Consider the following 42,035-nt stretch of genomic DNA (forward strand, 5'->3'; position numbering starts at 1 on the left):
GCCCACCAGCTACCACCTGAACCTCGCCACCTGGCACACCATCAACAGCCTGTATTCGCAGAAGTCGCAACTGGCCCTGGGCAGCATGCGCTACGACATCGAGGACACGCTGGGTATCGACCGCCTGTTCAACCTGATCGAACAGCGCGCCGGGCACTGGCTGGCGATGGAAGTGGAAGCCAGCAAGATCGACCTCACCGAACGCGACAGCCGCCCCATCGACCTGGGCCGTATCGAACCGGCGCTCTCGGTGGAGTTGACCCGCGCGACGTTCGAGGACGCCATCGGCAGCCTGCTGGAGCGGGTGCGTGGCAGCGTTACCGAGTTGCTGGCCAAGGCTGGCGTGAACGAAAGCCAGGTGGACACGGTGTTCTTCACCGGCGGCTCCAGTGGCATCCCTGCGCTGCGTAACAGCGTGGCGGCCATGCTGCCCAACGCCCGGCATGTGGAAGGCAATATCTTCGGCAGCATCGGCAGCGGCCTGGCGATCGAGGCACGCAAGCGTTACGGCGTGCTGTAACCCTGAAGGCGAGGCCCGCACACGCGGGCCTCGCCTTCAATCACATCGCAGCGGTTTCAATGATGGCGACAAGAGCCGCTACCTGGGCAAGGGCGTGCTGAAGGCCGTGGCCAACATCAATGGCCCGATCCGCGACCTGCTGCTGGGCAAGGATCCTTCCGACCAGAAAGCCCTGGACCGCGCCATGATCGAACTGGACGGTACCGAGAACAAGGCCAAGCTGGGCGCCAACGCCATCCTGGCTGTCTCCCTGGCTGCCGCCAAGGCTGCTGCCCAAGACCAGGACCTGCCGCTGTACGCGCACATCGCCAACCTCAATGGCACCCCGGGCCAGTACTCCATGCCGGTTCCGATGATGAACATCATCAACGGCGGCGAGCACGCCGACAACAACGTCGATATCCAGGAGTTCATGGTTCAGCCAGTTGGCGCCAAGACCTTCTCCGACGGCCTGCGCATGGGCACCGAGATCTTCCACCACCTCAAGGCCGTGCTGAAGGCTCGTGGCCTGAACACCGCCGTGGGTGACGAAGGTGGCTTCGCCCCGAACCTGGCTTCCAACGAAGACGCCCTGGCGGCCATCGCCGAAGCCGTCGAGAAAGCCGGCTACAAGCTGGGCACCGACGTGACCCTGGCCCTGGACTGCGCAGCGTCCGAATTCTATGAAGACGGCAAGTACAACCTGTCCGGCGAAGGCAAGTCGTTCGACGCCGAAGGTTTCGCTGACTACCTCAAAGGCCTGACCGAGCGCTTCCCGATCATCTCGATCGAAGACGGCCTGGACGAGTCCGACTGGGCTGGCTGGAAGATCCTCACCGACAAGATCGGCGCGAAGGTGCAACTGGTCGGCGACGACCTGTTCGTCACCAACACCAAGATCCTCAAGGAAGGCATCGAGAAGGGCATCGGTAACTCGATCCTGATCAAGTTCAACCAGATCGGCTCGCTGACCGAAACCCTGGAAGCTATCCAGATGGCCAAGGCCGCTGGCTACACCGCTGTCATCTCGCACCGCTCCGGTGAAACCGAGGACTCGACCATCGCCGACCTGGCCGTCGGTACCGCTGCTGGCCAGATCAAGACCGGCTCGCTGTGCCGTTCCGACCGCGTCTCGAAGTACAACCAGCTGCTGCGTATCGAAGAGCAACTGGGTGCCAAGGCGGTCTACCGTGGCCGTGCCGAGTTTCGCGGCTGAGCAAGAGATGGTAAAAAGACAGCAGCCGAGGCAGCCTGAAGCCTTCCTCTAAGGGTTCAGGCGCTTGCTGCGGGTTTCTGTCGACGAAGCCTGGCCTTGGCCAGGCTTCGTGCTATCCGAGGCCCGTGTGTCGCGGTTTTTCAACCCCTGGATATCTTGATGCGCAGTCCCTATTGGTTGTTTCTCGTCCTGCTCCTGCTGCTCGGTGGCCTGCAATACCGCCTGTGGGTCGGTAATGGCAGCCTGGCGCATGTGGCCGAGCTCAAGCAGCAGATCGCCGACCAGCACGCCGAAAACGAGCGCCTGCTGGAGCGTAACCGCGTGCTCGATGCCGAGGTCCTGGAGTTGAAGAAGGGCATGGAGACCGTTGAAGAGCGGGCTCGCCACGAACTGGGGATGGTCAAGGAGGGTGAAACCCTCTACCAGTTGCCGCAGAAATGACCCAACCCTTGCCGGCCTTCTGGGCCGTTGTTCCCGCCGCGGGCATTGGCGCCCGCATGGCCGCCGACCGCCCCAAGCAGTATTTGGAGCTGGCTGGGCGGACAATTCTCGAGCACAGCCTCGACTGTTTCCTTGGCCACCCGACGCTCAAGGGCGTGGTGGTCAGCATTGCCGCCGACGACCCTTACTGGCCTGGCCTGCGTTGCGCCAGCGATTCGCGCATCCAGCGCGCTGCCGGGGGACGCGAGCGGGCCGATTCGGTGCTTAATGCGCTGTTGCTGTTGCACGCCCAGGGCGCTGCGGACAGCGACTGGGTGCTGGTGCACGATGCCGCTCGGCCGAACCTGGCGCGCAGTGACCTGGACAAGCTGTTGGGCGAACTGGCCGACGACCCGGTGGGCGGGCTGCTGGCAGTGCCGGCGCGTGACACGCTCAAGCGTGCCGATGCCCAGGGCCGCGTAAGCGCCACGGTCGACCGCAGCACCGTGTGGCAGGCCTACACCCCTCAAATGTTCCGCCTGGGGCTGCTGCACCGGGCATTGGCCGAGTGTCTGGTGGCCGACGTGGCCGTGACCGATGAGTCTTCGGCGATCGAGTGGGCGGGGCACGCACCGCGCCTGATCGAAGGGCGCAGCGACAACATCAAGGTCACCCGGCCGGAGGACTTGGAGTGGTTGCGTCAGCGTTGGGCCACGCGACGCTAACGATCGCGTCGCTGCTGCTGGCCTCTTCGCGGGTTTACCCGCCAAGAAGCCGACTCATCACATGGCCCGATACTCCGGCAACTGCGCCAACCCGTCCTTCAGATAGTCCACCAACCTACGCACCTTCGGCGACAAATGCCGCTGTTGCGGATACAGCGCCCACACCGCGGTATTCGGCGGCTGATGACCCTCCAGCAACGACACCAATGCCCCACTGCGCAAGTGCTCCAGGACGTAGTAGTCCGGCAGCTGGCACAACCCTATTCCCTGTAACGCCGCATCCAGCACCGCCTGCCCGCTGTTGCAGCGCCAGTTGCCCTGTACCCGCTGGCTGATCTCCCGCCCATCTTGCTGCAACGCCCAGAGGTCGGAACTGCCGACCAGGCAATTGTGCCGCGCCAGCTCCGACAGGCTATGGGGCCGTCCATAGCGCTCCAGATAGCCGGGCGATGCACACAGGTACATGCGCCGCGGTGCCAGGCGTGCGGCCACCAGCCGGGAGTCCTGCAGGCGGCCCAGGCGAATCGCCAGGTCCATGCCTTCGTGCAGCAGGTCGAGGGTGCGGTTGGTCAGTTCCACCTCTACCCGCAACTGGGGGTACAAGCCCATGAAGCGCGTTACCAGCGGCACGATGAAGCGCTCGCCATAAGCCACCGCGCAGGTCATGCGCAGCAAACCCTTGGGCTCGCTGGCCAGGTCACCCATGGCGCGCAGCGCTTCCTCGCGGCCATCCTGCAGGCGCTGGCAGTGTTGCAGGAAGGTCTGCCCGGCCTCGCTCAGCGTCACCCGCCGGGTGCTGCGATACAGCAGGCGGGTTTGCAGGCGTTCTTCCAGGCGGGCGATCTGGCGGCTGATGTGCGAGGAGGAAACCCCCAGGCGTTCGGCGGCGGCGGTGAACTGGCCCGCCTCGGCCACGGCCACGAACTCATCGATGCCTTCCCACCGGCTGCTCATTGATTATCCCTGTGTGGCAATAATGTTTTGTCCTGGCTCGGATTATTCATCAAAAGAGCTTGAATTACACTGCAAGACTGAATCGACACTCTGTCTGGAGACCTTTGATGATCAAGTCCCGCGCTGCCGTAGCCTTCGAGGCCAAGAAACCCCTGGAAATCGTCGAAGTCGATGTGGCCATGCCCAAGGCTGGCGAAGTACTGCTGCGCGTCGTTGCCAGCGGTGTCTGCCACACCGATGCCTACACCTTGTCCGGCGCTGACCCGGAGGGCATCTTCCCGTCCATCCTCGGTCACGAGGGCGGGGCGATCGTCGAGGCGGTGGGCGAGGGCGTGACCTCGGTAGCCGTCGGCGACCACGTGATCCCGCTGTACACCCCGGAATGCGGGCAGTGCAAATTCTGCCGTTCGGGCAAGACCAACCTGTGCCAGGCCATCCGTGCCACCCAGGGCAAGGGCCTGATGCCTGATGGCACCACGCGCTTCTCCTACAAAGGCCAGCAGCTGTTCCACTACATGGGCACCTCGACCTTTTCCGAATACACCGTGCTGCCGGAAATCTCCGTGGCCAAGATCCAAAAGGAAGCACCGCTGGAGAAGGCCTGCCTGCTAGGTTGCGGCGTCACCACCGGCATTGGCGCGGTGCTCAACACCGCCAAAGTCAAGCCAGGCGACACCGTTGCCATCTTCGGCCTGGGCGGCATCGGCCTGTCGGCGGTGATCGGTGCGGTGAAGGCCAAGGCCTCGCGCATCATTGCCATCGACATCAACCCAGCCAAGTTCGAGATCGCCCGCCAACTGGGCGCCACCGACTGCATCAACCCGAAGGACTACGATCGCCCGATCCAGGAAGTGATCGTCGACCTCACCGACGGCGGCGTCGACTTCTCCTTCGAGTGCATCGGCAATGTGCAACTGATGCGCGCCGCGCTGGAGTGCTGCCACAAGGGTTGGGGCGAGTCGGTGATCATCGGCGTGGCCGGTGCCGGCCAGGAAATCGCTACCCGCCCGTTCCAACTGGTGACAGGTCGCGTCTGGCGCGGTTCGGCGTTCGGCGGTGTACGTGGCCGCAGTGAGCTGCCGAGCTACGTGGAAATGTCGGAAAAGGGCGAGATCCCGCTGGATACCTTCATCACCCACACCATGGGCCTGGAAGACATCAACAAAGCCTTCGACCTGATGCACGAAGGCAAGAGCATCCGCAGTGTGATCCACTTCTGAGGTCAGCCATGAGTCTGGAAAACATCTCCTGCCAGAAGAGCTTCGGCGGCTGGCACAAGCGTTACCGGCATCATTCCAAGGTGCTGGGCTGCGACATGGTGTTTGCCGTCTACCTGCCGCCGCAGGCCGAGCAGGGTGAGAAGCTGCCGGTGCTGTACTGGCTCAGCGGGCTGACCTGCACCGACGAGAACTTCATGCAGAAGGCCGGCGCCCAGCGCCTGGCCGCCGAACTGGGCCTGATCATCGTCGCCCCCGACACCAGCCCGCGTGGCGAGCAGGTGCCGGGCGACCCGGACGGCGCGTGGGATTTCGGCCTCGGCGCCGGTTTCTACCTCAACGCCACCCAGCAGCCTTGGTCGCAGCACTACCGCATGCATGACTATGTGGTCGAGGAGTTGCCTGCGTTGATCGAGGCACATTTCCCGGCCAGCGAGCTGCGTAGCATCAGCGGTCACTCCATGGGTGGCCACGGTGCACTGGTATGCGCCTTGCGCAACCCGGGGCGCTATCGTTCGGTGTCGGCATTCTCGCCTATCAGCAACCCTATGGATTGCCCTTGGGGCGAGAAGGCTTTCTCCCGCTACCTGGGAGATGACCGGGCGACCTGGCGCGAGTGGGATGCCAGCGTGCTGCTGGCAGCAACGCCTGCCGGCCAGTGCCCGCCCTTGCTGGTGGACCAAGGCGATCGCGACGATTTCCTCGAGAAGCAACTCAAGCCCGAAACCCTGGAGCAAGCCGCGCGCAAGGGCGGCCATGCGCTGAACCTGCGCCTACAGCCAGGCTATGACCACAGCTACTACTTCATCGCCAGCTTCATCGATGAGCACCTGCGTCACCATGCGGTGGCGCTGGGGCGGGTGTAGGCGGCCCCAAAAGGCGCCCAAGCCCCGGCAAAGCAGGTAGAATCACGCCCTGACTTCATCAGGGCGTTTTTCTATGCGTATTGGCCACGGCTACGATGTTCACCGTTTCTGCGACGGTGATTTCATTACCCTGGGAGGGGTTCGCATCCCTCACAAGTACGGCCTGCTGGCCCATTCCGACGGCGACGTGCTGCTGCATGCCGTCAGCGATGCGCTGCTTGGCGCCGCAGCGCTGGGTGACATCGGCAAGCATTTCCCCGACACCGACCCGCAATTCAAGGGTGCCGACAGCCGCGTGCTGCTGCGTCACGTGCTGGGCGCGGTCCAGGCCAAGGGCTGGAAGGTCGGCAACGTCGACGCCACTATCGTCGCCCAGGCGCCGAAAATGGCACCGCACATCGAAACCATGCGCCAGTACATCGCCGCAGACCTGCACGTCGAGCTCGACCAGGTCAACGTCAAGGCCACCACCGAAGAGAAGTTGGGCTTCACCGGGCGCGAGGAGGGGATCGCCGTGCATGCGGTCGCCCTGTTGCTGCCCGCATGACCGAACTCGAACTGCTAGGCCCCCGCGCAAATGGGCCTGCCTTGGGCACTGCAATACTCAAGGCCGTCGCCGAAGACTTCCAGGTCGACGAAGTGCTGGACATTCCGCTGTCCGGCCAGGGCGAACACCTGTGGCTGTGGGTGGAAAAACGTGACCTGAACACCGAGGAAGCCGCCCGCCGCCTGGCGCGTGCCGCAGGTGTGCCGGTGCGGGCGATCAGCTATGCCGGGCTCAAGGACCGTCAGGCCCTGACCCGCCAGTGGTTCAGCTTGCACCTGCCCGGCAAGGCCGACCCCGACCTTGCTCGCGCCGAGGATGCCAGCCTGCGGGTGCTCAAGCAGCTGCGCCACCAGCGCAAGCTGCAACGTGGTGCCCACTCGGCCAATGGCTTCACCCTGCGCCTGACCGGCCTGGCGGCTGACCACCAGGCGCTGGATGCGCGCCTCGAGCAGCTCAAGGTTTCGGGTGTGCCCAACTACTTCGGTGCCCAGCGTTTTGGCCACGCCGGTGGCAACGTCCACGATGCGCTGGACTGGGCCGCCCGCGAAGCACTGCCTGAGCAGCGCAATGTACGCTCACGCTTGTTGTCGGCCGGGCGCAGCTACCTGTTCAACCAGATCCTGGCCGCGCGGGTTAGCGAAGGCAGTTGGAACCAGGCACAGGTCGGTGACCTGTTGGCATTCACGGATAGTCGTAGCTTTTTTCCGGCTGGCGAACCGGAATGTTCGGATCCTCGCCTGGCTATTCTGGACTTGCACCCCACCGGTCCACTGTGGGGTGAGGGCGTCACGCCCAGCGCTGGCGCCACTGCCGCGCTGGAAACAGCAGTGGCTGAAGGCCAGCCGGCACTGTGCAAGTGGCTGGCCAAGGCGGGCATGAGTCACGAACGACGCATCTTGCGGCTCCCTATTGGGCGCCTGACATGGCATTATCCCGAGCCTGATATTCTGCAACTGGAATTCGTCCTTCCGGCCGGATGCTTCGCCACCGTGGTGGTGCGCGAGCTTGTCGATCTGGTGCCGGCAGGGCAGACGGACAGCCCATGCGTATTCTGATTTCCAATGACGATGGTGTTACCGCACCCGGCCTCGCCGCGCTGCACGCAGCGCTGGCTGACTATGCCGAGTGCGCGGTGATTGCCCCGGACCAAGACAAGAGCGGTGCCAGCAGTTCCCTAACGCTGGACCGGCCATTGACGCCGCACGTGTTGGCCAATGGCTTCATCAGTCTCAACGGTACGCCGACCGATTGCGTGCACCTGGGCATCAATGGCCTGTTGCCGCAAACCCCAGACATGGTGGTCTCAGGCATCAACCTCGGTGCCAACCTGGGGGATGACGTGCTCTATTCCGGCACGGTCGCTGCTGCACTGGAAGGCCGTTTCCTGGGCGGCACGTCGCTGGCGTTCTCATTGATTTCGCGTCAGCCCGACAACCTGCCGGCCGCCGCGCACATCGCCCGTCGCCTTGTGGAGGCGCAGGCACGTCTGGAGCTGCCGCCGCGTACCGTCCTGAACGTCAACATCCCCAACCTGCCGCTGGAGCACATCCGGGGCATCCGCCTCACCCGCCTGGGGCACCGCGCCCGGGCCGCAGCGCCCACCAAGGTGGTCAATCCGCGCGGCAAGGAAGGTTACTGGATCGCCGTGGTCGGTGATGCCGAGGACGGTGGGCCGGGTACCGATTTCCATGCCGTGGTGCAAGGCTACGTGTCGATCACGCCCTTGCAGCTTGACCGCACCTTCAACGATGCCTTCGAACGCTTCGACGGCTGGCTGGAGGGCGTGCTCTGATGCGTGAAAAGGACGATCTGCAACGGCGCGGCGGTATTGGCATGACCTCCCAGCGTACCCGGGAGCGCTTGATCCAACGCCTGTACGAAGAGGGCGTATCGAACGCCAAGGTGCTCGAGGCCATTCGCCGCACGCCGCGTCATCTGTTCGTCGACGAGGCCCTGGCTCACCGGGCCTATGAAGACACCGCCCTGCCCATTGGGCACAACCAGACCATCTCCCAGCCGTTCATGGTCGCGCACATGAGCGAGCTGTTGCTCGAGGCCGGCCCGCTGGACAAGGTCCTGGAGATCGGCACCGGTTCCGGTTACCAGACTGCGATTCTTGCCCAGTTGGTCGAGCGGGTGTTCTCGGTCGAGCGCATCAAGGTCCTGCAGGACCGGGCCAAGGAACGCCTGGTCGAGCTGAACCTGCGCAACGTGGTGTTTCGCTGGGGTGATGGTTGCGAAGGCTGGCCGGCGCTGGCGCCCTACAACGCGATCATCGTCACGGCGGTTGCACCGGAGGTGCCGCAGGCGCTGCTGGACCAGCTCGCCCCCGGTGGGCGCCTGGTGATTCCCGTGGGTGCGGCGGGGGAGGCGCAGCAGTTGATGCTCATCGTGCGCGAGGAACATGGCTTCTCCAGGCGCGTCCTCGGGGCCGTGCGTTTCGTGCCGCTGCTCAATGGCCCACTGGCCTGAAGGCCTTGGAATATTTGTGGCGGCGACGAATTCTTTGGGCACGCGCCTGTCTATCTGGCGGAGTGCCGCTATCGGTTGGTGCTTGACCGGGCAGCCAAGTTTGCGCTCGGTTATAATTGAAACATTATTGCAATTCGTCACATTTGATTTCTGCACCATGAGGGGAGCGCGGGTGGGTCACACAGTCAGTCGACAGCGCAAGGATCTATCGGGCTTCAAGCTTCTGGCGATTGCGCTGGCCATGGGGACCTTGCTGGCGGGCTGCTCCAGCACCGGCTCGAGCGGTGCGCGGGTGGTCGACCGCAACAACACGGTCCCCAAGCGCGCGGCCGTGACCTCGGGGCAATACATCGTCAAGCCTGGCGATACCCTGTTCTCCATCGCGTTCCGCTATGGCTGGGACTACAAGGAGCTGGCTGCGCGCAACAATATTCCCGCGCCTTACACCATTCGCCCCGGGCAACCCATCCGCTTCAGCAGCGGCGCCGCAGGCAGTACCACGGTGGTGTCCTCCAGTCCGTCCTCATCCAGTCGCACCACTGTCACCCGGCGTCCGGTTGCCACCACCGCCCCGCCCGCCAGCACGGGCAACCCCACCACGCCACCTCCCGCCACCCCGCCGCCGGTGGTCGCCCAGGTACCCGCGGCCGAGCGCTCGGCAGGCGGTTGGACCTGGCCGGCCAATGGCGTGCTGATTGGAAAATTCGCTTCAAACGGTAGTTTGAATAAAGGCATTGATATCGCCGGAGATTTGGGACAGCCTGTTTTTGCTGCGTCTGATGGTGCGGTGGTTTACGCCGGGAGTGGCTTGCGGGGCTACGGCGAGCTGGTCATCATCAAGCACAGCGATACCTACGTCAGCGCCTACGGTCACAACCGTAGGCTTATGGTTCGGGAGGGGCAGCAGGTCAAGGCAGGGCAGACGATCGCAGAAATGGGGTCTACGGGCACTGATCGGGTGAAGCTGCATTTCGAGATTCGCCGCCAGGGCAAACCCGTCGATCCTCTCCAGTTCCTGCCTCGCCGTTGATGTTGCACCCAGCCTGTTCCTTGGATGTAGAGGGGACAGGCTTTAGCGCTGCCAGGGAAACAGGTGCCGCTAGAGTCTGAGTTCGAACTCAGCAAAGGACTATAACAATGGCTCTCAGTAAAGAAGTGCCGGAGTTTGACATCGACGATGACCTCCTCCTGATGGAGACGGGCATCGTTTTGGAAACGGATGTGGTGTCAGACGAACCTGCTGTACCGTCTGTTCGGACCAGGGCCAAGCAAGGCTCGTCACTCAAGCAACACAAATACATCGATTACAGCCGTGCGCTCGACGCCACCCAGCTGTACCTCAACGAGATCGGCTTCTCGCCACTGCTTTCGCCAGAAGAGGAAGTGCACTTCGCGCGCCTGTCGCAGAAGGGCGACCCTGCTGGTCGCAAGCGCATGATCGAAAGCAACCTGCGCCTGGTCGTGAAAATCGCACGCCGTTACGTCAACCGTGGGCTGTCGCTACTCGACCTGATCGAGGAGGGCAACCTGGGGCTGATTCGTGCGGTAGAGAAATTCGACCCTGAACGTGGGTTCCGCTTCTCTACCTATGCGACGTGGTGGATCCGCCAGACCATCGAGCGGGCGATCATGAACCAGACCCGCACCATTCGCCTGCCGATCCATGTCGTCAAGGAGCTCAACGTCTACCTGCGTGCCGCGCGGGAACTGACCCAGAAGCTCGACCACGAACCCTCCCCGGAAGAAATCGCCGGCCTGCTGGAAAAACCGGTGGCCGAGGTCAAGCGTATGCTCGGCCTCAACGAGCGGGTGTCTTCGGTGGACGTTTCGCTGGGCCCGGATTCCGACAAGACCCTGCTCGATACGCTGACCGACGACCGCCCCACCGACCCTTGCGAGTTGCTGCAGGATGATGACCTGTCGCAGAGTATCGACCAGTGGCTGGGCGAGCTGACCGACAAGCAGCGTGAGGTGGTTATCCGCCGCTTTGGCCTGCGTGGCCATGAAAGCAGCACCTTGGAAGATGTAGGGCTGGAAATCGGCCTGACTCGGGAGCGGGTACGGCAGATCCAGGTAGAGGGCCTCAAGCGTCTGCGCGAGATCCTAGAGAAGAATGGCCTGTCCAGCGAGTCGCTGTTCCAGTAACTGGCTAGCCAAGCCCCTCTGCACAAGGCGCCCCGATAACCTCGGGGCGTTTTTGTATCTGCGGTAAATGTTTACAGCACCACCGCAGTTGCTTCGCGTGTAAGTCATTGCTTACGCGTTGTGTAAGTCATTGCTGTAGGGGGTAGTAAATCATTGTCACTTTTGAAGGTGGTGTTTTCTTATCTGATTGATTTTTAAGTATTTTTTGAATTTGTGGAAATATTTCCACCGTAGCATCTTGAGATGTCTCCCGGTTGCCGTCGCCGCTGGAATCGCTAGTATTCGAACTGTGCCGACGGACTGGCACAGGCGTTCAAGGATGATCGCCAAGGACATCGCACGATGCGATTCATCAGGATGATGTTTGGGACAAGCAGGGACTACGGAAAAAAATGTGGGCGGGTCAAACCGCCCCTTTTTTTCGCCTGCAGAAAACAAAAAAGGCCCTTCAAGGGCCTTTTGCGTTTCCGGGCGCTGGCGATCAGCGTTCCAGGTCGGCGATCTTTCCAGTCTTGCCATCCCATTCTTCGGCGTCAGGCAGAGCGTCTTTGCGCTCGGTGATGTTCGGCCAGATCTCTGCGAGTTCCGCGTTCAGTTCGATGAAGTTCTCCATGCCGGCAGGCACTTCGTCTTCCGAGAAAATGGCTTGGGCCGGGCATTCTGGCTCGCACAGGGCGCAGTCGATGCACTCGTCTGGGTGAATAACCAGGAAGTTCGGGCCTTCGTAGAAGCAGTCCACCGGACAGACTTCCACGCAGTCGGTGTACTTGCATTTGATGCAGTTGTCGGTGACGACGAAGGTCATTTCTAATTCTCTCCTCAGGCGACGGCAGCGTGCCCTTCCTCTCAGGGCAGCGCGGTTCACGATGTGCCGCAGACCAGGCTAAGAGCCTGCGGTGCCGCGAACCGCGCCGGATTCTACCAGCTTGCGCGGTCGGCCGTTATAACAGGTTTTTCAGTTGATATAGCATTTCGATAGCTTGGCGCGGCGTCATGTCGTCCAGGTCCAGCTTGCCCAGCTTCTCGATGGCTGGATGCGGTAGGCTGGCGAACAGGTCGCTTTGGTGTGGAAGCTGGGGTTCGCCTTTGCCCTTGGTGACAGGCAACTCATGGGGCAGGCTAGCAGTTTCCAGGCGGCCGAGGTGCTCGCGCGCACGCTGGATCACCTGCCCAGGCACCCCCGCCAGTTGTGCCACCGCCAGCCCGTAGCTCTGGCTGGCCGGGCCAGGCAGCACATGGTGCAGGAAAACGATGCGCTCGTTGTGCTCGGTAGCGTTCAAGTGCACGTTGGCCACCAACGGCTCGCTTTCTGGCAGCACGGTCAGCTCGAAGTAGTGCGTGGCGAACAGTGTATAGGCGCGCAACTGGGCCAGGCGTTCAGCGGCGGCCCAGGCCAGCGACAGACCATCGAAGGTGCTGGTGCCACGGCCAACCTCGTCCATCAGCACCAGGCTGCGGTCGGTGGCGTTGTGCAGAATATTGGCGGTTTCGCTCATCTCGACCATGAAGGTCGAGCGCCCGCCGGCAAGGTCGTCGCTGGAGCCGATGCGGGTGAAGATGCGGTCGACCAGCGACAGCTCACAACGCGCTGCCGGGACGAAGCTGCCGATATGCGCCATTAGCACGATCAGCGCAGTCTGGCGCATATAGGTGGATTTACCGCCCATGTTCGGGCCGGTGATGATCAGCATGCGCGTGGCGTTATCCAGCGCCAGGTCGTTGGCCACGAACGGCGTGGTCAGTACCTGCTCAACCACTGGGTGACGACCCTGGTCGATGCGCAGGCAGGGTTCGTCGACAAAGCTTGGGCAGTTCAAATCGAGGTTCAGCGCGCGTTCGGCCAGGTTGCTCAGCACGTCCAGTTCGGCCAGCGCCGCGGCGCTATCTTGCAGCGGCGCCAAATGGCCGATCAGAGTTTCCAGCAGCGCGTCGTAGAGCATTTTCTCGCGCGCCAGGGCGCGGCTCTTGGCCGACAGCGCCTTGTCTTCGAAGGCCTTGAGCTCGGGGGTGATGAAGCGCTCGGCGCCCTTGAGGGTCTGGCGGCGGATGTAGTCGGCTGGTGCCTGTTCGGCCTGTTTGGTCGGCAGCTCGATAAAGTAGCCATGCACACGGTTGTAGCCGACCTTGAGGTTGGCCAGGCCGGTGCGGGCCTTCTCGCGGGCTTCCAGGTCGATCAGGAACTGCCCGGCGTTCTCGCTCATCGCCAGCAACTCGTCCAGCTCGCTGTCGTAACCGGTCTTGAGCACGCCGCCGTCGCGGATCACCGCAGGCGGGTTATCGATGATCGCCCGTTCCAGCAGGCTGGCCAGTTCCGGATAGGTACCGGCGATGGCTGCCAGGCGCGCCAGGTGCGGCGCCTCCAGTTCGGCCATGGCGTTCTGCAATTCGGGCAGCGCGCCGAGGGCATCGCGCAGGCGTGCCAGGTCGCGGGGGCGGGCGTTACGCAGGCCGATACGCGCGAGGATGCGCTCGATATCGCCGATTTCCTTGAGTTGCGGTTGCAGCTTCTCGAAACGGTAGCCGTCGAGCAGGCAGCGGATCGAGTCCTGGCGTGCTTGCAACACCTTCAGGTCCCGCAGCGGGCGGTTCAGCCAGCGGGTCAGCAGGCGGCTGGCCATGGCGGTCTGGCAGCGGTCGATCACCGATTGCAAGGTGTTGTCGCGACCACCGGCCAGGTTGATGTCCAGTTCCAGGTTGCGACGGCTGGCGCCATCGAGAATCACGGTGTCATCCATGCGCTCATGGCGCAGGCTACGCAGGTGCGGCAGGCTGGTGCGCTGGGTTTCCTTGGCGTAGGTCAGCAGGCAGCCGGCGGCGCCGATTGCCAGGGTTAGCTTGTCGCAGCCAAAGCCCTTGAGGTCCTGGGTCGCGAACTGCTGGCACAGGCTCTTGCGCGCCGAGTCGCGATCGAAGTCCCACGGCGCCCGGCGCCGCGCACCAGGGCGTTTCTCCGCTGGCAGGCCCTGGGGCCAGTCATCGGGGATCAGCAGCTCCACCGGGTTGATGCGCTCGAGTTCTGCGAGCAGGTTTTCCCAGCCCTTGATCTCCTGCACGCTGAAGTTGCCGCTGGTGATGTCCAGCACGGCCAGGCCGAACAGACGCTCGTCGCCCAGAAGGGCGGCGATCAGGTTGTCGCGACGCTCATCGAGCAGCGCCTCGTCGCTCACCGTGCCCGGCGTGATGATCCGCACCACCTGGCGCTCCACCGGCCCCTTGCTGGTGGCCGGGTCGCCGATCTGTTCGCAGATCACCACCGACTCGCCAAGCTTGACCAGCTTGGCCAGGTAGCCCTCCAACGAATGGAATGGAATGCCGCACATGGGGATCGACTGGCCCGCCGACTGACCGCGCGCGGTCAGGGTGATGTCCAGCAGTTTCGCGGCTTTCTTCGCATCTTCGTAGAAGATCTCGTAGAAGTCGCCCATGCGGTAGAACATCAGCTGGTCTGGGTGCTGGTTCTTCAGCTTCCAGTACTGCTGCATCATCGGGGTGTGTGCGGAGAGATCGGACATTCGAGGCCTTACAGCGGTTGGTCTGGTGGCTTTTGCGAAACCGCCGATGATACAGGGATTTTTCCGGCGGCGGGGCCCTGGCACCCGCTCGCGATGCATAACCAATTGCATTCAGTGCAAGTAGCCTGCATTATGCGTGCTATGCAAAAACGCAACGTAGCCTCCGTACTCAGAGAACTGCTCGACCGCCACGGCCTGTCCCCGACGGAGCTGCACCGGCGCACGGGCGTACCGCAATCCACCCTGTCGCGGATCCTCAGCGAGAAAATCGTCGACCCTTCGGATAAACACGTTTCGAAGATCGCCGAGTATTTCGGCCTGAGCACCGACCAGCTGCGTGGCCGTGCCGACCTGGGTGAACCCCGGGAAGTGCTAAAGCCCGCGCGGGTTCATGCCGATCTCGACGACATCAGCCTGTGGGACGACGAAACACCCGTCGAGGACGACGAGGTGTCTGTCCCTTTTCTTCGAGAGGTCGAATTGGCAGCAGGATCAGGAAGATTCGTCATCGAGGAAAGTGAGCGTGCGAGCCTGCGTTTCGGCAAGCGCAGCCTGCGCCATAACGGGGTGCAGTTCGATCATGCCAAGTGCGTGACAGTGCGCGGCAACAGCATGTTGCCGGTACTGCGCGATGGCGCCACGGTCGGGGTGAACACCGGCAAATGCGGCATTGGCGACATCATCGATGGCGATCTCTACGCCATCAACCACAACGGTCAACTGCGGGTGAAGCAGGTTTACCGGCTGCCCACCGGTATTCGCCTGCGTAGCTTCAACCGCGACGAGCACCCGGATGAAGACTACAGCTTCCAGCAGATGCAAGAGGAACAGATCAGCCTGCTCGGCCATGTGTTCTGGTGGGGGATGTACGCCCGCTGAGTCTCCCATCCGCTAGAAAAACCCGCCTCGGCGGGTTTTTTTTCGTCTGAAGAAACCTCCTACAAGCCGCACCGGATAAGCCTTCCATGCATTTCGGCAAAAATTCACGCATTGAAATATGAAAAAATGCATTGACTGCATATGCGTCAATGCATAGACTGTGTCTCAAGCCGGACAGCAACCGGTTGTTACACAGGCAGCGATGGACAGGCCTTGACTGTCCAGAGGGTTGGCAACTGGCCCGGGTGTGCAGCGTAAAGCACCACGAACAGTTATCCGGCGGGCAGGCGGCCGCGGTCGGAGTCACCAATTTGAAGCGCAACCGCACGGCGTCACCAGTCGTGGCCGGCGGTTACCCAAGCGCATTACTGAAGGGCCTGCGCAGCGGGCCCTTTGGAATGCCGAATTCAATGACAACACCCCGCCGGCACTGGCTGGCGGGCTTTACACGGGAGACACGACAGTGACGAACGAGCAACAAGCGTTGCTGGAAATGCCGCTCTGGCTGGTGATCGTCCTGGCATTGCTGGGCGGTCTGGCGGGCGAGATGTGGCGGGCCGACAAGGCTGGGGCCAGGGGCTGGTCGCTATTGCGGCGCCTGGCGCTGCGCTCCGGGGCCTGCATGGTGTGTGGGGTTTCGACCGTCATGCTGCTGTACGCCAGCGGCCTGTCGATCTGGACTGCCAGCGCCTTTGGCTGCCTGACGGCGATGGCCGGTGCCGACGTGACCATCGGCCTCTACGAGCGCTGGGCCGCACGCCGCCTGGGGCTGCGCGATGAACGATAGGAGGTATGGACATGAGTGAATTGGCCACGCTACATGCAGCCTTGACTGCAACGATTCGTGAGGCGATGCCTGAACTTGCGTCAGTCGATGCATATGCAGATGTAGGAAACGATACCGCGCTACCGGCGCTGCGCCACGGCATCGTGCGCATGACTGCTGATGCCGCACCGCGTGACGGGCGCTCGGTGCTGTTCACCACCTTCGAGGCGGATATCACCCCCGATACCGCCAACCCCGAGGCTCGCCTGCAAGGCAGCCTGCTGGCCGCGCAACTGGTGGACCTGTTGCGCCAACAGCTGTGGGGCCTGGAGTTCGTCGAGGCGAGCCGCAATGTGCGGGCCTACCTGTCCGGCGAGCACTGGAAAGTTCGCTGGGAGCAACCGGTGCTGCTCGGCGAAGCCCAATGGCACTGGCCCGACCAACCGCCGGGCAGCCTGATGCTGGGCTTCAGCCCCGATACCGGCGTCGGCAACGAAGGCAAGTACATCGCCCCGGAGGACCTCGCATGAGCTATGCCACCGCCATGCACGACCGCATGCTGGCCTGCCTGGTCATTCCCTGCCAGGTCGTAGCCATCGACTTGGCGGCCGCACGCATACGGGTTTCCGATGGCGCAGGCTGGACCAGCGCCTGGGTCCGCTGGCATGCCCAGGCTGCGGGTAAGGCGCGGCACTGGCGGGCACCGAGCCTGGGCGAGCAGGGCGTACTGGTCAGCCCCAGCGGCGAGCCGGCCCAGGGCACCTTCATCGCCGGGCTGTATGGCAACGCCGGAAGCTCGCCGGACAACCGCGACCATGTGGAAGCATGGCGTTTCGACGACGGCGGTTCGCTGGTCTACGACTGGCAGGCGCGGCGTTACGACATCCACCTGCCCAGCGGCACCGCCAGCATCAAGGTCGGCGCCAGCACCGTCACGCTCAGCGACGGCGCCATCCACCTCGACGCCGCCAGCATCACGCTGGCGGGCGATGTCAGCGTCGACGGCCCATTGACGGTCAGCGGCGACATCAACGGCGGCGGGCGAATCATCGATACCGCTGGCAACACCGCCAACCACAAGCACTGATCCCTCCCCACGGGCATTTCACCCAAGGAGAACACTATGCATACCCATCCGCGGCCACGGGCCGCCCCAGGAGGTTCGCCATGATCGGCATGGACCGCCGCACCGGCCAGCCCCTGGCCGGCATCGCCCACCTGCGCCAATCCATCGAGGACATCCTCACCACACCGCTGGGCAGCCGACGCATGCGCCCCGACTACGGCAGCCAACTGCGCCGCTACGTCGACCTGCCCGTCAACGAAGGCTGGAAAAGTGCAGTACAAGCCGAAGTCGCCCGTGCTCTGGGGCGCTGGGAACCACGCCTGGAACTCGAACGGGTCAAGGTCGTGGCCGTGCTCGACGGCCAGGTCAACCTGCAATTGAGCGGCCGCTACCTGGGCGACGACGCGGTACTGGAGGTGAGCGCATGAGCCAGGTCGACCTGTCGAAACTGCCCGCTCCAGCACTGCTCGAAGACCTCGACTTCGAAACCCTCTACCAGGCCGACCTGGCCACCTTCCGCGCCCACCTCGGCGATGCCTGGGATGCAGCATTGGAAAGCGACCCGGTCACCAAGCTGCTGGAGGTCGGCGCCTATCGCAAGCTGCTGAACCGCGCGCGCATCAACGATGCGGCCAAGGCGCTGCTGCTGGCCTATGCCGAAGGCCGCGACCTCGACCAGTTGGCAGCCAACGTCGCCCTGCAACGCCTGGTGATCCAGCCTGCAGACCCGACCACCTTCCCGCCGACCGAGGCCATCCTCGAAGCCGACGATGCCCTGCGCGAGCGTGTGCAACTGGTCTACGAAGGCCTGACCACCGCCGGCCCGCGCAACAGCTACATCCTCCATGCCCGCAACGCTTCGGGGCAGGTCGCCGACGCGACCGCCGAAAGCCCGTCGCCGGCGGTGGTCGATGTCACGGTGCTGAGCCTGGAGAATGACGGCGTTGCCAGCCAGGCATTACTGGATGAAGTGGCCGCCTACCTCAACGACGAGGACGTCCGCCCGGTCGCAGACCGGGTCAGCGTGCGCAGCGCCGAGGTGCTGCCATACCGCATCGAGGCGGTGCTGCACATGGCCGGCAATGGCCCGGAGTACGAGGCCATCCGCGCCGAGTGCGAGCGCCGCCTGCGCGCCTGGGTCAACCCTTGGCGACGCCTGGGCGTGGAGGTGGCGCGCTCGGGCATCGATGCGCAACTGCACATCGACGGTGTCAGCCGGGTCGAGCTGCTCGACTGGGTCGACATCCGCCCGACCAAGGCCCAGGCGGCCTGGTGCCTAGGCGTCGACATCACGCGGGGGGAGTGACATGCAAAGCCTCCTGCCACTGAACCGCACGCCCCTGGAGCGGGCCCTGGAAGTGGCCGCCGACGAGGACCTGAAGGTCTCCCTGCGCGGCCTCTACAACCCCGACACCTGCCCGCCCCACTTGCTCTACCAACTTGCCTGGGCCTGGTCGGTAGACCGCTGGGACGACAACTGGAGCGACGCCATCAAGCGCTCGGTGATCCGCTCGGCGTTCTTCGTCCACGCCCACAAAGGCACCCTCGGCGCCCTCAGGCGGGTGGTCGAGCCGTTCGGCTACCTGATCGAGGTGATCGAGTGGTGGCGGGCCTCGCCTGCCGGGGTGCCGGGCACCTTCGCCCTGAAAGTGGGGGTGGAGGACAACGGCATCGACGAGCAGACCTACCAGGAACTGACCCGCCTGATCGACGACGCCAAGCCCGTCAGCCGCCACCTGATCGGGCTGGACATCAGCCTGGAAACCCGCATTCCCGCCTACCAGGCGGTCGCCTTGAACGATGGCGACCTGCTGGAGGTGTACCCCTGGGAAGCGTCGGACATCGACGTGCACCTGGGCGCATTCAACCTGGTGAACGACCACACCCTGGACATACTGGACATCTACCTCAATGGTTAACTCAACCACTCAATTCGGTGGGTTCCTGACCAATATCGGCATCGCCCAGCAGGCCAACAACGCCGCGCTGGGCCTGCCCTGGAACATCACCCACATGCTGATCGGCGATGCCGGCGGCGAACCCTCGCAAACCCCAGACCCCACGCCAAACCCGGCCCAGACCGCGCTGGTGCGCCAGGTCTACCGCGCCCAGCTCAACGCGATCTATCCCTCGCCAGCCGACCCTGCGGTGTTGGTGGCCGAACTGGTGCTGCCGCCGGAAATCGGCGGCTGGTGGATTCGCGAACTGGCGCTGGAAGACGGCAACGGCAACTTCATCGCCGTGGCCAAGCCTGCACCTAGCTACAAGCCTCTGCTGGCGCAAGGCTCGGGACGTACCCAGACCATTCGCATGCACGTGGTGTTCGGCAATGTCGCCAACGTCACGCTGAAGATCGACCCCAGCATCGTGCTCGCCACCCGCGACTATGTCGACAAGGCCCGCGAGGCGGCCGAGCTGTATGCACGCAACCAGCTCAAGGCGCACACCGATGCCGTGAACCCGCATCCGCAGTACCTGCGCCGTGCCGACGTGGCCAAAGATGCCGGGCTGCTGGCTTGGCTCGGCGATGCGGCAGGTACGGCCAATGCCTTGGTGCTGACCCTGAAGAACAGCGAAGCTGCACTGGCGGCCTATACGGCAGGGCAGCGCTTCCAGTTCAAGGCCACGGCTGGCAATACCGGCGCGGTGACTGCTCGTATCAACGGGCTGGCTGCGGTGGCAGTGAAGAAGGCGGGCGGCAATGGCCTGGAGGACCTGGTCAGCGGCGATATTCGCGTAGGCGGGCTGTATGACTTGAACTTCGATGGCACCTATTTCCAGCTCGGCGGAGGCGTGGGCGGCGGCAAGGCGTTCGAGCGATTCTCGTTCGAGGCTTCGGTGGGGCAGACGGTGTTTACCGTGCCGCACAGTGTGGGTAGCACCATCGTTATTCGTAACGGCCGTGAGGTCACCGACTACGTGGCCGATGGGCAGAAGATCACACTGGGGACGCCGTGTGCGCTGGGTGAGTCGATCGAGATTCTGACGTTCAGCGTGTTCCAGGTGAGCAACGGCTATACCAAGGCGGAAACTGACGCGCTGCTAAAGACCGCGTCTGCGTTGCCAGTGGGGACCATGTTGCCGTTTCCGAAAGGGACGGTGCCGGCTGGGTTCCTGGAGGTGGATGGAAGTGCGCAGAGTGCGGCGGTTTATCCGGATTTGGCGGCGTACCTAGGGTCGACTTTCAATAAAGGTGACGAGCCTTCCGGGTTCTTCAGGTTGCCGGATACGCGGGGAGAATTCCTACGTGGCTGGGATCATGGTCGTGGGATCGACGTTGGGCGAGCTGCGGGAAGCGGCCAGTTGGATGCACTCCAGAACTTCACCGGCATTATTGGTTTACGTGGCGGTTCCTCTGCTGCGCTAGGCGTGCTCGGCGGCGGTGCGGGGGTGTTTACAGCTGAATTTGGGACGTCAACGGGGGGTAACACGATCACCCGTGACAGTAATGCATCGGCACCGAGTGATGTGGTGCGTCTTGATGTATCTAAAGGCGCGCGTACTGCAGCTGAAACCAGGCCACGCAATATCGCAGTCATGTGGTGTATCAAAGCTTGGAATGCGCCGGTCAACCAAGGGCAGATCGACATCGCAGCGCTGGTTGCAGAACTCTCCAACTTGCGCGCCTCAATGCCCGTCGGTGCTGTCGTACCGTTCCCCAAGACCACTCCACCACCAGGCTATCTGGAACTCGACGGCAGCGTGCAAAGCATTGCTACCTATCCTGACCTGGCGGCCTACCTGGGGACCACCTACAACAAGGGTGATGAAGCTGCGGGCTTCTTCCGGTTGCCTGATACTCGTGGTGAGTTCCTGCGAGGCTGGGACCATGGACGCAATATTGATGTTGGTCGGGTCATGGGCTCCTGGCAGAAAGGTAGCATTGCTGCTATCGATATCGGGGCTCCCGCAGTGCAAGGTGTTGTATCCAATCTAGCTGACGTGAGCAGTTCTCTTACACGTACTGGCTATGACGCGGTGAATATCGACCTTTACGCGGGGACTTCTCTGGCCGGCGTCAATGCCGGTGCTATCACTCAGCTCCCTGCTGGGGCGGAATCTGCGAGCGGTATCATGCGTCCGCGCAACCTGGCCGTAATGTGGTGCATCAAGGCCTGGAATGCACCGGTCAACCAAGGAAACATAGATGTCAGTGCCCTGGCACTGCAGGTTTCATCGTTCGAGCAACGCCAGCGGAGTTTGGGTGATGGCCAGGCTTGGCAGAACGTAACGGCAAACCGAGTCTTTGGGACTATCTACACCAACACGACCGGCCGCTCGATTCAGGTTCAAGCGTCTATTCAGACCGGTGCAATTTCAGCCACGTGCGGTGGTGTGACGATAGTAGTAAATGCCTTCCACGCAGCATTTGTAGTGCCTGCCGGGGCCACTTATTCGGTCACTCCTTCATCCCCTACAAACTTCGTCTGGTCGGAGCTCCGTACATGAAGTATTTCCACAACCCAGTGAACGGCGAAGTTCACGCATATGAAACCGACGCACCTGCTCACTTTATTGCGGCAGGCTTGGTGCCCATGACCGATGTAGAAGTCGAACATTACATAAACAGCATCATGAAAAGCTCCGTTCTGCCTGCAGTCGCTGAACGCCAATGGCGTGATGCAGAGTTAGCGGCGTTGTGCTGGATTCGGGACCGCCATCGTGATCAGTTGGAGATCGGCGTGGCCACGACCCTGACTGCCGAGAAGTTCAGTGAACTGTTGGTATTCATGCAGTTGCTGCGTGACTGGCCTCAGTCCGAAGCTTTTCCCAACAAGTCGTCGCGGCCCGTGCAGCCGGAGTTTCTTGAGCAGATGAGGGCTGATCAATGAGTCGTGCAGATAGCTTAGCAATTAACGACAAGGCCGTTCAGGACTTTGTTCTGGAGGGCGAAATCAACGAGGCTGAGATTACTGCGGGCGCCGCGCAGGGCCGGAAATGGTTCAGCCTGCGACGGCTTCGTATGGGATTCACATCGAGCTTCGCTACAAATGGCTACTTAATACTGCCGACTTGGCTGGGAGGGCTTGTGTTGCAGTGGGGGACCTCTGCTGCGGTGGCCAGCGACCGCCGATTGACGGTGAGTTTCCCAATAGAGTTTCCCAGTTCGTGCTTGATCGCTTTGGCCAACTACAAAGCCAATACGACTATGGTGGATCACTGCCAGTCATACGGTGTGGCGAACTTTAGCAAGACCTCGTTCCAGATCGAAAACCAATGGGTGCTCGACGGCTCCATCGGCACGTTCGCTGGCGTTTGGTTCGCACTTGGACATTAAAGGAGGAGATGATGCAGCGTTTCTATAGTCCTTCCACCTGCTGTTCTTATCTTTCCTCCGTTCATGGATCGAACATGCCAGCAGACGTTGTAAAGATCGATGAGGATACCTATTGGAGGGTGATCGCAAGCCCGCCTGAGGGGAAAATCCGCGCGCACGACAATGCTGGGCAGCCTTTGTTGATTGATGCACCTGCGCCTGACCTGGCTGTGCTGGAGCGATCATGGCGTGATGGTGAGTTACGGTCCGTAACTTGGCTCCGTGACCGCCATCGCGACCAGCTGGACGCAGGTACCCCAACCACCCTCAACCCCGAGCTCTTCGCCGAACTCCTGGCCTACCTACAAGCCCTACGCGACTGGCCCCAGTCCGAGACCTTCCCCGACCCCACCCAGCGCCCCACAGCGCCGGAGTGGATCACCGAACACAACCAATAACGCCCCGCACCGCCGGGGCGTTTTCTTTCCCGCTGTACACCTAGGCCCCGCAACCCTGCGGGGCCTTTTCATCTCTGGAGAAATTCATGGCTGGATTCTTTCACGGCGTTACCGTAACCAACGTCGACACCGGCGCGCGCACCATCGCGCTGCCGTCTTCCTCGATCATCGGCCTGGTCGATACCTTCACCCCCGGCGCCGAGGTCTCGGCCAAGGCCAATGACCTGGTGCTGATCACCAGCGAACGCGAGGCAGTAGCCGCCTTCGGCGCCGACGCCGCGATCACCAAGGCTTGTCGCGCCGTCTTCACCCGTGCCCGTGCGGTCATCGTCGCTTGCGGCGTGGCCAAGGTCGAACAGGCCTCCGAGCAAGCCGCCGCGATCATCGGCAGCGTGCTGGCCGACGGCAAGCGCACCGGCCTGCAAGCGCTGCTCGACGGCAAGAGCCGCTTCAACGCCCAGCCACGCCTGCTGGTCGCTCCCAAGCACAGCGCCACCCAGGCAGTCGGCACCGCGCTGGTGGCGCTGGCCGACAAGCTGCGTGGCATCGCCATCATCGACGGCCCTAACACCACCGACGAAGCAGCTATCGCCTACGCCGAGAACTTCGGCGCCAAACGTGCCTTCCTGGTCGATCCGGGTGTGCGCTACTTCGACACCGATGAAGCCGACACCGTCGATGCCCCAGGCTCGGCCTGGGTCGCTGGCCTGTTCGCCTACACCGACCGCGAGTACGGCTTCTGGGCCTCGCCGTCGAACAAAGAGTTCGTCGGCATCACCGGCACCGGCCGCCCGGTCGAGTTCCTCGATGGCGATGAAACCTGCCGCGCCAACCTGCTGAACAACGCCAACATCGCCACCATCATCCGCGACGACGGCTTCCGCCTGTGGGGCAACCGTACCCTGTCGAGCGACCCGAAATGGGCCTTCGTCACCCGCGTGCGCACCATGGACATCGTCATGGACGCGATCCTCTACGGCCACAAGTGGGCCGTCGACCGCGCTATCACTGCCACCTACGTCAAGGACGTCACCGAAGGCCTGCAAGCCTTCATGCGCGACCTGAAGAACCAGGGCGCAGTCATCAACTTCGAGGTGTTCGCCGACCCGGAACTGAACACCGCCAGCCAGCTCGAGCAGGGCAAGGTGTACTGGAACATCCGCTTCACCGACGTGCCGCCTGCCGAAAACCCCAACTTCCGCGTCGAAGTCACCAACCAGTGGCTGACCGAAGTCCTCGATTCCGCCGCCTAAGGAGCGCATTTACATGGCAATGATTCCCGAAACCCTGGCCAACCTGAACCTGTTCGTCGACGGTGTGAGCTTCCAGGGCGATGTACCCAGCCTGACCCTGCCCAAGCTCACCCTGAAAATGGAAGAGCACCGCCCCGGCGGCATGGACATGCCGGTCGAAATCGACCAAGGCATGGAGAAACAGGAAGCCGCCTTCACCACCACCGGCGTGCGCCGCGAGGCCCTGAAGTTCTTCGGCCTGGCCGACGGCAGCGCCTTCAACGGCACCTTCCGCGGCGCCTTCAAGGGCCTGAAAGGCAAGATCACCCCGGTCATCGTCACCCTGCGCGGCAGCCTGAAGGAAGTCGACATGGGCGACTGGAAATCCGGCGACAAGGCCGAGGTCAAGCACAGCGTCGCGCTCACCTACTACAAGCTGGAAGTCGATGGCCGCGAGGTCTACGAGATCGATGCCCTGGGCATGAAGCGGGTGATCGATGGCGTCGACCAACTGGCCGCTCAGCGCGCTGCGCTCGGCTTGTAAGGGGGCGACCATGGCTCAAGCCAAGCAGCAACCCAAGTGGCTGGCCGTGGAGGCCGACCGTATCACCGTGCGCCTGTCGCGCCCAAGCGAAGCCAACGGCGTGCAGGTCGACAGCCTGTCGCTGCGCAGCCCCACCGTACGGGATATCCGCAATGCCCAGACCGGCGGTGGTGACGACGAGCAGCGCGAGCTGAACCTCTTCGCCTCCCTGGCCGAAGTGGGCGTGAAGGACCTCGAAGGGCTGGCGCTGAAGGACTACAGCCGCCTGCAAGCGGGCTACTTTCGCCTGGTGCAGGACGACGAACTTTGACCCAGCCCGACAGCACGCCGCCGCCCGGCGGCTAGCCAAGGAGCTGAATTTTTCCGCGAGCGAAATCATGGGCATGTCGTACAGCGACATGCTCTGGTGGCTTGCGTAGAAACAAGGAGGAATCAATGGCGAATAAGCCAGCGTTGGCACCGGCTACCGGTGCCGCCGTCAACTGGCCTCCAAACCCACTGGGTTCATCGGTTCTCTTGGGGGAGCCTCGCGTGAAGGCGAGCCCCCTCAAGCAGGTGATTGGCGATACCCAGCGTTTTCGCAGAGAGCAGCAGGCGGCACAGGCTGAGCGCCTGACCCAGGGCAAGGCTTGGCTGTCGATGGAGCGACAGTTGATCGACAGAGCCAAGGAGCAGGGGAGTGCGCTCGAAGGGTTGGAAAACCGCTATGCGCAGCTCATCTCCTCGGCGCGTGAACTGCTTGGCGCGGCCATGCAGCTGGGCACCCGGTTACGTGCGTTTGCAGGGCCGGTAAACGTGTCCGCATCCGCGCCATCTGCACCCAAGGCGCCCGTCGCCGGCACGCCGCCGCAAACGGCGAGCGAGCAGGGCGGCAAGGTTGCCGAGCGGCCGGGCGACATCATCGGCAAGGCGGTGGTGGACATCGGCAAGAGCCTGGCGATATTCGGGGCTGTGGTGGGGGGCGCGGTCATCGCCAAGCGTGTGCCTGGCGTGCTGACCCAGGGCCTGGCCAAGGTGCGTGGGGAGCATGGCAGTGTCGGAGCGGCGGTATCGGCGCGTGTCCGGCAAGTGCCCGCTGTGGTGGGCGAGAAATGGAACGCTGCCCGCCAGTGGCTGGGAGGCCCCAGCAACGGGGGCGTGTTGCAGCGTATCAAGGAAGCGCCCGGCAGGACGCTGGGTGCCTTGGCGCAGGTGAGGGCGCAGCCTGGCGGTATTGGTGGCGCGATCATGCAGCGCGTGCGCGAGACCCCGGGGGCCGTGGGTAATAGCGTCAAGGGTGCAGGCCAGTGGTTGGGTGAGCGCGCCGGTGCCGCTGGCCGCTCAGTGTTTGGTGCGGCGAAGACCTTGACGGGCTGGGGGGCGAATGCCCCGACCGGCTCTTTTGGGGCGCTAGCGACTGGCGCAGCCAAATCGGCAATGAGCAAAATGTCGTTTCTCGATGCGGGCCTCAAGGCGGCCTACACGTACCAGACGGCAACCACGGCCCAAGAGAAGGGCGAAGGCTACGGTGCGGCGGTCGGCGGGCTGACCGGCTCGGTCATCGGATCGGTGATCGGGGCTGCGGTCCTGCCGGTCATTGGCGCACCGATAGGTGGGCTAATCGGCAACTTCATCGGTGACAAGCTCGGTGGTGCGTTAGGTAAGGCATGGTTCAGCGATGGCCAGAAGGCCAAGGAAAGCCCACCCGCCGCAGTACCTGCAATCATCGACAAATTACCGATCAAGCAAGCCTCCGTCGAGCCCGTCTGGAAAGGCCCTGGGGACGTCGTCGCCAGTATGCGTGAGACCGAACGTAGCGCTCCGGCCCAACGAATGGAGCAAGTATCTACAGTTTCCACGACGATGCCGCCCGCGCCGATCAACCAGCAATTCACCTTCACCGCCAACACGCCTGTCACGTTCACCAACAGCCTCGACGACCCCATGTTCCAGCAGCGCCTCGAGGCTATCGCCCGAAGCCAGCTGAACGAACTGATGCGCCAGGCTCGCGACGTGCAGGTATTCGACCAACCCCACGTGGCCTAGAGGAGAACCCATGACTTACCTGGAGCAGCTGCAAGCCGCGCTGCATACCTTGGTCAAGGCGGGCGAAGCAGGGCAGCGGCGTGCCGACGCCATGCTCGACCCGCTGGACGACGCAGTCCGCCACATGGGCGATGCGGCGGGCGAACTGTCGGCCCTGCCGCTGATTGGCCCGCTCATCGCCCCACGCCTGCAACGCACCATGCGCGCTATTTCGAGGGCTCAGGAGCAGGTGCAGAAAGTGGCGGCCAAGTACGATCAGGCCGTCGCTGTGGTACGCCAGGTGCGCGAACGCATCGACGCCTTCGCAGGTCACGCCGCCAAAGCCCGTACGGCTATCGAACGGGCCGTCGGTGCGGTGCGCAAGACTGTCGATGGCGTGCTCGAAACACTGGGTTTTGCGCCCAACACCACGCCACCGACGCAAGCGATCAAACCGTTTCCCCACCTGTTGGTGCTGCAACCGCTCAAGCCGAACGCCAACCCTTATTACTTCAACCTCGACACCGCCGCCTTCGACCAACTGCGTAGGCAAACGCGCTTTCGCTGGGCCGGGCAGGAGCGCCTGGGCCGCGAAAGTGCACAACAAGCCGTGGGCCTGGGTGAGGAAAGCATCAGCATTCGCGGTGCGATTTTCCCCTCGTTCAAAGGCGGCCTCGGCCAATTGCAGACACTGCGCAGTATCGGCAGGCAACTGCTGCCACTGAGCCTCACCACCGGCTACGGCGAAGTGCTCGGCACCTGGTGCCTGACCAGCATCGAAGAAGAGCAGGCTCACTTGCTGGCCGGCGGTATCCCACGCAAACAAGGTTTCTCACTGGAGTTCAGCCGCTATGGCGAAGACCTGCGTAACGTCTGAAGGCGACGTGCTCGACACGCTTTGCCAGCACTACTACGGCCACCTCGACGGCACTGTCGAGAGGGTGCTGGCGATCAACCAAGGGCTAGCAGACGAAGCACAGCCGTTTCGCGCTGGGGTGAGGATCGTGCTGCCGGCGCTGCCCCTGGTAGCGACCAGCAGCGTGCAACTCTGGGACTGAGCCCTCACACGGAGCCCTCAACCATGCAACCTGTGTTCAATATCAAGGCCGATGGCAAGGACATCACCACCTTGATCAACGACCGCCTGCTACTGATGCGCACCACCGACAAGCCCGGCATGGAGTCGGACGAGTTCGAGCTGCGCATCGACGCCCGCGACGGCGCCCTGGCGCTACCGGCGCGTGGCGCGGTGCTGGAGGTGCACCTGGGCTACGCCGGCCAGCCGCAGACCTTGCTGGGCCGTTATACGGTCGATGAGGTCGAGCTGTCCGGCCCGCCGGATACCCTGGTGGTGCGCGGCAAGGCCAGCGACATGCGCGGTACCGGCAAGAGCATCCGCAGCGGTAGCTGGGAAGCGGTGCCGTTGCAACGCATCGTCGCCGAAATTGCCGCGCGCAACGGCTGGCAGGCGGTCTGCCCGGTGGCCACGAACGTGCCGCGGGTGGACCAGTACAGCGAGTCGGACTTCAACTTCATCACCCGGCTGGCCCGCCAGTACGACTGCACTGCCAAACTCGCCAATGGCCAGTTGCTGGTGCTGCCGCGTCAAGGCGGGCAAAGCGCCAGCGGCCAGCCGCTGGGGGTGGTGACGGTTACGCGGCAGGAGGTCAGCCAGTGGCAGTTCCGCCTGGCTGACAAGACCACCCACAAGGCGGTGCGTACCCGCCACCAGGACACCGCCAGCGGCAAGCTGGTGGAGGTCGAGCTGGGCAACGCCGATGCGCCTGACGGCCTGCAACCGGTGCACACCGACCGCCACCTGTACCCCAACCGCGCCGCCGCCGAGCAAGCCGCCCGGGCACGCCTGGCCAGCTTCAACCGCGCCACCGCACATGTGCGCCTGGATTTAACCGGACGTACCGACCTGTTCGCCGAGCGCAGCCTGGAGGCCAAAGGGTTTCTCGATGGGCTCGATGGCACCTACCTGATCGAGTCGGTCGAGCAGGTGTTCACCCAGTCCGGTTGGCGAACCACCGTGCAGTGCAGCGGGGGGAGGGCGGGTAAGGCCAAAGCCAAGGGCAGTGCGCCACGTCAGGGTGGGGGTAGCAAGGCCTAGCGCGTGTCAGTTTGCGTACTCGGACACCCCATGACCTCACACAAGGAGGTGACGATGCTCACCGAGCAACAACTGTTGCAGATCCTTCCCAACGCCCGCGCTGTCGCGGGCGTTTTTCTTCCTGCCTTGAACACCGCAATGCCGTGCTGGGACATCGACACCCCGAAACGCGTGGCGGCGTTCCTGGCCCAGGTCGGCCACGAGTCCGGCCAACTGCGCTACGTCAAGGAACTGGGCAGCGACCGCTACTTGGCACGCTATGACACCGGCACCTTGGCCCTGCGCTTGGGCAACACGCCTCAGGCCGATGGCGATGGCCAACGCTACTGCGGCCGCGGCCTGATCCAGGTCACTGGCTACAACAACTACCAGGCGTGCAGCCGCGCGCTGTTCGGCGACGAGCGCCTGCTGGCGCAGCCGCAACTGCTCGAACAGCCGCGCTGGGCCTGCGAGTCGGCGGCATGGTTCTGGCAGTCGCGCGGGCTCAATGCCCTGGCCGACCGTGGCGAGTTCAACCGTATCACCCGGCATATCAACGGCGGCCTAAATGGTTTGGACGACCGCCTCAAGCTTTGGGCCCGGGCCCGGGAGGTGCTGTGCTGAGCCGCTTGCAACTGGGGGTGTACGCAATGCTCATGGTGCTGTCCTCAGCGCTGGCCTGGCAGGTCCAGGCTTGGCGCTACGAACGGCAGTTGGCTGAGTCGGACGCACTTCAGGCGCAACAACGAACGGCGCAAGCCGAAGCGCTCAATGACCAGCTGCTAGCCGAGCACGGGCGGCGCCAGGCCCTCGAGCAGCGCCTGCACGACAGTGAAACCCGATATTTCCAGGAGCTTACCGATGCGCAACACACTCAGGCTCGCCTGCGTGACCGTCTGGCTACTGCTGATTTGCGGCTGTCAGTCCTGGTCGAGCGCGACGCCTCCTGCTCCACAGTGCCTGCCACCCCCGGCACCCGCGGCGTGGATCATGGCCCCGTACGCGCCCGACTTGACCCGGCGCATGCTCGACGAATTGTCGCCATCACCGACGACGGCGACCGAGGATTGATCGCGCTGCGCGCCTGTCAGGCCTATGTGCGCGCGCTGCGACCCTGAGGGTGGTAGGGTAGTGGGCTGTCCTGCCAAGGAGCCCCGCCATGGACCCGATCACCGTTCTTTCCACCCGCCTGGGCGAACACCTGCGACGCTTCAACGCTCAGGTGAGCACCGCCGAGTCCTGCACCGGCGGCGGCATCGCTGAGGCCATTACCCGTATTCCCGGCAGTTCGGCCTGGTTCGAGGCCGGCTACGTCACCTATTCGAACAGCCAGAAAACCCGTCAGTTGGGCGTGCCGCAGACGCTGTTCGCCGAGGTCGGCGCGGTCAGCCAGGAAGTGGTCGAGGCCATGGTGCGCGGTGCCCAGGCCGCCAGCGGTGCGCGCTTTGCCGTAGCGGTCAGCGGCGTGGCCGGCCCCGATGGTGGTTCGCCTGCCAAACCAGTGGGCACCGTGTGGCTGGCCTGGGCCGATGGCAGCCACGTCAGCAGCGAGCGGCGGCACTTTGACGGCGACCGCGAAGCGGTGCGTCGACAGACGGTAATCGCCGCGTTAGACGGCTTGTTACAGCTTGGTGCCGAGTAAATCGCTCGACGGGGGTTGCGGAATCTTTTCCCTGTGGAATAATACTGGCTACTTATACAGTTGTTCTGCCCATCAGGGCCAAGTCGATCACGTGAGGATTTCAATGGACGACAACAAGAAGCGCGCCTTGGCTGCGGCCCTGGGTCAGATCGAACGTCAATTCGGCAAAGGCGCGGTCATGCGCATGGGCGACCATGAGCGCCAGGCTATTCCAGCCATCTCCACCGGCTCCCTGGGCCTGGACATCGCCCTGGGCATTGGCGGCCTGCCGAAAGGTCGTATCGTCGAAATCTACGGTCCGGAATCCTCGGGTAAAACCACATTGACCCTGTCGGTCATCGCCGAAGCCCAGAAGAATGGCGCCACCTGCGCCTTCGTCGACGCCGAGCACGCCCTCGACCCTGAGTACGCCGGCAAGCTGGGTGTCAACGTCGACGACCTGCTGGTGTCCCAGCCGGACACCGGCGAGCAGGCCCTGGAAATCACCGACATGCTGGTGCGCTCCAACGCGGTCGACGTGATCATCGTCGACTCCGTGGCGGCCCTGGTGCCCAAGGCCGAGATCGAAGGCGAGATGGGCGACATGCACGTGGGCCTGCAAGCCCGCCTGATGTCCCAGGCGCTGCGCAAGATCACCGGCAACATCAAGAACGCCAACTGCCTGGTCATCTTCATCAACCAGATCCGTATGAAGATCGGCGTGATGTTCGGCAGCCCGGAAACCACCACCGGTGGTAACGCCCTGAAGTTCTACGCCTCGGTACGTCTGGACATTCGCCGTACCGGCGCGGTCAAGGAAGGCGACGAGGTGGTCGGTAGCGAAACCCGCGTGAAGATCGTCAAGAACAAGGTCGCTCCGCCGTTCCGCCAGGCCGAGTTCCAAATCCTCTACGGCAAGGGCATCTATCGCAACGGCGAGATCATCGACCTGGGGGTTTCCCAGGGCCTGGTCGAAAAATCCGGTGCCTGGTACAGCTACCAAGGCAACAAGATCGGTCAGGGCAAGGCGAACGCCGCCAAGTACCTGCAAGAGAACCCTGCAATCGGCGGCGAAATCGAGAAGCAGATTCGCGAGAAACTGCTGAATGCTGGTGCCGTTGCCGCTGCTGGCAAGACCGCTGCTGCAGAGGCTGGTGCCGACGATCTGGCTGACGCTGACGCCGGTTATTGATCGGCCCCATGTCCGTCGTACTCGACACCCCCGTCGCCGTCCGGCGGACAGCCATGGACCTGCTCGCACGACGCGAGCACGGTCGTGTCGAGCTGACGCGCAAACTGCGTCAGCGCGGCGCTTCGGATGAGCTGATCGAGCAAGCCCTCGATCGGCTGACCGAAGACGGTCTGCTCAGCGAAGCGCGTTACCTCGAGAGCTTCATAAACCATCGTTCCAATGCCGGCTACGGCCCCGCGCGTATTCGCGAGGAACTAGGCCAGCGTGGTTTGAACCGGGGTGATATCGACCAGGCCCTACGCGAGTGTGGCATCGATTGGTCGGCCCGTTTACAGGATGTCTGGCAGCGCAAGTTTGCTGGCCTGCGGCCGCAAGACCCCCGCAGCCGCGCGCAACAAACCCGCTTCCTGGCCTACCGTGGCTACCCCATGGACATGATTGGTCGCCTGCTCAGCGGGCGGAGCCTGGACGATTGACGGCCTGCATGGCTGACCTTGCCTTCTGTGCGGGTCAGCCATGCAGGCCGTTTTCGTTTCAGCTGGCTTTCAGGGCGTCTCGAGCCCGCTGGGTGGTGTGCATGGGCTGGGGCTTGGCCCAGTTCTCCGGCAGGTTGATGAAGTCCACCAGTTCGCGCAGGCGCCCCTGGTCGCGCCCCGTGAACGCGAAGGTCAGCCGGGTCAGGTGGCTGAAGTTGCCCACCTCGTGTTCGAAGCCGCTGTCGGCGGCCTGGTGGTACTTGCCGCTCAGGCGCAGGTCGGCGAAGCCTTCCTGTATATCCAGCAATGCCGCCTCGCTGAGTGGGTGATGCATGCGGATCGAAAACTGGTTCTTCAGCCAGCGGCTGGAGTGGTAGTTGCGGTAGAACTGCTTGATTTCCTCCACCGCGTCCTCGGCGCTGTGCACCAGGCTTACCAGTTTCAGGTCGGTGGGCAGGATGTAGCGGTTCTCTTCCAGTTGACGGGTGATGAAGCCCAGGGCATCGCTCCAGAAGCTGCCGCCGGGAGAGTCCAGCAGCACCACCGGTACCAATGGGCTCTTGCCGGTCTGGATCAAGGTCAATACTTCCAGCGCCTCATCGAGGGTGCCGAAGCCTCCAGGGCAGAGCACCAGGGCATCGGCCTCCTTGACGAAGAACAGCTTGCGAATGAAGAAGAAATGGAACGGCAGCAGCCGGTCGGTGCCGTCCACCGTGGCATTGGCGTGCTGCTCGAAGGGCAGGGTGATGTTGAATCCCAGGCTGTGCTCGCTGCCGGCGCCTTCGTGGGCAGCAGCCATGATGCCGCCACCGGCTCCGGTGATGACCATCAGTTCGGAGCGTGCCAGGCTGGCCCCCAGCTCCCGGGCCAAGGCATACATCGGGTGTTCCTGGGGTGTGCGGGCCGAGCCGAATACCGTGACCTTGCGCCTGCCCCGGTAGCGCGCCAGGGTGCGGAAGGCGTGGTCCAGCTCGCGCAGGGCCTGCAGGGTGATCTTGGCGCTCCAGCGGTCGGCATCGTCGTGGGCCATGCGCAGGACGGTCAGTAGCATGTCGCGGTACAGCGGCAGGTTGGGGCTGTCAGGGGCGACCAGTTGCAACTGGTCGTCAAGCTTGCTCAGGTCGATACCGTGGTCCCTGAAATGATTGAACAGGCGTTCATTCGGTAGGTAAGGCATTCAACGTCTCCTTCTGCAGCAAAACCTCTGACCGGGCCGATGGTGTGTCCCGGCCGCGACACTGCGTGCGTCGCTGGCTGCTGTGGCTCGAGTGTGCATCCCGAGCATTGCAGTAGGCCTTCAAGGCCATGATGCAGTGGTGGGGGTCCATCTCGTGGTCATTATTGTTCTGCACCAGGCCACGCTTTTCCGGCAGCCGTTTTCACTTGCCGGAAAAGCGTGGCCTGTTCGCTATCAATCTAGACCTTGGGACGGTTTCGTGCCGGGATCAAGCCACCACAGCCGCCTGTCGGATGGGATCCAATCTTTGTGAGGCTTTGATTAACTGACAACAGACAGGGGCGCGATACCGCGAGGTAGACCTATGCACCGGCTGGTCATCGAGGTGGATGCCAAGTTGTATCGGCAGCTTGCATATGCCGCGCAAGCCAACCAGGTAAGCCTGGAGGATGAATGTTTGCGCAGGCTGCAAGGGCAAGTGCTGCATTCGCGTTACATGCAGGCGCTGCTGGCGGAATTGCGCGCCGATGAGGAGCAGCGGCGCGCCACAGAGGGTGACCGGGTGGTGTGACTTACTTCTTCTTGCTGCCGGCGGTGCAGCTGGCGGCGTCGAAAGCCTGGTCCATGACCGGTTGGTTGGTCTTGTAGATGGTGAAGCGATAGACCAGCACGGCGCCCTTGGACAGCAACTGACGGTAACCGTTATTACGGCAGACGCTGTCACCCAGCTGGCTGCGGACCAGCGAAGGGTTTTGCAGCATCCGTTGGGCATGGTCTTCACGCACGCTCAGGTGGTTGACCAGCGCCTTGCCTTTCTCGACCGTGTAGCCCTGGTCGAGGATGTCTTCGTTGACCGCGCGCGGGGTGCCGACGCTGCTTTCCTTGGCGACCTTTTCCAGCATCTGGTTCAGCTCATAGTCCTGCTTGGAAGCCGCCTGGGCTGCCAAGGGCAGGGCGAGCAGCAGGCTCAGGGTCGGGGCGATGAAACGCAGCATGAATCTCTCCTGGTTCGATAACTGGCGCTTTGACCTGCGCCGGCGGGCGGCGTTCCGTGGTGCGCTGCCGGGCCGCCAAAGCAGTCGAGTATAAGGGACCGGCAGGCTGGGCTGCACGGCAAAAGACACGCGGGCTCTGGTAGACTGGCGGCTGGTTTTTCGTCGAGTCGCCGTTGTGTCGATCCCCACCTTGTCCCAAGGCCTGCCGTCATGAGCCATGCGGTAGCGCGCCTGCGTGCCGAGCGCCTGGCCCGCAGCAATAAACCTTTCATCGCCCGTGGCTCACGTGCCGAGCGTTGCCCGGATTGCCGGGTGATTGCCACGCACTGCCTGTGCGCCTGGAAACCGCGGGTCGATGCAGACTCGGGGGTGTGCCTGGTAATGCACGACACCGAGCCACTGAAGCCTACCAATACCGGTTGGCTGATCGCTGACCTGGTGGCGGACACCTGGGCCTTCGGCTGGCAACGCACCGAGGTCGACCCCCGTTTGCTGGCGTTGCTCGAGCAGCCTCAGTGGCAGCCTTATATCGTCTTCCCAGGGGAGTTCGTTGCCGAGCAAAGGGTGGTCAGCGAAGTGGTGCGCGAGCCCGGTAAGCGCCCATTGTTCATCCTGCTCGATGCCACCTGGACCGAAGCGCGCAAGATGTTCCGCAAGAGCCCCTACCTGGACCGCTTCCCGGTACTCAGCCTGCAAGCCGAGCAGATGTCCCGCTACCGGTTGCGCCGCTCCAAGCGTGACGACCACTTCTGCACCGCCGAGGTGGCTGCCATGTGCCTGGACCTGGCTGGCGATGCGCGTGCCTCCCAGGCGCTCGATGCCTACCTGGATGTGTTCAGCCTGCATTACCTGAGCGGCAAGCGTCGCCTGCCGCTGGATGCCCAGGATGAAACGCATCAGCGTTTGCATACCTTCCTATAGTCCAAGGGGCAGGCGCGGCGGATTGGTTCATACTGTCGAAGCTGACAGCCAGGGTGGGCGAGCTTGGTGGCAATTGGCTTGACCACCTGTACCGCGCTCGGCATCCTTGGCGCCGCTTCGGCCGCGACGATACTGCCGTACCCAGGTTGCTCGCCGTGCCTTGAGTGCCCGCCAGGCGCTCACCTACCTCCCATGCGCCTGGCTCAAGAACAGGACCCCTGGATCGATGGCCACATACGAAATCCTGATTGCCGATGACCACCCGCTGTTCCGTAGTGCGCTGCGCCAAGCCGTGACTCTGGGCCTGGGCCCGCAGGTGCGGTTGGTGGAGGTGGCGAGCATCGCCGAGCTGGAAACCCGTCTGACCGAGAAGGCCGATTGGGACTTGGTGCTGCTCGACCTGAACATGCCGGGTGCCTACGGTTTTTCCGGCCTGGTCCTGTTGCGCGGCCAGTACCCGCAGATTCCCGTGGTGATGGTTTCGGCCCAGGAAGAGGCGGCCGTGGTGGTCAAGTCCCGCGAGTTTGGGGCCAGCGGTTTCATTCCCAAGTCCAGCCCGCTGGAAACCATCCAGGATGCCGTGAAGAAAGTGCTCGATGGCGAAGTCTGGTGGCCGCCACAGGCATTCGACAAGGTCGATGTGTCGGCCGAGGCCAAGGCCGCCAGCGAAGGCCTGGCCAGCTTGACGCCCCAGCAGTTCCGGGTGCTGACCATGGTCTGCGAAGGTTTGCTGAACAAGCAGATCGCCTATGAGCTGAGCGTTTCCGAAGCCACCATCAAGGCCCATGTCACGGCGATCTTCCGCAAACTGGGCGTTCGCACGCGTACCCAGGCCGCGTTGCTGCTGCAACAGTTGGAGTCGGTTGCTGGCGCTTAAGTGGCTGCTGCTTCACGCTTTTTTGACCCCGGCTGGGTTAGCCTGCCGGTCTTTCATCGATGAAATACACGCACATGTCGCCATTCAAAGGCCAGACGGGCCTCAAACGTATCCTCAATGCCGCTGGCTATTCGCTGGACGGCCTGCGCGCCGCCTTCAAGGGCGAGGCTGCGTTTCGCCAACTGGTGCTGCTCAATGTGGTGTTGATTCCCATCGCGTTCTGGCTGCCGGTCACCCGGGCCGAACGGGCGATCCTGATCGTGGTGTGCCTGCTGGGGCTGATCGTCGAGTTGCTCAACTCGGCAGTCGAGGCCGCCATCGACCGCATTTCGCTGGATCGCCACCCCCTGTCGAAGAACGCCAAGGACATGGGCAGCGCCGCGCAACTGGTGGCGATGGCCATGGTGGCGCTGGTGTGGGGCGTGATTCTTATCTAGGGTCTGTCTGAAATGTGTCTGCGCGAAGGCCAGACAAGGCGAAACGGGGCGAGGAAGCGGAGTGTACTGGAGTACATGAGCATTCTGAGCCCCGTTTCAACGCAGTCTGGGCGAGTGCAGATACATTTCAGACAGACCCTAGGCAATCGTCGGTAGGACGATCTCGTCACTGCGCCGCACCCCGGCGGTAAAGCTGCGGCACAGTTCGAGAAACTCGCGCATGGCCGAGGTCTGGTACTTCTGCTTGTGCCAGATGAAGTAGAACTGGCGCAGCAGGTCCAGCTCTGGCGTTTCCACCGGCACCAGGCTGCCGCGGCGGAAGGCATCGCGCAAAGCCAGGCGGGAAATGCAGCCGATGCCCAGGCCCGACTCGACGGCACGCTTGATCGCCTCGGTGTGTTCGAGCTCCAGGCGGATGTTCAGGTGGGCACGGTGATGGCGCATGGCCTGGTCGAAGGTCAGGCGCGTGCCGGAGCCTTGCTCACGCAGAATCCACGCCTCGTGTGCCAGCGCCTCGATGCTGGCATGGCCGACTTTGGCCAAAGGGTGTTGGGGCGCGCAGAACACCACCAGTTCGTCCTCGACCCATTGCTGCACCTCCAGGTCCGGGTGGTTGCAGTCGCCCTCGATCAGACCCAGGTCAATTTCGTAATGCGCCACTTGTTGCACAATATGCGCAGTGTTCTGCACATGCAGCTTCACCTGGCTTTCCGGGTGCACCTGCATGAAGCTGCCGATCAGCAGCGTGGCCAGGTAGTTGCCGATGGTCAATGTGGCGCCGACTGCGAGCGAGCCGAAGCCGGACTTGCCATTGAGCAGGTCTTCGATTTCCTTGGCTTGGTCGAGCAGTGCCACTGCCTGGGGCAGCAGCTGGTGGCCCAGCGCATTGAGGCTCAGGCGTTTGCCGGCGCGGTCGAATAGCTGGCAGCTGGATTGGCGCTCCAACTCAGTGATGGAAGTACTGGCCGCCGACTGCGAAAGAGCCAGCACGTTGGCGGCCCGGGAGACGCTTTGATGCTGGGCAACGGCGACGAATACCTGGAGCTGGCGGAGTGTGAATCGCATATCTATATAACCGATAAGACATATCTTGATAATTCAGTTAACAGATATTCTCGCTGCCCCTAAACTATCGCGCAACTGCGCGTTTTGCGCGCTGCGTTTTTCTTCAGGAGCCCCCTAGATGAGCAACATGAACCACGAACGTGTCCTCAGTGTGCATCACTGGAATGACACCCTGTTCAGCTTCAAGTGCACCCGTGACCCGGGCCTGCGCTTCGAGAACGGTCAGTTCGTGATGATCGGCCTGCAGCAGGAAAGCGGCCGCCCGCTCATGCGCGCCTATTCCATCGCGTCGCCGAACTGGGAAGAGCACCTGGAGTTCTTCAGCATCAAGGTGCCCGATGGCCCGCTGACTTCGCAGTTGCAGCACCTGAAGGAAGGCGACGAGATCATCATCAGCAAGAAGCCCACCGGCACGCTGGTACTCGACGACCTGAACCCCGGCAAGCACCTGTACCTGCTGAGCACCGGCACTGGCCTGGCGCCGTTCATGAGCGTCATCCAGGACCCTGAAACCTACGAGCGTTTCGAGAAGGTGATCCTGGTTCACGGTGTGCGCTACGTCAACGAAGTGGCCTACCGCGAGTTCATCACCGAGCACCTGCCGCAGAACGAGTTCTTCGGTGAGGCCGTGCGCGACAAGCTGATCTACTACCCGACCGTGACCCGCGAGCCGTTCGAGAACCAGGGCCGTCTGACCGACCTGATGCGCAGCGGCAAGCTGTTCAGCGACATCGGCCTGCCACCGATCAACCCGCAGGACGACCGCGCGATGATCTGCGGCAGCCCAAGCATGCTCGACGAAACCAGCGAAGTGCTCGACAGCTTCGGCCTGAAGATTTCCGCACGCATGCGTGAGCCGGGCGATTACCTGATCGAGCGTGCGTTCGTCGAGAAGTAAGGCGTACGCAATAAAAAAAAACGCAGGCTTGGCCTGCGTTTTTTATTGCCTGTACATCACTCAGGCATCACTTCCAGCACCCGAATCACCTCCGGCGTTGGGTAATGCCAGCGCACCTGCACATCCCAGAACTTCACCCCATATACCCGCTCCGGCGGCGGCACCTGGTAGGCCGGGCGAGGGTCCTGGGCCAGACACTGCTCGATCAGTTCCACCAGCGGCTCGCCCAGGCGCTGCGCATGCCCATGGGCCTGGGGCAAAGCGGTATCGCTCCACCGCACCTCAATCGGCGCGGGCGCCTCGCTGGCCATTGCATTGCTCGCCTGCGTGATGCTGTCGGCGTAGGGCACGTAGGGCTTGATATCCAGCACCGGCGTGCCATCGAGCAAGTCGATGCCCGATAACAGCAACCGACCAGGCTCCACGCCCTCCAGGCGCACCACCGACTGGCCGATGCCATTGGGGCGGTGGGTGGCGCGGGTGGCGAACACGCCCATGCTCTTGTTGCCGCCCAGCCTTGGTGGGCGCACCTTCAGGCGAGGCTTGTCTTCCAGGGCCTGGTGGAACAGGAACAGCAACCAGACGTGGCTGACTTGCTCCAGCCCCTCGACCGCATCGCCCTGGTCGAACGGCGGCAGCAGCTCGAGGGTGCCGCGTGCTGCCGGGGCCAGCTGTGGCTGGCGCGGAATGGCGAACTTTTCCTTGAAGCAGGAGCGCACGATACCGACCGGCGAGACGCTATGCTGCATGGCCTTCAGCCGCGCACGCGCAGGGTCAGGCCCTTGAGGAAGTTGCGCAGCAACTGGTCGCCACAGGGGCGGTAGTTGTCGTGGCCGACCTTGCGAAACAGTGCGCTGAGCTCTGGCTTGGACACCGGGAAGTTGACCGCCTTGAGAATCGTGTGCAGGTCGTCTTCCTTGAGCTCGAAGGCCACCCGCAATTTCTTGAGGATGGTGTTGTTGGTCACTGGCAGTTCTACTGGCTGCGCTGGGCGGCTGTCGTCCTTGCCGCGGCGATGAATCACCAGGCCATCGAGAAAGTGCGCCATCACCCGCTCGGGGCAGCGCACGAAACCGGGCTCTTCCTCTTTCTTGAGGTAGGTGGCGAGCACTACCGGGTTCACGTCCAGACCCGTCAGCCCAATGATCTCGGTCATCTTGGCGTCGTTGACCTTGAGCATGTAGCGCAGGCTGCGCAGTACATCATTGTGGTTCATGTTGAAGCCGATCCTGTTCAAGTGCCGCATTCGGCGGCGCTGGTAATGCTAGAAACGTTCGCTGCTGGCCACGTAGCGCCACTGCCCCAAGGGTAGCTTGCCCATCGGCACGCCGCCCAGGCGGATGCGGCGCAGGCCCTGCACGCTGAGGCCGACACTGGCGCACAGCTGGGCGATCTGGCCGGGTTGGGGGTTCTTCAGGGCCACGCGCAGGTGGCTTTCGCTCTGCCAGCTGGCCTTGGCCTTCGGCAGTTCGTGGCCTTTGTAGGTCACGCCACGGGCCAGGCGCTCCAGGGCCGATGCCTTGGCTTCGCCGCTGACCTGGACGATATATTCCTGTTCCAGGCGGCGGATCTCGCTGTCGATCTTGCGGGTCACTCGCCAATCCTGGGTAAACAGCTGCAGGCCGCTGGCACCGGCCTCCAGGGGGGCTACGCAGGCTTGGCGGGCGAAGTGCCCGTGCAGAGGGCGTACGCCTTCGCGGTGGGCCTCGCTGAGGCTGGCCAGGGTCATGCTTGCGCGTGCGGTTTCGGCGTCCAGCCCGGCTGGCTGGTTGAGCAACAGGGTGACCGGCTCGAGGGTTTCGGCGCGGGCGCCGGGCAGCAATTCGATGCGTTGCTCTTGCACTTTGAACTGCGGCTGCTCGACCACGATGCCATCGACCGTGACCCAACCGCCCTCGATGTACAGTTCAGCCTCCCGACGGGAACAGCCAAGCTGTTCGATAAGACGTTTGGACAGGCGCACAGGTTCTGACATGGACAGTGGTTCACGCAAAGAAGGAAAGCGCTCATTGTACCTCTCCGGGCGTCAGTCAGCCCGGGAATCTGCGCCGTTATTGCGCACCAGCCTCAAGTGCAGTAACGGGTAGGGCTGGCCAAGGCCGTCGGTGGCCGAGCGGCCAGTGACCTCGAAGCCCTCGTGCAGGTAGAAGCCCAGCGCCTTGGGGTTCTGTTCGTTGACGTCCAGGCGTTCGGCGTTGAGCTCGTCGATGGCGTAGTGCAGCAGGTGCTTGCCCACGCCCTGGCCGTGGTATTGCGGGGTGACGAAGAGCATGTCCACGCGCCCGTTGGATACCCCGGCAAAGCCCAGGATGCGCCGCGTACGATCGCGGCAACACACCAGCATCACGGCGTCCAGGTAGCGGCGCAGCACGTGTTCGCGCAGCAGCACGATGTAGGCGTCGGGGAGAAAGTCATGGGTGGCGCGCACGGCGTCCTCCCAGACCTGCACCAGTTCCGGGTAGTCGTGAACGTGCGGGGTGTGCAACGTCATGGGTGATGGCATGGCGGGGCGATTCCATGGCCCTGCAGTGGGCCTTTCCTCACACCATAGATGCAAAAACGAACCCCGCCAGTAGGCGGGGCTCAGGGTCGACGGGTAGCGGCCTCAGATAGGCTCGGCCCACATGTCGTACTCGTCGGCATCGACGATGCGGCAACGTACCTTGTCGCCCGGCTTGAAGCCGTGGTCACCGTCGATGAACACGCTGCCGTCGATTTCCGGGGCATCGAAGAAGCTGCGGCCGACCGAACCCTGTTCCTCGACTTCGTCGATCAGCACTTCGATTTCCTTGCCGATGCGCTGTTGCAGGCGCGCGGCGCTGATCGCTTGCTGGTGGGCCATGAAGCGGTCCCAGCGGTCTTGCTTGATGTCGTCCGGCACTTCGTCCAGGCCCAGGTCGTTGGCCGGGGCGCCTTCGACCGGCGAGTACTGGAAGCAGCCGACGCGGTCGAGCTGGGCTTCGGTCAGCCAGTCCAGCAGGTACTGGAAGTCTTCCTCGGTCTCGCCGGGGAAGCCGACGATGAAGGTGGAGCGGATCACCAGCTCAGGGCACTGCTCGCGCCAGCTCTTGATACGCGCCAGGGTGCGGTCTTCGAAGGCCGGGCGCTTCATCGACTTGAGCACTTTGGGGCTGGCGTGCTGGAAGGGGATGTCCAGGTACGGCAGGATCTTGCCGGCGGCCATCAGCGGGATCACGTCGTCGACGTTCGGGTACGGGTACACGTAGTGCAGGCGCACCCACGCGCCCAGACTGCTCAGGGCCTCGCACAGCTCGAGCATGCGGGTCTTGACCGGGCGGCCGTTCCAGAAGTCGGTCTTGTACTTCACGTCCACGCCGTAGGCGCTGGTGTCCTGGGAGATCACCAGGATCTCCTTGACGCCGGCCTTGACCAGACGCTCGGCCTCACTCAGCACCCGACGAAGTTCCAGTTCGTCCGCTTCGTTATCCATCACCGCGGACAGCGATTCCTGCAAAGCTTCACGACTCATGGCGGTTTCCTC

Annotated in this window: 51 protein-coding genes and 1 pseudogene; 40 read left to right on the plus strand and 12 right to left on the minus strand. The window is 63.2% G+C overall.

Annotated features, from left to right (window positions below; genetic code table 11):
* The 4 genes and pseudogenes from ACQKPE_RS13920 to ispD form a co-directional block, all read left to right on the plus strand.
* Positions 1-520: Hsp70 family protein (locus tag ACQKPE_RS13920; protein WP_427666671.1), on the plus strand; the 520-nt coding region annotated here is incomplete at its 5' end.
* Between the two features lie 58 nt (positions 521-578).
* Positions 579-1,715, plus strand: a pseudogene (gene eno, locus ACQKPE_RS13925) (phosphopyruvate hydratase); the annotation flags it as partial.
* Positions 1,716-1,874: 159 nt separating this feature from the next.
* On the plus strand, positions 1,875-2,156 hold the full coding sequence (gene ftsB / locus ACQKPE_RS13930; RefSeq protein WP_375098197.1) for a cell division protein FtsB: 282 nt from the start codon (positions 1,875-1,877) through the stop codon (positions 2,154-2,156).
* Entirely contained in the window at positions 2,153-2,860 is a 708-nt protein-coding gene (gene ispD, locus ACQKPE_RS13935; RefSeq protein ID WP_427666673.1) for a 2-C-methyl-D-erythritol 4-phosphate cytidylyltransferase, read from the plus strand. The genes ftsB and ispD overlap by 4 nt, the downstream gene beginning before the upstream one ends.
* Before the next feature lie 57 nt (positions 2,861-2,917).
* Here the strand turns inward: ispD and ACQKPE_RS13940 are convergent, their stop codons facing one another.
* Positions 2,918-3,814, minus strand: coding sequence for a LysR substrate-binding domain-containing protein (locus ACQKPE_RS13940; protein ID WP_427666675.1), 897 nt, complete (start codon positions 3,812-3,814; stop codon positions 2,918-2,920).
* A gap of 107 nt (positions 3,815-3,921) precedes the next feature.
* On the opposite strand from ACQKPE_RS13940, the gene ACQKPE_RS13945 reads away from it, so the two are divergent.
* The 8 genes from ACQKPE_RS13945 (at position 3,922) to rpoS (ending at position 11,061) form a co-directional block, all read left to right on the plus strand.
* Positions 3,922-5,034 (plus strand): S-(hydroxymethyl)glutathione dehydrogenase/class III alcohol dehydrogenase, encoded by a 1,113-nt coding sequence (locus ACQKPE_RS13945; protein WP_427666677.1) that lies wholly within the window; start codon positions 3,922-3,924, stop codon positions 5,032-5,034.
* 8 nt (positions 5,035-5,042) lie between these two features.
* Positions 5,043-5,897: an S-formylglutathione hydrolase gene (gene fghA, locus ACQKPE_RS13950; protein ID WP_427666678.1), complete on the plus strand. Its 855-nt coding sequence runs from the start codon at positions 5,043-5,045 to the stop codon at positions 5,895-5,897.
* Between the two features lie 73 nt (positions 5,898-5,970).
* The gene (gene ispF / locus ACQKPE_RS13955; protein WP_427666680.1) at positions 5,971-6,444 is read left to right on the plus strand and encodes a 2-C-methyl-D-erythritol 2,4-cyclodiphosphate synthase; all 474 of its coding nucleotides are present in this window, start codon (positions 5,971-5,973) and stop codon (positions 6,442-6,444) included.
* Positions 6,441-7,499, plus strand: coding sequence for a tRNA pseudouridine(13) synthase TruD (gene truD / locus ACQKPE_RS13960; RefSeq protein WP_427666682.1), 1,059 nt, complete (start codon positions 6,441-6,443; stop codon positions 7,497-7,499). The genes ispF and truD overlap by 4 nt, the downstream gene beginning before the upstream one ends.
* Positions 7,487-8,236 (plus strand): 5'/3'-nucleotidase SurE, encoded by a 750-nt coding sequence (surE, locus tag ACQKPE_RS13965; protein WP_427666683.1) that lies wholly within the window; start codon positions 7,487-7,489, stop codon positions 8,234-8,236. The genes truD and surE overlap by 13 nt, the downstream gene beginning before the upstream one ends.
* 41 nt (positions 8,237-8,277) lie before the next feature.
* Positions 8,278-8,916 (plus strand): protein-L-isoaspartate(D-aspartate) O-methyltransferase, encoded by a 639-nt coding sequence (locus tag ACQKPE_RS13970; RefSeq protein ID WP_427666749.1) that lies wholly within the window; start codon positions 8,278-8,280, stop codon positions 8,914-8,916.
* Positions 8,917-9,088: 172 nt separating this feature from the next.
* Positions 9,089-9,946: a peptidoglycan DD-metalloendopeptidase family protein gene (locus tag ACQKPE_RS13975; protein WP_427666751.1), complete on the plus strand. Its 858-nt coding sequence runs from the start codon at positions 9,089-9,091 to the stop codon at positions 9,944-9,946.
* 107 nt (positions 9,947-10,053) lie between these two features.
* Positions 10,054-11,061, plus strand: coding sequence for an RNA polymerase sigma factor RpoS (rpoS, locus tag ACQKPE_RS13980; protein ID WP_275636621.1), 1,008 nt, complete (start codon positions 10,054-10,056; stop codon positions 11,059-11,061).
* Between the two features lie 156 nt (positions 11,062-11,217).
* On the opposite strand, the gene ACQKPE_RS13985 is transcribed toward rpoS, so the two are convergent.
* From ACQKPE_RS13985 to mutS, 3 genes are all read right to left on the minus strand, one after another.
* Positions 11,218-11,580, minus strand: coding sequence for a hypothetical protein (locus tag ACQKPE_RS13985; protein ID WP_427666685.1), 363 nt, complete (start codon positions 11,578-11,580; stop codon positions 11,218-11,220).
* Complete coding sequence (fdxA, locus tag ACQKPE_RS13990; RefSeq protein WP_004375459.1) at positions 11,543-11,866, minus strand: ferredoxin FdxA; 324 nt, start codon at positions 11,864-11,866, stop codon at positions 11,543-11,545. The genes ACQKPE_RS13985 and fdxA overlap by 38 nt, the downstream gene beginning before the upstream one ends.
* A gap of 136 nt (positions 11,867-12,002) precedes the next feature.
* Positions 12,003-14,573, minus strand: a complete 2,571-nt coding sequence (gene mutS / locus ACQKPE_RS13995; protein WP_427666687.1) for a DNA mismatch repair protein MutS — start codon at positions 14,571-14,573, stop codon at positions 12,003-12,005.
* A 132-nt stretch (positions 14,574-14,705) separates the two neighbouring features.
* On the opposite strand from mutS, the gene ACQKPE_RS14000 reads away from it, so the two are divergent.
* The 23 genes from ACQKPE_RS14000 to recX all read left to right on the plus strand — a co-directional run bounded on the left by ACQKPE_RS14000 (position 14,706) and on the right by recX (position 32,163).
* Positions 14,706-15,452, plus strand: coding sequence for an XRE family transcriptional regulator (locus ACQKPE_RS14000; RefSeq protein ID WP_427666689.1), 747 nt, complete (start codon positions 14,706-14,708; stop codon positions 15,450-15,452).
* A gap of 463 nt (positions 15,453-15,915) precedes the next feature.
* Positions 15,916-16,239: a phage holin family protein gene (locus ACQKPE_RS14005; RefSeq protein WP_427666691.1), complete on the plus strand. Its 324-nt coding sequence runs from the start codon at positions 15,916-15,918 to the stop codon at positions 16,237-16,239.
* 11 nt (positions 16,240-16,250) lie between these two features.
* The gene (locus ACQKPE_RS14010; protein ID WP_427666693.1) at positions 16,251-16,748 is read left to right on the plus strand and encodes a hypothetical protein; all 498 of its coding nucleotides are present in this window, start codon (positions 16,251-16,253) and stop codon (positions 16,746-16,748) included.
* Positions 16,745-17,305, plus strand: a complete 561-nt coding sequence (locus ACQKPE_RS14015; RefSeq protein ID WP_427666695.1) for a phage baseplate assembly protein V — start codon at positions 16,745-16,747, stop codon at positions 17,303-17,305. Before ACQKPE_RS14010 ends, ACQKPE_RS14015 begins: the two co-directional genes overlap by 4 nt.
* A gap of 80 nt (positions 17,306-17,385) precedes the next feature.
* Positions 17,386-17,712: a GPW/gp25 family protein gene (locus tag ACQKPE_RS14020; protein WP_427666697.1), complete on the plus strand. Its 327-nt coding sequence runs from the start codon at positions 17,386-17,388 to the stop codon at positions 17,710-17,712.
* Positions 17,709-18,590, plus strand: a complete 882-nt coding sequence (locus ACQKPE_RS14025) for a baseplate assembly protein (RefSeq protein WP_427666699.1) — start codon at positions 17,709-17,711, stop codon at positions 18,588-18,590. The genes ACQKPE_RS14020 and ACQKPE_RS14025 overlap by 4 nt, the downstream gene beginning before the upstream one ends.
* Position 18,591: 1 nt before the next feature.
* On the plus strand, positions 18,592-19,203 hold the full coding sequence (locus tag ACQKPE_RS14030; protein ID WP_427666700.1) for a phage tail protein I: 612 nt from the start codon (positions 18,592-18,594) through the stop codon (positions 19,201-19,203).
* Positions 19,196-21,733, plus strand: a complete 2,538-nt coding sequence (locus ACQKPE_RS14035; protein WP_427666702.1) for a phage tail protein — start codon at positions 19,196-19,198, stop codon at positions 21,731-21,733. The genes ACQKPE_RS14030 and ACQKPE_RS14035 overlap by 8 nt, the downstream gene beginning before the upstream one ends.
* The gene (locus ACQKPE_RS14040) at positions 21,730-22,116 is read left to right on the plus strand and encodes a phage tail assembly chaperone (protein WP_427666704.1); all 387 of its coding nucleotides are present in this window, start codon (positions 21,730-21,732) and stop codon (positions 22,114-22,116) included. Before ACQKPE_RS14035 ends, ACQKPE_RS14040 begins: the two co-directional genes overlap by 4 nt.
* The gene (locus ACQKPE_RS14045; RefSeq protein ID WP_427666706.1) at positions 22,113-22,562 is read left to right on the plus strand and encodes a gp53-like domain-containing protein; all 450 of its coding nucleotides are present in this window, start codon (positions 22,113-22,115) and stop codon (positions 22,560-22,562) included. The genes ACQKPE_RS14040 and ACQKPE_RS14045 overlap by 4 nt, the downstream gene beginning before the upstream one ends.
* Before the next feature lie 11 nt (positions 22,563-22,573).
* Complete coding sequence (locus ACQKPE_RS14050; RefSeq protein ID WP_427666708.1) at positions 22,574-22,999, plus strand: phage tail assembly chaperone; 426 nt, start codon at positions 22,574-22,576, stop codon at positions 22,997-22,999.
* An 86-nt stretch (positions 23,000-23,085) separates the two neighbouring features.
* Positions 23,086-24,252 (plus strand): phage tail sheath subtilisin-like domain-containing protein, encoded by a 1,167-nt coding sequence (locus ACQKPE_RS14055; protein ID WP_427666709.1) that lies wholly within the window; start codon positions 23,086-23,088, stop codon positions 24,250-24,252.
* Positions 24,253-24,265: 13 nt separating this feature from the next.
* A complete protein-coding gene (locus tag ACQKPE_RS14060; protein WP_427666711.1) occupies positions 24,266-24,775 on the plus strand; it encodes a phage major tail tube protein in 510 nt (169 codons plus the stop codon).
* Positions 24,776-24,785: 10 nt separating this feature from the next.
* The gene (locus ACQKPE_RS14065; protein ID WP_427666713.1) at positions 24,786-25,085 is read left to right on the plus strand and encodes a phage tail assembly protein; all 300 of its coding nucleotides are present in this window, start codon (positions 24,786-24,788) and stop codon (positions 25,083-25,085) included.
* Between the two features lie 221 nt (positions 25,086-25,306).
* Positions 25,307-26,800, plus strand: coding sequence for a hypothetical protein (locus ACQKPE_RS14070; RefSeq protein ID WP_427666715.1), 1,494 nt, complete (start codon positions 25,307-25,309; stop codon positions 26,798-26,800).
* A gap of 10 nt (positions 26,801-26,810) precedes the next feature.
* Positions 26,811-27,656: a phage tail protein gene (locus tag ACQKPE_RS14075; protein ID WP_427666717.1), complete on the plus strand. Its 846-nt coding sequence runs from the start codon at positions 26,811-26,813 to the stop codon at positions 27,654-27,656.
* Positions 27,631-27,837, plus strand: a complete 207-nt coding sequence (locus ACQKPE_RS14080) for a tail protein X (RefSeq protein WP_427666719.1) — start codon at positions 27,631-27,633, stop codon at positions 27,835-27,837. The genes ACQKPE_RS14075 and ACQKPE_RS14080 overlap by 26 nt, the downstream gene beginning before the upstream one ends.
* Positions 27,838-27,860: 23 nt before the next feature.
* On the plus strand, positions 27,861-28,895 hold the full coding sequence (locus ACQKPE_RS14085; protein ID WP_427666721.1) for a phage late control D family protein: 1,035 nt from the start codon (positions 27,861-27,863) through the stop codon (positions 28,893-28,895).
* A 54-nt stretch (positions 28,896-28,949) separates the two neighbouring features.
* Positions 28,950-29,498 carry a glycoside hydrolase family 19 protein gene (locus ACQKPE_RS14090; protein ID WP_427666753.1) on the plus strand — a complete coding sequence of 183 codons (549 nt, stop codon included), beginning with the start codon at positions 28,950-28,952 and terminating at the stop codon, positions 29,496-29,498.
* A gap of 26 nt (positions 29,499-29,524) precedes the next feature.
* A complete protein-coding gene (locus tag ACQKPE_RS14095; protein WP_427666723.1) occupies positions 29,525-29,992 on the plus strand; it encodes a lysis protein in 468 nt (155 codons plus the stop codon).
* Between the two features lie 41 nt (positions 29,993-30,033).
* Positions 30,034-30,516 (plus strand): CinA family protein, encoded by a 483-nt coding sequence (locus tag ACQKPE_RS14100; RefSeq protein ID WP_427666725.1) that lies wholly within the window; start codon positions 30,034-30,036, stop codon positions 30,514-30,516.
* Positions 30,517-30,619: 103 nt separating this feature from the next.
* Positions 30,620-31,687, plus strand: coding sequence for a recombinase RecA (gene recA, locus ACQKPE_RS14105; RefSeq protein WP_427666726.1), 1,068 nt, complete (start codon positions 30,620-30,622; stop codon positions 31,685-31,687).
* Positions 31,688-31,695: 8 nt separating this feature from the next.
* Positions 31,696-32,163: a recombination regulator RecX gene (recX, locus tag ACQKPE_RS14110; RefSeq protein ID WP_427666728.1), complete on the plus strand. Its 468-nt coding sequence runs from the start codon at positions 31,696-31,698 to the stop codon at positions 32,161-32,163.
* A 58-nt stretch (positions 32,164-32,221) separates the two neighbouring features.
* On the opposite strand, the gene ACQKPE_RS14115 is transcribed toward recX, so the two are convergent.
* The gene (locus ACQKPE_RS14115; protein ID WP_427666730.1) at positions 32,222-33,340 is read right to left on the minus strand and encodes an LOG family protein; all 1,119 of its coding nucleotides are present in this window, start codon (positions 33,338-33,340) and stop codon (positions 32,222-32,224) included.
* Between the two features lie 364 nt (positions 33,341-33,704).
* Here ACQKPE_RS14115 and ACQKPE_RS14120 point away from each other — a divergent pair, with 364 nt between their 5' ends.
* Positions 33,705-33,911 carry a hypothetical protein gene (locus ACQKPE_RS14120; RefSeq protein WP_427666731.1) on the plus strand — a complete coding sequence of 69 codons (207 nt, stop codon included), beginning with the start codon at positions 33,705-33,707 and terminating at the stop codon, positions 33,909-33,911.
* Between the two features lies 1 nt (position 33,912).
* On the opposite strand, the gene ACQKPE_RS14125 is transcribed toward ACQKPE_RS14120, so the two are convergent.
* Positions 33,913-34,335 (minus strand): quorum-sensing-regulated virulence factor family protein, encoded by a 423-nt coding sequence (locus tag ACQKPE_RS14125; RefSeq protein WP_427666732.1) that lies wholly within the window; start codon positions 34,333-34,335, stop codon positions 33,913-33,915.
* Between the two features lie 210 nt (positions 34,336-34,545).
* Between ACQKPE_RS14125 and ACQKPE_RS14130 the strand changes: the two genes are divergently transcribed.
* The 3 genes from ACQKPE_RS14130 (at position 34,546) to ACQKPE_RS14140 (ending at position 36,570) form a co-directional block, all read left to right on the plus strand.
* Positions 34,546-35,256 carry a tRNA-uridine aminocarboxypropyltransferase gene (locus ACQKPE_RS14130; protein WP_427666734.1) on the plus strand — a complete coding sequence of 237 codons (711 nt, stop codon included), beginning with the start codon at positions 34,546-34,548 and terminating at the stop codon, positions 35,254-35,256.
* 226 nt (positions 35,257-35,482) lie between these two features.
* Positions 35,483-36,133 (plus strand): response regulator transcription factor ErdR, encoded by a 651-nt coding sequence (gene erdR, locus ACQKPE_RS14135; RefSeq protein ID WP_427666735.1) that lies wholly within the window; start codon positions 35,483-35,485, stop codon positions 36,131-36,133.
* 74 nt (positions 36,134-36,207) lie between these two features.
* Positions 36,208-36,570: a diacylglycerol kinase gene (locus ACQKPE_RS14140; RefSeq protein ID WP_427666737.1), complete on the plus strand. Its 363-nt coding sequence runs from the start codon at positions 36,208-36,210 to the stop codon at positions 36,568-36,570.
* A 138-nt stretch (positions 36,571-36,708) separates the two neighbouring features.
* Here ACQKPE_RS14140 and ACQKPE_RS14145 read toward each other — a convergent pair whose 3' ends face one another.
* Positions 36,709-37,635, minus strand: coding sequence for a LysR family transcriptional regulator (locus tag ACQKPE_RS14145; protein WP_427666739.1), 927 nt, complete (start codon positions 37,633-37,635; stop codon positions 36,709-36,711).
* A gap of 118 nt (positions 37,636-37,753) precedes the next feature.
* Between ACQKPE_RS14145 and fpr the strand changes: the two genes are divergently transcribed.
* On the plus strand, positions 37,754-38,533 hold the full coding sequence (gene fpr / locus ACQKPE_RS14150) for a ferredoxin-NADP reductase (protein ID WP_323452883.1): 780 nt from the start codon (positions 37,754-37,756) through the stop codon (positions 38,531-38,533).
* A gap of 56 nt (positions 38,534-38,589) precedes the next feature.
* On the opposite strand, the gene tsaA is transcribed toward fpr, so the two are convergent.
* The 5 genes from tsaA to ACQKPE_RS14175 form a co-directional block, all read right to left on the minus strand.
* Positions 38,590-39,282, minus strand: a complete 693-nt coding sequence (gene tsaA, locus ACQKPE_RS14155) for a tRNA (N6-threonylcarbamoyladenosine(37)-N6)-methyltransferase TrmO (RefSeq protein ID WP_427666741.1) — start codon at positions 39,280-39,282, stop codon at positions 38,590-38,592.
* A gap of 5 nt (positions 39,283-39,287) precedes the next feature.
* The gene (locus tag ACQKPE_RS14160; RefSeq protein WP_427666743.1) at positions 39,288-39,749 is read right to left on the minus strand and encodes a DUF1456 family protein; all 462 of its coding nucleotides are present in this window, start codon (positions 39,747-39,749) and stop codon (positions 39,288-39,290) included.
* A 48-nt stretch (positions 39,750-39,797) separates the two neighbouring features.
* Positions 39,798-40,508: an rRNA pseudouridine synthase gene (locus tag ACQKPE_RS14165; protein ID WP_427666745.1), complete on the minus strand. Its 711-nt coding sequence runs from the start codon at positions 40,506-40,508 to the stop codon at positions 39,798-39,800.
* 51 nt (positions 40,509-40,559) lie between these two features.
* The gene (locus ACQKPE_RS14170; protein ID WP_427666747.1) at positions 40,560-41,036 is read right to left on the minus strand and encodes a GNAT family N-acetyltransferase; all 477 of its coding nucleotides are present in this window, start codon (positions 41,034-41,036) and stop codon (positions 40,560-40,562) included.
* 102 nt (positions 41,037-41,138) lie between these two features.
* Entirely contained in the window at positions 41,139-41,984 is an 846-nt protein-coding gene (locus ACQKPE_RS14175) for a radical SAM protein (RefSeq protein WP_427666755.1), read from the minus strand.
* Positions 41,985-42,035 lie beyond the last annotated feature (51 nt).

Origin of the sequence: Pseudomonas sp. NPDC089554 (genome assembly GCF_050280645.1) — a bacterium.
Lineage (GTDB): Bacteria > Pseudomonadota > Gammaproteobacteria > Pseudomonadales > Pseudomonadaceae > Aquipseudomonas.

Bases quoted from the DNA above. Each gene is read 5' to 3' on its own strand.
- ispF (WP_427666680.1), top strand. From the start codon at position 5,971: ATGCGTATTGGCCACGGCTACGATGTTCACCGTTTCTGCGACGGTGAT.
- ACQKPE_RS13985 (WP_427666685.1), bottom strand. From the start codon at position 11,580: ATGGCAAGACTGGAAAGATCGCCGACCTGGAACGCTGATCGCCAGCGC.
- ispD (WP_427666673.1), top strand. From the start codon at position 2,153: ATGACCCAACCCTTGCCGGCCTTCTGGGCCGTTGTTCCCGCCGCGGGC.
- ACQKPE_RS14040 (WP_427666704.1), top strand. From the start codon at position 21,730: ATGAAGTATTTCCACAACCCAGTGAACGGCGAAGTTCACGCATATGAA.
- ACQKPE_RS14075 (WP_427666717.1), top strand. From the start codon at position 26,811: ATGACTTACCTGGAGCAGCTGCAAGCCGCGCTGCATACCTTGGTCAAG.
- ACQKPE_RS14010 (WP_427666693.1), top strand. From the start codon at position 16,251: ATGAGTGAATTGGCCACGCTACATGCAGCCTTGACTGCAACGATTCGT.
- ACQKPE_RS14030 (WP_427666700.1), top strand. From the start codon at position 18,592: ATGCAAAGCCTCCTGCCACTGAACCGCACGCCCCTGGAGCGGGCCCTG.
- mutS (WP_427666687.1), bottom strand. From the start codon at position 14,573: ATGTCCGATCTCTCCGCACACACCCCGATGATGCAGCAGTACTGGAAG.
- ACQKPE_RS14065 (WP_427666713.1), top strand. From the start codon at position 24,786: ATGGCTCAAGCCAAGCAGCAACCCAAGTGGCTGGCCGTGGAGGCCGAC.
- surE (WP_427666683.1), top strand. From the start codon at position 7,487: ATGCGTATTCTGATTTCCAATGACGATGGTGTTACCGCACCCGGCCTC.
- ACQKPE_RS14160 (WP_427666743.1), bottom strand. From the start codon at position 39,749: ATGAACCACAATGATGTACTGCGCAGCCTGCGCTACATGCTCAAGGTC.
- recA (WP_427666726.1), top strand. From the start codon at position 30,620: ATGGACGACAACAAGAAGCGCGCCTTGGCTGCGGCCCTGGGTCAGATC.
- truD (WP_427666682.1), top strand. From the start codon at position 6,441: ATGACCGAACTCGAACTGCTAGGCCCCCGCGCAAATGGGCCTGCCTTG.
- ACQKPE_RS14120 (WP_427666731.1), top strand. From the start codon at position 33,705: ATGCACCGGCTGGTCATCGAGGTGGATGCCAAGTTGTATCGGCAGCTT.
- fdxA (WP_004375459.1), bottom strand. From the start codon at position 11,866: ATGACCTTCGTCGTCACCGACAACTGCATCAAATGCAAGTACACCGAC.
- recX (WP_427666728.1), top strand. From the start codon at position 31,696: ATGTCCGTCGTACTCGACACCCCCGTCGCCGTCCGGCGGACAGCCATG.
- ACQKPE_RS14060 (WP_427666711.1), top strand. From the start codon at position 24,266: ATGGCAATGATTCCCGAAACCCTGGCCAACCTGAACCTGTTCGTCGAC.
- ACQKPE_RS14035 (WP_427666702.1), top strand. From the start codon at position 19,196: ATGGTTAACTCAACCACTCAATTCGGTGGGTTCCTGACCAATATCGGC.
- ACQKPE_RS14130 (WP_427666734.1), top strand. From the start codon at position 34,546: ATGAGCCATGCGGTAGCGCGCCTGCGTGCCGAGCGCCTGGCCCGCAGC.
- ACQKPE_RS14090 (WP_427666753.1), top strand. From the start codon at position 28,950: ATGCTCACCGAGCAACAACTGTTGCAGATCCTTCCCAACGCCCGCGCT.
- ACQKPE_RS14025 (WP_427666699.1), top strand. From the start codon at position 17,709: ATGAGCCAGGTCGACCTGTCGAAACTGCCCGCTCCAGCACTGCTCGAA.
- ACQKPE_RS14115 (WP_427666730.1), bottom strand. From the start codon at position 33,340: ATGCCTTACCTACCGAATGAACGCCTGTTCAATCATTTCAGGGACCAC.
- ACQKPE_RS13945 (WP_427666677.1), top strand. From the start codon at position 3,922: ATGATCAAGTCCCGCGCTGCCGTAGCCTTCGAGGCCAAGAAACCCCTG.
- ACQKPE_RS14165 (WP_427666745.1), bottom strand. From the start codon at position 40,508: ATGTCAGAACCTGTGCGCCTGTCCAAACGTCTTATCGAACAGCTTGGC.
- ACQKPE_RS14085 (WP_427666721.1), top strand. From the start codon at position 27,861: ATGCAACCTGTGTTCAATATCAAGGCCGATGGCAAGGACATCACCACC.
- ACQKPE_RS14000 (WP_427666689.1), top strand. From the start codon at position 14,706: ATGCGTGCTATGCAAAAACGCAACGTAGCCTCCGTACTCAGAGAACTG.
- ACQKPE_RS14050 (WP_427666708.1), top strand. From the start codon at position 22,574: ATGCAGCGTTTCTATAGTCCTTCCACCTGCTGTTCTTATCTTTCCTCC.
- ACQKPE_RS14140 (WP_427666737.1), top strand. From the start codon at position 36,208: ATGTCGCCATTCAAAGGCCAGACGGGCCTCAAACGTATCCTCAATGCC.
- ftsB (WP_375098197.1), top strand. From the start codon at position 1,875: ATGCGCAGTCCCTATTGGTTGTTTCTCGTCCTGCTCCTGCTGCTCGGT.
- ACQKPE_RS14020 (WP_427666697.1), top strand. From the start codon at position 17,386: ATGATCGGCATGGACCGCCGCACCGGCCAGCCCCTGGCCGGCATCGCC.
- ACQKPE_RS14100 (WP_427666725.1), top strand. From the start codon at position 30,034: ATGGACCCGATCACCGTTCTTTCCACCCGCCTGGGCGAACACCTGCGA.
- ACQKPE_RS13940 (WP_427666675.1), bottom strand. From the start codon at position 3,814: ATGAGCAGCCGGTGGGAAGGCATCGATGAGTTCGTGGCCGTGGCCGAG.
- ACQKPE_RS14125 (WP_427666732.1), bottom strand. From the start codon at position 34,335: ATGCTGCGTTTCATCGCCCCGACCCTGAGCCTGCTGCTCGCCCTGCCC.
- ACQKPE_RS14170 (WP_427666747.1), bottom strand. From the start codon at position 41,036: ATGCCATCACCCATGACGTTGCACACCCCGCACGTTCACGACTACCCG.
- ACQKPE_RS14045 (WP_427666706.1), top strand. From the start codon at position 22,113: ATGAGTCGTGCAGATAGCTTAGCAATTAACGACAAGGCCGTTCAGGAC.
- ACQKPE_RS14055 (WP_427666709.1), top strand. From the start codon at position 23,086: ATGGCTGGATTCTTTCACGGCGTTACCGTAACCAACGTCGACACCGGC.
- ACQKPE_RS14095 (WP_427666723.1), top strand. From the start codon at position 29,525: ATGCTCATGGTGCTGTCCTCAGCGCTGGCCTGGCAGGTCCAGGCTTGG.
- ACQKPE_RS13970 (WP_427666749.1), top strand. From the start codon at position 8,278: ATGACCTCCCAGCGTACCCGGGAGCGCTTGATCCAACGCCTGTACGAA.
- rpoS (WP_275636621.1), top strand. From the start codon at position 10,054: ATGGCTCTCAGTAAAGAAGTGCCGGAGTTTGACATCGACGATGACCTC.
- erdR (WP_427666735.1), top strand. From the start codon at position 35,483: ATGGCCACATACGAAATCCTGATTGCCGATGACCACCCGCTGTTCCGT.
- ACQKPE_RS14145 (WP_427666739.1), bottom strand. From the start codon at position 37,635: ATGCGATTCACACTCCGCCAGCTCCAGGTATTCGTCGCCGTTGCCCAG.
- tsaA (WP_427666741.1), bottom strand. From the start codon at position 39,282: ATGCAGCATAGCGTCTCGCCGGTCGGTATCGTGCGCTCCTGCTTCAAG.
- ACQKPE_RS14175 (WP_427666755.1), bottom strand. From the start codon at position 41,984: ATGGATAACGAAGCGGACGAACTGGAACTTCGTCGGGTGCTGAGTGAG.
- fpr (WP_323452883.1), top strand. From the start codon at position 37,754: ATGAGCAACATGAACCACGAACGTGTCCTCAGTGTGCATCACTGGAAT.
- ACQKPE_RS14015 (WP_427666695.1), top strand. From the start codon at position 16,745: ATGAGCTATGCCACCGCCATGCACGACCGCATGCTGGCCTGCCTGGTC.
- fghA (WP_427666678.1), top strand. From the start codon at position 5,043: ATGAGTCTGGAAAACATCTCCTGCCAGAAGAGCTTCGGCGGCTGGCAC.
- ACQKPE_RS14080 (WP_427666719.1), top strand. From the start codon at position 27,631: ATGGCGAAGACCTGCGTAACGTCTGAAGGCGACGTGCTCGACACGCTT.